Genomic DNA, 57,671 nt, shown 5'->3' with positions numbered 1-57,671 from the left:
GCCAATCCTGCTTCTATGCGTGCTGCCCTTGATCTTCTTGCTGCGGGACCAGTCGGTACACGTGGTCGTAAAATAGCAATTTTGGGTGATATGCTTGAGTTAGGAGTTTATAGTGAAAAGCTTCATCGTGATCTGGTGAAGCCAATATGTATTTCTGGTGCTAATCCGGTTTTTTTAGTTGGAAAAGCAATGAAATTTTTGGCTGATGAGCTTTCTACTTATATCAAAGTTTATTACTCTGAATATATTGAGGAACTTTTACCGCTTATTTTACAAGAAATTTCAGAAGGCGATCTTATTATGATTAAATCATCTCATAGTGTTGGTTTGTCACGTATTGTGGTGGCTCTTCTTGATCGCTATAAAAAGATATCTTTATAATTTTACCGGGTTTTTTGCACTATGATTTTGTTACTTTCTTCGTTGAGTGATTGGCTGCCAGGCGTTAATGTTTTTCGTTATATTACTTTTCGCACTGTGTTAGCTATGCTGACATCAGGTTTAATTGTTTTTTTGTTTGGCCCTAGTATTATTGCTTCTCTTAAAGTGCGGCAAGGAAAGGGGCAGCCAATTCGAGCTGATGGTCCTCAGACCCATTTTAGAAAAGCTGGGACACCTACCATGGGTGGGTTAATGATTTTGAGTGGCATTGTGGCATCGACGCTTCTGTGGTGTAATTTATCGAACGCTTATCTTTGGGTATCATTATTAGTTATGCTTTCTTTTGGGGTAATTGGTTTTTATGATGATTATCTTAAAGTGACAAAGCAAACAGACAAGGGATTTTCCGGTAAAGCACGGTTGGGTTTAGAGTTTTTAATTGCGACAACTGCTTGTGTGATTATTGTAAAGATTGGTTCACCAGGATTGGCTTTACCTTTTGTGAAAGACTATTTTATTAATTTAGGTTGGTTTTTTATTCCTTTTACTGCTTGTGTTATAGTGGGGACCGGTAATGCGGTTAATTTAACGGATGGTCTTGATGGGCTTGCTATTGTTCCTGTAATGGTTGCTGCTTTATCGTTTGCGTTAATTGCTTATCTGTCGGGTAATATAAATTTTGCTGATTATTTACAGATCCACTATGTATCTGGAGCTGGAGAATTGACTGTTTTATTAGGAGCAGTTGTGGGTGCTGGCCTTGGTTTTTTATGGTTTAATGCACCTCCGGCGGCTATTTTTATGGGTGATACCGGTTCGTTGGCACTTGGAGGGTTGTTGGGTGTTGTTGCTGTAGCGACTAAACATGAAATTGTTTTAGCTGTTATCGGTGGGCTTTTTGTTTTAGAAACACTGTCGGTTATCATTCAGGTAGGTTGGTTTAAATTGACGAGAAAGCGTGTATTCCTTATGGCACCAATTCATCATCATTTTGAGAAAAAGGGGTGGACTGAAAGTCAGGTTGTGGTACGCTTTTGGATTATTTCGATTGTTTTAGCGTTGATTGGTCTTTCAACACTTAAGTTGAGATAAGATTGTGATTTCAGTTGAATGTTATAAAGGTCAAAAGTTGCTTTATTTGGACTAGGGCAGTCGGGATTAGCTACAGCGCAAGCACTGATTACTGGTGGAGCTGAAGTGATTGGGTGGGATGAAAATCCTTCTAGCGTAGAAGCTGCTTGTAGAGAAAATATCCCAACGAGAGATCTTCGTTATGAAGATTGGTCAGAATTTGTTGCATTGATTTTAGCGCCTGGGGTACCTTTAACTCACCCTCAATCTCATTGGACGGTTGATAAAGCACGTCAGGCAGGTATAGAAATTATTGGTGATATTGAACTATTTGTTCGTGCACGGAACCATTTTTTACGTCAACATGGTTTTTGTGATCAGGATGTTCCATTTATTGCTATTACAGGTACGAATGGTAAATCGACCACTACTACTTTACTTGCCCATCTTTTAGACAAGATGGGTTATGATGTACAAATGGGAGGAAATATTGGAACGGCGATATTAACTCTTAAGCCATTTGTTAAAAAACGTATTTATGTTATTGAATGTTCATCATTTCAGATTGACTTAAGTCCTTCTCTTCAACCTACAGTTGGTCTTTTGTTAAATCTAACACCTGATCATATTGACCGACATGGCAGTTTTACTCATTATGCGCAAGTCAAAGGGCGTTTAGTTTCTAAAGCTTCTCATGCTCTTGTTTCAGTTGATGATGCCGCCTGTCAGGTTTTATATCAACAACTTGTAAATAAGGGGCATCAAGTTAAGGCAATTTCTAAAGAACACTGTATTGATGATGGTTTTTATGCAGAAGGAACCAAACTTTTTTCTATTAGCCATGGGCAGCGTTGTTTGCTTGCAGATCTTGCTACAATAACTTCGTTACGCGGTGCCCATAATGTGCAAAATGCTCTTATGGTTTTAGCGACATTGCAGGTGTTAAAAATTACTGATCCGCATATAGAGAAGCATTTAGCAAGTTATATGGGGCTTGCCCATCGTATGCAGCAGGTACGCAAAATGGGATCGGTTTTGTTTATTAATGATAGTAAAGCTACTAATGCGGAAGCATCAGCTTGCGCGCTTGCTACTTTTAACGATATTTTTTGGATTGCTGGAGGGCAGGCAAAAGAAAGTGGAATTGCTCCCTTAAAAGGATTTTTTGATAAAATTCATAAAGCTTATTTAATTGGTGCTGCTGCAGAGGATTTTGCCCGCACTATTGGCTCTGCTTTTCCTTTTTCAATGAGCTTAACTTTGGAAAATGCAGTGCAGGAAGCGGCTATTGATGCAACTCATGCTAATGTAAAAGAAGCTGTGGTTTTGTTTTCGCCAGCTTGTGCGAGTTATGATCAATTCAAAAATTATGAAATGCGTGGAGAGACTTTTATTTCTTTGGTTAGGCAGTTGAAGGAAAACGAATTATAAAAAAATTATTCTACTATTAATAATCCAGAATCTTTTTTAGTGTAATTTAGTTTTTGAAATGCTTGCCAAAAAAAATAGAAACATCATATCGCTTTGAGTGGAATGATAAAAAGGATGAAGTGAAGGTGATGATTACTCGTGCAAATCAAGATCCGATTGCTAATTGGTGGTGGACGATTGATCGTTTTATTTTTGCTGCTTGTCTGATTGTGATGGGGATTGGCGTTATGTTGTCTTTTGCAGCTAGTCCCGCTGTTGCGAAAAAAATAGGAATTACGGATAGTTTTTATTTTGTTCGTTGGCATATCATTTTTAGTATCCTTGCGTTTTTTACTATGGTTACTATTTCTTTTTTTTCACCCCATAATATTCGTCGTTTGTCCATTCTTTTGTTATTTACGACACTTATTCTTATGGTAGCAACTTTATTATTTGGTTCTGAGTTAAAAGGGGCACGGCGTTGGATTTCTTTGTTTGGTTTTTCTTTGCAAGCTTCAGAATTTATGAAACCAGCGTTTGTGGTTGTGTCAGCTTGGTTGTTTTCAGATCAAATGAAACATTACGGTAGGTTGCGCTATACATTGGCTATTGCACTTTATGCTCTTTGTTGCACACTTCTTGTTTTACAGCCTGATATTGGTCAAACACTTTTGATTAGTGCAACATGGGGTGGTTTGTTTTTTATTGCAGGTGTACCTCTTACTATTATTTTGTTCTTTGTTGTTTTAGCGGTTTTAGGAGGTTTTTTAGCTTATTTTTTTGTTCACCATGTGCGCGAACGTATTAATGGTTTTTTGACAGGTGAAGGTGATACATTTCAGGTGGATGTAGGGCGTGAAGCTATTTTAAATGGTGGGTGGTTTGGTCAAGGGCCAGGTGAGGGACAGTTAAGCGCATTATTCCTGATAGCCATACAGATTTTGTGTTTTCTGTTGCAGCTGAAGAATATGGTATTATCTTCTGTTTATTGATTATGGCCCTTTTTGGTTTTATTGTTATACGTTCACTTTATATAGCGTTGAATACGCGTGATTCATTTACGTGTTTTGGTATTACTGGCATGGCGATAATGATTGGTTTGCAATCGGGGATTAATATGGCAGTCAATCTTCATTTGATACCTCCAAAAGGTATGACATTGCCATTTATTTCTTATGGTGGTTCATCTATGGTGGCGATTGCTATTTCGATGGGTATTTTGCTTAGTTTAACACGCCGTTGGCCAGAAACGCGGTTTTCAGCTTTTCCTCCGCTTACTGTTTAGGATGTTACCTAATGACGCATAAAAAAAAGGTTATTATTTTGGTTGCTGGAGGTACAGGTGGGCATCTTTTTCCTGCAGAGGCACTTTCTGTTGAATTAAGACAGCGCGGATATGATGTTCATTTGGTAACGGATGAAAGAGCGAAGTATTTTGTGCGCCATTTTGATAAAAAACATATCCATATTATTTCATCAGCAACATTAACACGGTATCATCCTTTTGCACTTATAAAAACATTTTGGCGTTTGTTAAAGGGAATATGTCAATCGTGGGTGCTTTTTTATAAATTACGTCCTGTTCTTGTGGGGGGTTTGGTGGTTATCCTACCTTTCCACCTGTTTTGATTGCTGCCTTAACGAAACGTGTAACATTTATTCATGAGCAAAATGCTGTTATGGGCCGTGCTAATAAAGTTTTAGCATCTAGGGTCAATGCAATAGCAGGTGGTTTATTGTCAGCTAATGGAATTTATGCTTATAAAACGTTTCTTACAGGCAATCCTGTTCGTGAGGCTATTCTTAAATCGGCAGAAATTCCTTATTGTCCTTCTACTGAGGACAAGCCATTTCATTTTTTGGTTTTTGGTGGTAGCCAAGGGGCTTCTGCTTTTTCAAAAATTGTCCCTGAAGCGATTGCTTTACTTGATAATAATATCCGTAAATGTTTACGTATTATTCAGCAGGTTCGTGGTGAAGCGATGGATTTGGTACAAATTTATCGCAATATGGGGGTGGAAGCAAAAGTTGCTCCTTTTTTTGATAATATGGCTGAACATATTGCTTGGTCTCATTTCATTATGTCACGTTCTGGTGCTTCAACGGTTTGTGAAATAGCTGTTATTGGTAGGCCAGCTTTATTGATTCCCTATCCTCATGCTTTAGATCATGATCAAGCAGAAAATGCGGCAATGCTTGCTGCAACGGGAGCAGCTCAAATTATTGCTGAAAAAGATTTAAATGCACAAATACTCGCTTCTCTTTTAACGAAAGCTTGTCGTGAACCGGACTTATTAAAAAAACAGGCGCTTGCTGCAAAAAAAGTTGGGCAACCTCATGCAACCAAAGTTCTTGCAGATATGGCTGAAGCGTTGATTGCAGGAAGGTCATTATCAGACATTAGAAAGGAGCTTTTTAATGAAAATGCCGCTTGATATTGGCCTTATCCACTTTGTAGGTATTGGTGGTATTGGTATGAGTGGAATTGCTGAGGTTCTTCATAATCTTGGTTATAAAGTTCAAGGATCCGATCAAACAGATAATGCAAATGTGGAGCGTTTACGGGGTAAAGGGATTAATATTCATATAGGTCATCGAGCTGAAAATTTAGAAGCGGCAAAAGTTGTTGTTATTTCCACTGCTATAAAAAAAACAAATCCTGAATATATTGCTGCTAAAGAAAAACATTTACCAATTGTTAGGCGTGCGGAAATGTTAGCAGAATTGATGCGTTTTCGCCGAACAATAGCTGTTGGTGGTACACATGGTAAGACAACCACCACATCAATGGTAGCAGCACTTCTTGATGCTAGTAATTTTGATCCGATGGTCATTAATGGTGGCATTATCAACGCTTATGGAACCAATGCACGTATGGGCTGCGGAGATTGGATGGTGGTTGAAGCCGATGAAAGTGATGGTACATTTTTAAAATTGCCTGCTGATATTGTTGTTGTTACTAATATCGACTCTGAACATTTGGATTATTATGGTAGTTTTGATGCTGTACGTGAGGCTTTTCGGCAATTCGTAGAGAATATGCCTTTTTATGGTTTTGCTGTTATGTGCCTTGATCATCCAGAAGTTCAAACATTGGCCAGTCGTATTGATGATCGTTGGGTAGTGACTTATGGTGCTAATCCGCAAGCTGATGTACGTTTTCTTAATCTTTCGATGGAAGGTCAAAAAACGCATTTTGACGTTCTTATTCGATCCCGGAAAACAAATGAAGAAACTGAACTAAGAAATTTGGTTTTACCGATGTCAGGGCAACACAATATTTCTAATGCTACTGCAGCGATTGCTATTGCACATGAGCTTGGTATTTCAAATGAATCTATTAGAAAAGGGTTAGCGGAATTTTGTGGAGTAAAACGGCGTTTTACACAGACGGGAAGTTGGTGTGGTGTTGAGATATTTGATGATTATGGGCATCATCCGGTTGAAATAAAAGCTGTTTTAAGTGCAGCTCGTGAAAGTGCAAAAGGACGAGTTATTGCGATTGTGCAGCCGCACCGTTATTCACGTTTGCATGATTTATTTGATGATTTTGTTACTTGTTTTAATGATGCTGATACAGTGATGATTGCGCCGGTTTATGCAGCTGGTGAAGAACCAATTACTGGTTTTGGTTCTAAAGAGTTGGTTGAACATATTCAAATGGCAAGCCATCGTGATGTGCGCTTGGTGAATACTCTTGAAGATATTGCTTTGATTATAGCTACATTAGCAAAACCTGGTGATTATGTTGTCTTTCTTGGTGCAGGTAGCATTACACAATGGGCTTATGCCCTACCTAAACAATTAGCGGAACTTAATAGAAATGATTAATTTTCAGCCAATTGATGGTGAAACGCTGTTGGCGCAATTACAGCCGGCATTGAAAAACATACGGGGTAAATTTACTCCCAATGTTGAGATGCGTAAGGTGACATGGTTTCGTACTGGTGGATTAGCTGAGCTTTTTTATCAGCCTTCTGATGAAGCAGATTTAGCTTTGTTTCTTCAAGTACTACCGGAATCTATTCCTATAACAATTGTGGGGATTGGTTCTAATCTTCTTGTACGTGATGGAGGAGTTCCTGGGGTTGTTATTCGTCTTTCAGCAAAAGGTTTTGGACAATTAGAGCAGGTTTCTCCAAAGCACCTTCTTGTTGGTGCTGCTACGGCAGATAAACATTTAGCAGCAGCGGCTTTAGAAGCTGAGCTTTCTGGTTTTCATTTTTATTATGGTATTCCTGGTAATTTGGGTGGGGCATTAAAAATGAATGCAGGGGCTAATGGTATTGAGACAGCTGAGCGTGTTGTTGAAGTCTATGCACTTGATCGTAAGGGTGAACGCCATGTCTTGAGTGTAAACGATATGCATTATTCGTATCGTCATTGTAATGTTTCTGAGGAGCTTATTTTTACTGCTGCTGTGTTGGAAGGAAAGCCAGGAAATAAAGATAATATTCATGCTGCTATGAATGAAGTTGTTCTGCATCGGGAAAAAGTACAACCTGTTCGCGAAAAAACAGGTGGGTCAACTTTTCGTAACCCTAAAGGTACATCTGCATGGCGCGTTATTGATGAAGCAGGGTGCCGTGGTTTACAGATCGGTGGTGCTCAAATGAGTAAGATGCATTGTAATTTTATGATTAATACAGGTGAGGCTACAGGCTATGATCTTGAGCAGTTGGGTGAAACTGTACGTGCTCGTGTTTTTGCTCATTCAGCCCATTATTTAGAATGGGAAATACAGCGCCTTGGTCAGTTTGAACAAGACCATATCGTTCCTTCTTTTGATCAGTTTTATTGATTTATTTAAATCACTAAAAAATTGAGTCATTTCAAAGAGATAAGAAAAATTTTCCATTAAAAATCAACAAATTAACAGAAAAACTCTTGCTTCATGCTCTTGATTCTGATTCATTATAGAAAATGCTAGGATGTTGATTCGCAAGGATAAATCTAGTTTGTTCTTATGTATAGTATGAGTTGTTTTGATAGAGTCTATATCTAGTATGTCAAGAGGAATAGATTGTTATGAAAGATAAGCGTATAGCTGTGTTGATGGGCGGATTTTCATCTGAGCGCTCTGTAAGCTTATCTTCAGGTACTGCTTGTGCTGATGCTCTTGAAAAGCAGGGTTATCACGTAATTCGTGTGGATGTTGATCAACAAATTGCTACTGTTCTTAAGCAATTGCAGCCAGATATTGTTTTTAACGCATTGCATGGACCATTTGGTGAAGATGGTTGTATCCAAGGTATTCTTGAATATTTTAAAATTCCTTATACTCACTCTGGAGTGATGGCATCAGCTTTGGCAATGGATAAAGGACGTGCGAAAGTTATTGTTGCTAACGCTGGTGTACATGTTGCCCCTTCTTGTGTGATGAATCGCTTTGCTATAGGGCGAGAGCATCCTATGGAACCGCCGTATGTCATTAAACCAGTGCGTGAAGGGTCAAGTTTTGGTGTGGTGATTGTAAGTGGTGATGAGGCTTTGCCACTGTGTAATGTTATGAGTAGTGAATGGGTTTATGGGGATGAAGTGATTGTTGAGAAATACATCCCTGGGCGTGAACTTACTTGCGCAGTTTTAGGGGATGAAGCTTTGGATGTTTGTGAAATTGTGCCTGATAAACACTTTCAGTTTTATGATTATGATTCAAAATATAAGCTTGGCGGTTCTCTTCATATTTGTCCTGCACAACTTTCATTAAATATTTACCAAAAAGTGCAAAGAATGTCTTTGGCAGCACATCGAGCTATAGGTTGTCGAGGTGTTAGCCGTTCAGATTTTCGTTTTGTTGAGGAGACAGAGGAGCTAGTTTGGCTCGAAATTAATACACAGCCTGGTATGACACCGGTTTCTCTTGTTCCTGATATAGCGAAAGCAAGTGGCCGTACTTACGGTGATATTGTTAAGTGGATAGCGGAGGACGCGTCGTGTATGCGTTGAGTGTTGATAGAATAAATGTTCTAATGGTGCAATCAGTGCCAGTTTTTCCGCGTCTTTATCGTCGCTTTTGTCGGTTTATATTTCAGTTTGTTGCCAGTATTTATGTGCCTCGCCATTTTGGTTCTTTTGCCGTTTTGTTTTTTTTCTTTCTTTCGGTACTTTATGGGATTTCGTTTAATGGTCAGATGGATAGTATTATAAAAGCTGCACCATTGAATTTTGGTTTTGTAGTGACTGATGTCGATATGAATGGCAATAAGCGTGTAGCAAAACAGGATGTTTTGAAGATTTTAGGGCTTGATGCTTATCCATCAATTATCAATTTTGATGTTAATAAAGCGCGTTTTATTTTAGAGCAACAGGCTTGGATTCAATCGGCTGATGTTCAGAAGATTTATCCTAATCGTGTGCGTATTTCAGTGATAGAGCGTGAACCATATGCCGTTTGGCAACATGATGGTATAATGGATATTGTTGATCATACAGGATGTGTGATTGCTCCATTTCAGGCGGGTTTAGTTCAGAATTTGCCTCTTGTGGTTGGTCACGGTGCGCAAAGTGCAGCAAAATTATTTATTCAAGAACTTTCGGTATATCCACAGTTGAGCGATCGTATCCGTGCTTATGTGCGTGTGGGTGATCGGCGTTGGGATATTGTTCTAGATAATGGGATGCGTATTATGCTGCCTGAAAAGGGAGCTATTGAAAGCCTTTCTTCTCTTATTAAAACAGGTATAGCGCAAGATCTTTTTGTACGTGATGTTTTAAGTGTTGATTTGCGTCTTTCTGATCGGATAACAGTTTCTTTATCCGATGAAGCGTTGGCACGTCATCGTGCTGCTGTGGCAGAAGAAGAACGCGTCTTGAAGGCAGGGGGTGTGTAATGTTGCTTGGGTCGCATCATAGTGGAGGGCGCAAAACACGCTTTTTAACGGTTCTTGATGTTGGTTCAAGTAAGATTGTGTGTCTTATTGCTTGTTTGCATCCTTTGAAGCATACACACCATTTACATGCTCGTACACACTCTATGGAAATTTTAGGTTTTGGTGTGCAACGTTCACGTGGTATTAAATCTGGTGTTGTGATGGATATGTATGCGGCAGAGCAGTCTATACGGTTGGCTGTTGATGCAGCAGAAAAAATGGCTGGTTTAGTGGTAGATTCAGTCATTGTGAATTTTTCTTCAAGCCGGTTGAAAAGTGCCTTTGTTAATGGTGTTGTGCGTTTGGGGGGGCGTAAAGTTACTACGCGTGATATGCGTATGGCATTGGCAGATGTTTCGCGTAAAGCTTTTAAGGCTGAACGTCACGTTATGCATTCAGTTCCAGTGTCTTATGCATTGGATGGAGATAAGGGAATTTCTGATCCTGTTGGGATGATGGGAGAGTTATTTGGTGTTGATGTACATGTTGTGACGGCAGAAACAGCACCTTTGCGTAATTTAGAAGCATGCATTAACCGTGCTCATTTAAGTGTTGAAGCGATGGTGGCAACACCTTTTGCTAGCGGTCTTTCGGTTTTAGTTGATGATGAGGCGCGTTTAGGAGCGGCGTGTATTGATTTTGGTGGTGGAACAACGACATTTTCTGTGTTTTCTGAAGGAAAATTTGTTCATGCAGATGCACTTGCAATTGGGGGGCATCATATAACTCTTGATGTTGCTCGTGGATTATCGATGTCTATTGAAGAGGCTGAGCGTTTAAAAGTTGTATATGGCTCAACATTTTCAGCAGATTGTGATGAGCGTCAGATGATTAATGTGTCAGAAATTGGAAATGAACGCCTTGAAATCCAGTATCCATGCGCTGTCCTTGGTCGTATTATTCGTGCGCGTGTTGAAGAAATATTAGAAATGATGCGTGATTGTTTGAACCGTTCAGGTTTTGGTCACATCATTGGTAAGCGTGTTATTTTGACCGGGGGGGCAAGCCAATTGGCTGGTTTGCCGGAAATAGCACGTAGTATATTGGGGAGAAATGTCCGTGTAGGGCGGCCTTTGGGTATTTCCAGGCTTCCTTCCTTTGCTAAAGGAGCGGCATTTTCATCTGCTGTTGGATTGTTAATTTATCCGCAATTGGCGGGGTTTGAAGAAAAAACAGCCCAAACTGCAGTGAATTATTTATCGACAAGCACGGATGGATATTTCAGACGTGTTGGTCAGTGGTTGCGTGAGAGTTTTTAGTAAATTTATAGGAATGAGATTAATTTTTACCGTCTTAATTTGCGGTGCTTTATGAAAAGGAAAAGAAAATGACGATTAATCTGCACCGGCCAGATATCGCGGAATTGAAACCACGCATTACCGTTTTTGGTGTTGGTGGTGGTGGTGGAAATGCCGTCAATAATATGATTAATGCTGGCCTTCAAGGAGTTGATTTTGTTGTTGCCAATACAGATGCACAAGCTTTAGCTATGTCAAAGGCTGAGCGTGTAATCCAGCTTGGTGCGGCAGTTACAGAAGGTTTGGGTGCTGGTGCTTTACCAGAAGTTGGGCAGGCAGCTGCAAATGAATGTATTGATGAGATTATGGATCATCTTGCAAATTCCCATATGGTTTTCATTACGGCAGGTATGGGTGGAGGCACTGGAACAGGGGCAGCACCTGTTGTTGCTCGTGCGGCGCGTGAAAAAGGTATTTTGACTGTAGGTGTTGTAACCAAGCCATTTCAATTTGAGGGTGCACGCCGTATGAAAACAGCGGAAGCTGGTATAGAAGAATTACAAAAATCTGTCGATACATTAATTGTTATTCCTAACCAAAATCTATTTCGTATTGCAGATGAAAAAACAACTTTTGCCGATGCTTTTGCTATGGCTGATCAGGTGCTTTACTCTGGTGTTGCTTCTATTACGGACTTAATGATTAAAGAAGGGTTGATTAATCTTGACTTTGCTGATGTTCGTTCTGTTATGCATGAAATGGGTCGTGCGATGATGGGAACAGGTGAGGCTTCTGGTGAAGGACGTGCTTTAAAAGCTGCTGAAGCTGCTATTGCAAATCCGCTGTTGGATGAAACCTCTATGTGTGGGGCTCGTGGTCTTTTGATTTCCATTACAGGGGGCCGTGATATGACTTTGTTTGAAGTGGATGAGGCTGCTAATCGTATTCGTGAAGAAGTTGATGTTGATGCGAATGTTATTTTTGGTGCCATTGATGATGATTCACTTGAAGGTATTATTCGTGTATCAGTGGTTGCAACAGGTATTGACCGTATGGTTAGTGATGTTGTTCAGCCTTCTGGTCCTAAATTTCAACGACCTACAGTTTCAACGCGTAGGGGTGATAATGGACTAGAACAAACAGCTTCTCAATCATCATCATCGTCTTCTGAATCAATGGTAGATGTGATGGAAGCGCTTGAATTGGAAATGAATCAATCAGTTGAAGAGCCATTCCGCCCTAAAAGTCAAATTTTTACGCGACCTACAGATACAGTTGCTACACGAAGTGCAAATACTCTTCCTTATGGGCAAAATATCTCTCATGGTCAGATATCAAATACACCGCGTATGCAAGTTAATCGTGTTTCTGCACAGCCTTTGGCTGCAGCAGTTAGTATGGAGGCGACTGCGCATGTTCTTGATGAAATGACTGAAATTGTAGAACAGGAGGAAAAGAAAGTACAAGTGCAGCCTCGCTCAACATCGGTGCATATTCCTGAATTAAAAGATTTTCCTTCCGTTTCTCTTGAACAGGATGTGCATTCTTCTATTGTTGATCAAGGTCCACGTAATCTTTGGCAGCGTTTAAAGCAGAGCTTAACATATCGTGAGGAAGATGAACTAGAAGCCCGGTTGGAGCCTGCTGTAAGATCTTCTCAGCATGAGGAATCTGAAAATTCTAATGAAAACAGTCAAATGCTTTCTCAGGATGCTTCTGTTTATGTTCCACGTTGTTCTACTGAATCGCAGCCACGCGTATTACAAGATCAGCGTACTTTGGTAAGTGAAGAAGATCAGTTGGAAATACCCGCATTTTTGCGTCGCCAAGCACATTAATAGATAAAAGGGTATGAAGAGAAGACTCTTTATCGTGATAAATTATAAGTAAAATATGTTGAGTTTTTATATAAGATTCTATATTTTTTATAAGCCCGCTTTATAATAAGCGGGTTTATTATTTTGCGCAGAAATAATTTGTTGAGGATTTTGTTAAGGCCTTTAAAGATCATCAAGAAAATTAAGAAGTGGTATTATGCGTTTGATGAAAAGGTATCAATCGACTCTTAAGAATGCAGTGACGTTTAAGGGATATGGTGTGCATAGTGGGTGCCTATCTGTAGTAAAAGTTTGTCCAGCCGATGTTGGGTGTGGTATTATCTTTAAACGTTTTGGGGAGGACGGAGAAGAACAAACGTTTCAGGCACATGTATCGCAAACGGGAAAGACTGAATTATCAACAGTGCTTGGCCATGGAGATGTACGGGTTGAAACAATTGAACATTTGATGGCGGCAATTGCTGCTTATGATTTAGATAACCTTATCATTGAAGTATCAAGTAATGAGATACCTATTTTAGATGGTGCTGCATGGCAGTATTGTCAGCTTTTCGAGAAAGTAGGTATTGTACAGCAGGCAGTATTGCGTCCTTATTTTATTATAAAAAAACCAATGCGCGTTGAAACGACCAATGGCTTTGCAGAATTTTTGCCGTTTAATGGCCGCCGTTTTGATGTTACAATTGATTTTGCTTCATCTGCTATTGGGAAGCAGCAATTAAGTTTTGATCTTACGTCACAGGCATTTCGAGATGATTTATCGCGTGCGCGTACCTTTGGTTTTGTTAAAGATGTAGAAAAATTGTGGACTTCTGGGAAAGGATTAGGCGCCTCTTTAGAAAATTCTCTTATTATTGGTCTTAATAACCAAATCATTAATTCAGATGGCCCTTATTTTGAAAATGAATTTGTTAGGCATAAAACTCTTGATGCAGTTGGTGACACTGCTTTGCTTGGTGCACCTTTTATTGGATTATTTCGTTCACATTGCAGTGGGCATGCACTTAATTCACAATTAGTTAAGGCTGTTTTGACAGATGAGTCGTGTTACGAAAAAAGTATTTTGTAGTTAGAATAAAAAGATTTGAGAAATTTTACTTAAGCTTCTTTGATTTTTAAGGGGATGATTGACCAAAAACTACTAAATCAGTTAGTCAGTTTTAAAATGATATGGCATAAAGCTTTTTGATAAATAGCTTTTACTCCAAGGTGATATTTTTGGGAGGCTGGGAACACTATGAAAAGGTCTAATATGTATATTAAAAGTATGGCACATAGGCAATCTAACATTGTACGCAAAGTATTGATTGGGATCTTAGGAGGAGGGCTCTGTTTATTAGCGGGTTGTTTAAGCAAAGATACAGATGCTTTTAATCCAGCTATGCATGTTTTAATAATGGATCCACCAGATGTATTGTATAATCAAGCACTTACTAACCTTGATCTAGGGCGATTTGATGAGGCATTGAAGAAGTTTTCTATTATTGAAAAACAATACGCTTATACTGAATGGGGCCGTAAATCTTTAGTTATGGGTGCTTTTGTAAGTTACCGACTGGCCAAGTATGATGATGCAATTAGTATGGCACAGCGCTATATTACTCTTTATCCAAATGCCAGCGATTCTGCTTATGCTTATTATATTGTTGGTCTTTCTTCTTTTCATCAAATTCGCGATGTTACACGCGACCAACGAGATACCAAACGCGCTATTGCTGCTATGCAGCTTTTAATAGAACGCTACCCAAACTCTGAATATGTAAAAGATGCTAAAGATAAAATACGCTTTGGCCGAGAACAATTGGCTGGTAAAGAAATGCAGGTTGGTCGTTACTATGAGGAAGGTCGGCAATATCTAGCAGCAAGCAGAAGATTTCGCACAGTAGTTGAAGAGTATTCGGATACAAACCAAATTGAGGAAGCGCTTTTCCGCTTGACTGAGGTTAATCTTGCTCTTGGTTTAATTACAGAAGCGCAGACAGCAGCAGCTGTTTTAGGGCGCAATTATCCAGAAAGTAAGTGGTATAAATTCTCCTATGATTTGTTACAGAAAAATAGAGTGTCACCGCAAGAGCATAAGTCTTCTTGGATTTCACGTGCTTTAAGTGGTGATAAAAATGAGGCGCGTTGATTTCATATGCTGATACAGCTTTCGATTCATAATATTGTTTTGATCGAGAAGCTCGATATTAGTTTCCCCATGGGGTTATTGATTTTAACTGGGGAAACGGGTGCTGGAAAATCTATTTTACTTGATTCTTTATCATTAGCTCTTGGAGGGCGTGGAGATGCTTCACTTGTGCGCCATGGTGCAGAGCAAGGGCAGGTGACAGCTGTTTTTGATGTGCCTATTTCACACCCTGTACGCCAGCTTATACGTGAGAATGGTTTTGATAATGAAGGCGATATCATTTTACGACGTGTGCAATCAAATGATGGTCGTAGCCGTGGTTTTATCAATGATCAGGTTGCTAGTATTGCATTGATGCGCAATGTTGGTCGTATGTTGGTTGAAATTCATGGGCAGCATGATGATCGTGCACTTGTTGATGTTGATACGCATCGCCGGTTATTAGATGCTTTTGGTGGGCTTGAGAGTGAGGCAGAAAATGTACGCAAATGTTATCGGATATGGCATGAATTAGAGGAGCATGTGCAACAGCAGCATATCAAAGTGGAAGCTGCTACACGTGAGGCTTTTTACCTTCGTGCAAGTGTGGAAGAACTTGAAAAATTTGATTTTACAATTGATGAAGAAAATACACTGTCTCTTCGTCGTGCAGATATGTTGAAACTAGATAAAATAGCGACTGATATTAAGGAAGCTGATGATCTTTTCAATGGTCCGAAATCACCAATTTCTATTCTGTCCAATTTGGTGAGGCGTTTAGAACGGAAAATTCCTGAAGCACAGACACTCATTACACCTGTGGTTAAGTCTATTGATGAAGCATTGCAGGCACTTTCAATAGCGCAAGATGGTATTGAAACAGCAATGCAAGCATTGAATTTTGATTCTGGTGAATTGGAGCGAATAGAAGAGCGTCTTTTTGCACTTCGGGGATTGGCGCGTAAATACCATGTTTCTGTAGCTGAATTATCTCAGTTATGCGATAAAATGAAGGATGAACTTTCTGATTTTGATTCTGCTCAGACCACGTTGGAGAATTTGAGAGTAAAAGCGCAGGAGGCACAAAAAAAGTATGATGCATCTGCACAAGCCCTTTCCATAAAACGCCAAGAAGTGGCGCACCGTTTATCTACAAGCGTTATGGCTGAGTTGCCAGCGTTGAAGTTAGAAAAGGCAGAATTTACTGTGAACGTGCAAAGTGATTCTGAAAAGCGTAATGCAGATGGTATAGACCGTGTTGAATATTGGGTACGAACAAATCCTGGATCACGAGCTGGACCAATGTTGAGTGTAGTTTCTGGCGGTGAATTATCGCGCTTTTTATTAGCATTAAAGGTTGTCTTGGCTGATCGTGGATCAGCTCCTACACTGATTTTTGATGAAATTGATACGGGAATTGGTGGGGCTGTGGCTGCTGCAATTGGGCAAAGGTTGCTGTGTTTATCAAAAAGTGTTCAGGTTTTTGCTATTACACATGCACCTCAGGTTGCAGCCAAAGCTCATAGTCATTTTCTTGTTTCAAAAGTTGAAGGTGATAAAGGGCATTTTGTTACGCGTATTCATAAAATGGAAGAGTGTGAACGTGCTGAAGAAATTGCACGTATGTTGGCAGGGGAACAGATCACTGAAGAGGCACGTGCAGCGGCCCAAAAACTTTTAGCGCAGATATAATTGATTAATGATTGAGATGACAAGCGAATATATATTCGTTTGGATTCTATTGATAACAAAGAATTGAGATTCATATAATTATAAATTGCACGACTTGGAATAAAGTATATGGACAAAAATGCGGTTAAAAATCTTACTGCTCTTGAAGCGGCAAGTGAGTTAGAGTGGTTAGCAAAAGAAATCGCACGTCATGATGTTCTTTATAATAATAATGATCAACCTGAGATTTCTGATGCACAATATGATGCTCTTCGTCGTCGCAATACGGAAATTGAAGCTCTATTTCCTGAATTAATTCGTACAGATTCCCCTTCATATAAAATTGGTGCACCAGTTTCAGAAAAATTTGAAAAATCTGTTCATGCACAGGCGATGCTTTCTCTTGATAATGCGTTTAGTGCTGAAGATGTCAGTGAATTTGTTGAGCGTGTTCGCCGTTTTTTAAGACTTCCATCAACACAGACATTAGAAATGACGGCTGAACCGAAGATTGATGGCTTATCTTTATCTTTGCGTTATGAGCAAGGGAAACTTGTGCGTGCTGCAACGCGTGGTGATGGGTACACAGGTGAAAATGTAACTACAAATGCACGAACAATTTCTGATATTCCAAAGGTTTTACAGGGTGAATTTCCTGATATTATTGAAGTTCGTGGTGAAGTTTATATAAGACAAGAGGATTTTCAAGTCCTCAATATTAACCAGCAAAAAGAAGGGAAAATAGCTTTTGCAAATCCTAGAAATGCAGCGGCTGGCTCTCTACGCCAGCTTGATTCACGGATAACTGCTAGCAGAAAGCTTAAGTTTTTTGCTTATGCTTGGGGTGAGGTGAGTGAAATGCCGGCTAAAAGCCAAATGGAGATGGTGAATAAGCTAAAAGAATATGGCTTTATTGTTAATCCATTTACAAAAGTTTTCGAAAAAGTAGAAGATCTTATCTCATATTATCATTTTATTGAAGAACAGCGGCAATCTTTAAGCTATGATATTGATGGGGTTGTTTATAAGGTTAATGATTTAGGGCTACAAATGCGTTTGGGGTTTGTATCTCGTTCACCACGTTGGGCAATTGCACATAAATTTCCAGCAGAAAAAGCTACAGCACTTTTAGAAGGTATTGATATTCAAGTAGGTAGAACTGGAGCACTAACGCCAGTTGCACGCCTTGCACCTATCACTGTAGGTGGGGTTGTGGTTACTAACGCAACTTTGCATAATGAGGATTATATTAAAGGGGTTGGTCGTAAAGGTGAACCAATTCGTGAGGGGCGTGATATCCGTATAGGTGATACAGTGATTGTACAGCGTGCTGGTGATGTAATTCCTCAGATTGTTGATATTATTTCTAGCAAGCGTCCAAAAGACGCAGTTCCTTTCGTTTTTCCTCATCATTGTCCTGCTTGTGGGAGTCATGCTGTTCGTGAAGTGGGTGAGGCAGTGTATCGGTGCACAGGTGGGCTTATCTGCTCAGCACAAGCGATTGAGCGTATTCGTCATTTTGTTTCACGTAATGCTTTTGATATTGAGGGGCTTGGTAAAAAACAGGTGGAATTTTTCTTTAATATTCAAGATGAAACGCTTTGTATCCGTTCACCGGTTGATATTTTCACTTTAGAGAAACGCCAAAAAAAAGCTTTGACACGTTTGGAAAATATAGAGGGTTTTGGCAGTCTTTCTGTCCGCAAGCTTTTTGATGCTATTAATGCACGTCGAGAAATTCCTTTAAGTCGTTTTTTGTTTGCATTAGGTATTCGTCATGTTGGTGAAGTTAATGCACAACGTCTTGCACGTGTTTATCGAAATTATACTGCTTTTGAGGCTGCTGTAATGGCAGCTATTGTGCCACATGATAAGACAGATGAAGGTAATGAGGAGTGGACAGATCTGATCAGTATTGAAGGGATTGGAGTTCGTGTTGGCAGGGCAATTATTGATTTTTATCAAGAAGCACATAACCGTGATGTGTTATCAGCCTTGCTTCAAGAAGTGACACCTCTTCCTGAGGAAGCTATTGCAACAGATTATTCGCCAATAGCGGGAAAAATAATTGTTTTCACGGGAACTTTAATGTCTATGTCGCGAGATGAAGCAAAAGCATTAGCAGAACGGTTAGGTGCCAAAACATCTGGTTCTATTTCTAAAAAGACTGATCTTCTTATTGCAGGGCTTGGAGCGGGGTCAAAATTGACCAAAGCAAAAGAGTTAGGTGTTGAAATTATCGATGAAGATAGCTGGTCCCAGTTGATTAAAGAGTATTATATTTAAATTTTTTTGATGATATATTCCAATTAATTACCCTTTGTGCAATTATGAGCTTCAAGGTTTTATTTATCTCTGCTTACAAGAAGAAGTACGCATTTGTTTTTCCAAAATTACCAAAGAGAATGCTTTTAGAATAAAATAAGTGTGCACTTTTATTCAATTAAAGAGGCATTGTGGCTTCTTTTGCCCATTTTTTTTCTTCTGTATTAAGATAAGGTGCATTCACTTTATAAACGTGCGCATGATAGTCATTAAGCCATTGTCGCTCTTGAGTGGTCAAAAGCTCTGGTAAGATTAGCCGTCGATCAATAGGGCAATTTGTGAGAGTTTCAAATGATAGCATGTCTATATCACCAGAAGTAATTTTTTGCGCAGGTTTCACAATCATCAAATTTTCAATACGAATGCCAAAAGCTCCTTCACGGTAATACCCTGGTTCATTAGAAATAATCATTCCGGGAATGAGTTCTTGACTTCCGTAACGTGAAAGATTTTGTGGTCCCTCATGAACAGAAAGGTAAGAACCAACTCCATGGCCAGTACCATGCGCATAATCAAAACCAGCTTTCCATAAAGAGATACGTGCTAGAACATCAATATCTTGTCCGCGTGTACCTTTTGGAAATCGTGCGGTTGAAAGAGCAATCATACCTTTAAGAACAAGAGTAAAACAACGTTTTTCTTCTTCTCCAATAATGCCAATTGCTATTGTACGTGTGACATCTGTTGTGCCGTTGCGATATTGTCCACCTGAATCAACAAGATAAAGCTCACCGGCATTGAGTGGTTTGTTTGTTTCAGTCGTTACACGATAATGAACAATTGCACCATTTGCGCCTGCTGCTGAGATCGTATCAAAGGAAAGGTCTTCGAGTTTTGTTCCCATTTTTTTTGCTGTTATTATGCGAAATTCTTCTAATTTTTGGGCGGCAGAAATTTCACTAATTGTGCCTGGTGTTTGTTTGTCCAACCAAGAAAAAAAGCGGGTAAGTGATACACCATCGCACAAATGAGCTTTGCGTGCACCGTCTAATTCTGTGCTATTTTTAATAGCACGTGGTAAGGCAGCTGGGTCAGTAAGCGTAATGAAAGAATTATTTTCATCTTCAATAACAGTACGCAATTTTTCACATGTTCGCAGTGGATCTAAAGCAAAAATCATTCCTTTTTGAACATGATCTTTGATCTTTGGAATGAGTTTTTCCGGTTCATATAATTCTACGTATTGTTTTAGATAATTTTTCTGTTCTTTGCCAAGTTTTTTGCTATCAATAAATAGGGATGGCGTTTCTTTGGTTGAAATGAGAGCAAAACAAAGGGCAAAGGGTGTGTTAGAGACATCATTGCCCCGTATATTGAATGTCCATGCAATAGAAGCAGGATCTGTGAAAATAAAAGCATTCGCTCCGGCTTGCTGTATATTTTCATAAATCAATGCTAATTTTTCGTCGGTTTTACACCCCGCATATTCAAGAGGATGAATTGATAAGGCAGCTTGCGGTAATTGTGGTTGGTCTTGCCAAATAAGATCAACAGGATTGGCTTTTGTTGCTATAAGCTTTCCTCCTGCTTTAAATTCTAATGCTTTTCTCAATGTGGCAGTAGCAGCAATAGTATGAAGCCATGGGTCAAAGCCAATAGAAAGTTTGTGCCCATTTTCTTCTAACCATTGTGAGGGTGAGCAAACCATCAGATCTTCATAATCAAAAATCTGAGGATCGGTTTGTTGGCGAACTTGGAGTGTATAACGCCCGTCTGTGAATATAATAGCTTTATTTTTTAAAATTAATGCCATACCAGCTGATCCAGTAAAACCAGTTAGCCAGCTAAGGCGCTGAGCGTGCGGTGGAATATACTCTCCTTGATGTTCATCTGCCCTTGGTACAAGAAAACCATCTAGCCCTATACGTTCAAGTTCTTGACGAAGGGCAAAAATACGCTCTGCAGCATGGGTTGGATTTGTTATAACATCAAAAGATTGATACACACGATGTCCTTTTTTATTTGAGATGTAAAGTAACCCATCCTTGGCGGTGGTATGTTTCAATGTGTTGCAAGCCTTGTTTTACATAAGCTTTTAGGACATGGTCATGCTGTTCTTCAAGGATACCCGATAATATGATAGATCCATTTTTTTGCAAAGCTTGGGTCATTTCTTGTGCAAGTTCAATAAGAGGGCCGGCGAGGATATTAGCAACAATAAGGTCAAAGGGTGCACGTGATGCAATTGTATCATGATTAAAGCCCGTCGCTGTAATAGCTGTGATATATTTTTTAACACCATTGAGTTTAATATTGTGTTGTGCAATTTGAACGGCAATTGGATCATTATCAGATGCAAGTATAGAAATGGGTTTAAGCATTGCCATACCAATGGCTAATACGCCACTCCCTGTACCAAGATCGAGAGCATTTTGCGGATTTTCAGTTCGCATAATTTTGGTGATCATTTCTAAACAACCAGATGTTGTTTCATGGTGACCTGTACCAAAAGCTTGATTGGCTTCAATTTCAATTGGCAAAACATCAGGTGGGATATTTTTTCGGTCATGACTTCCATAAAGAAAGAAAGGACCTGCATATACAGGTTTTAGCCCTTTAAGACTTTGTTGGACCCAGTCAATATCGGGTAAAACTTCTATATTAATTTTATTAGGGTCTAGAGCAAGAATATCTGCAAAGCGTTTGTACGCACTGTCTTGGTTTTCTTTGTCAACATAAAGTGACAGTTCATAAATAGCGTTTTTTTCATCTATTTCTACCAAAGCAAGAGGATATCCTTCTTCCTCAAAGGCTTCTTCCATAAGAGTATAAAACTGCTCTGCCTCATCTTTGAGGGTTGTACAAAATAAACGAATTTGTTGAGACATATTTTTTCTTTATTAAACGCTTTTTAATTTAGTTTGAGATGAGCTTTTTAAGCCGTTTAATGGCAATATCATCTTTTAATTGATTTTCATTTTCTTCCACGTTGTAAGGAATAATACCAGCTAGTTTTCCACCTTTTTTAAGCAAGAAAATTGCAGCTGTATGATCGTAAGTATAGTTACCATTTGTTCCGGGCACTTTTTCTGCAACAATGTTGAAAGAAGATACCATTTTATGGACTTTTTCAGGATCTCCACTTATACCAATAATATTGTTGGTAAAATTGCTTAAATAATCACGTAGTACTTCTGGTGTATCACGTTCAGGATCGACAGTTACAAACCATATACCTAATTTATCAGCGTTAGGGCCAATTTCTGTAAGCCACCGATCAAGATCTGTCAGTGTAGTAGGGCAACTTTCAGGGCACATGGTGAAACCGAAAAAAATGGCTGAAGGTTTACTTCTGATATCAGCTTCAGTAACAGTTTGGCCATTGGAATCGATGAGTGTAAAATCATCACCGAGTGGCTTATTTTTCCACGCATCATAAGTAAAAACGCCAGCGAGAAATATGATTGTTAACCCAAAGATGTATATTACATTTTTCATAGCTTAACCTCTTTGAATTTTATAGCTTAATTTTAAAGCATCAGGAATGCTATAATGCTGACAGATTAGTTTTGCAATCTTTGTTTCAACATTATGAAGCGTGATTTGTGCTGTAAGTTTCATAAAAGAATATAGATCACAAAATTATCATATCGCAGATGAGCAATGAAGTGTTGTATTTTCTATGTGAGGGGTCATTCTACTATCTAAAATCAGCATGCTGTTTTATTGTTTTGTAATGCCAAAACAACTGATGCAAAATGAATGAATTTTTAAAAAATTTTTTAAAGGTTATAAAAACCATCTTGATATTAAACGGTAATAAAATTGCGTAAAGCGCAGTTATTTGGAAATAAGCGTGTTAATGTTTTTTTGTGTTAAGCTTTAGTTACAAAGTCATCAAGAACACGTTTTTCACCGGCTTTATCAAACAAAATAGTTAATTTATTACCACCTATTGCTGAAATATGACCATAACCAAATTTGATATGAAAAACGCGATCATTAATTGAAAAAGCTGATGGTGTATCAGACACAGATTGAGAAGTGCCTTTTTTTTCAATATTTTTTTCTGATGAAATTGAATGGGACTAAAATCTAAATCACTATTTTCATAATCAGTTTTCTTAATATAACCGGATGACTGTGAGCTCCAGTTATTATGTCTTGCTTCTGTTTGATTTTTATGTGCACTCTTCCACCCTAGTTTTGAGTACTGACCGTAACCACCATAAGATGTTTCATTTTCTAGCACTTCTATATGTTCTCCTGGCAATTCATCTAGAAAACGAGAGGGAAGGCTAGATTGCCAAAGCCCATGAATGCGTCGATTAGAGACAAACCATATATGCAGATTTTGTTGTGCTCTTGTTAGACCTACATAAGCAAGCCTGCGTTCTTCTTCTAGTCCTGCACGGCCACCTTCATCTAGTGAGCGTTGATTGGGAAAGAGTCCTTCTTCCCAGCCAGGAAGGAAAACTGTTTTAAATTCAAGCCCCTTAGCTGAATGAAGGGTCATAATATTAACTGCATCCATATTTTCGTTATGCTCAACATCCATAACTAATGAAACATGTTCTAAAAAACTGTGAAGATTTTCAAATTGTTCCATAGAACGAATCATTTCTTTAAGATTTTCTAAGCGTGTTGGTGCTTCTGGCGAACGATCTTCTTGCCACATTTCCATGTAGCCTGAATCATTAAGGATCATTTCAGTAAGCTCTGTCAGCGGTGTGCGTGGTGATAGGTTTTGCCAGCGATGAAAGTCTTCAATAATGTTGCGTAAAGCATTTCGTGCTTTAGGTTTTAGTTCATCTGTTTCGATTATTTCAATAGCAGCAGAAAAGAGAGGAATAGCGCGTGCACGTGCATTATTATGAAGGTGGCGTAGTGTTGTCTCTCCTAAGCCACGTTTGGGTGTATTGATAATACGTTCAAAGGCTAAATCATCGGAAGGTTGAGCAACAACACGCAAGTAAGCCAAAGCATCACGTATTTCCATTCGTTCATAAAAACGTGGACCACCAACGACACGATAGTTAAGACCAAGTGTTATAAAACGCTCTTCAAATGCGCGCATTTGAAATGATGCTCGCACTAATATAGCCATGTCATTTAAAAAATGCCCAGATTGTTGTGCTTGTTCAATTTCTTTCGCGATGGCACGTGCTTCTTCTTCCGAATCCCATGCAGCATGGATTTTTACTTTTTTCTCTTCGTTATTTGTTTTATCTGAGAAAAGCGTTTTTCCAAGTCTTCCCTGATTGTGAGAAATAAAATGAGAGGCCGTTTTAAGAATATGCGATGTAGAACGATAGTTGCGTTCTAAACGGATGATTTTTGCAGGAGGAAAATCTTTTTCAAAGCGCAGTATATTATCAACTTTAGCACCACGCCATCCGTAAATGGATTGGTCATCGTCACCAACACAACAAAGATTGACCTGCTGTCTTGTAGATTGTTGCGCCAAAAGACGAAGCCAAAGATATTGCGCTGTATTTGTGTCTTGATATTCATCTACAAGGATATAGCGAAATTTAGCATGATATTCATGAAGGATATCTGGATTATGCTGGAAGATGTTAATGGAATGGAGTAAGAGATCACCAAAGTCACAAGCATTGAGGCTTTTTAGCCGATCCTGATAACTGTGATAGAGTTCACGCCCCATACCTTTAGCAAAGGCATAAGAATCACTTTCTGAAATATGATCTGGTGAGAGCCCCTGGTTTTTCCAAGCATCTATCATTGTTGCCAAACTACGTGCCGACCAGCGCTTGTCATCTAAACCTGCAGCTTGAATGAGCTGTTTTAAAAGACGAACAACATCGTCAGTATCAAGAATGGTGAAATTGCTTTTTAAGTCGATAAGTTCTGCATGGCGGCGTAAAATTTTTGCACCAATGGAATGAAACGTTCCAAGCCACGGCATACCTTCAATAGCTTCACCAACAAGTTCAGCAATACGGGTTTTCATTTCACGCGCTGCTTTATTTGTAAAAGTAATCGCTAATATTTGCTTAGGGTGGGCAAGACCAAGGTGCAAAATATGAAAAATGCGTGTGGTAAGAACACGTGTTTTTCCCGTACCAGCCCCGGCAAGAACTAACAAAGGCCCTTCTGTGTTTATGACAGCTTCTCGTTGTTCTGGGTTAAGTTTTTTCAAATATTCGGGCTCGTATTGTGCTTTTTCTTTTGCTATTATAGCACCGGGAGTTAATTCAGAATTATTTTCAGGCTTATGGGGGAGCTCTTCATCTTCAAAAAATGGTACGTGATTAGAAAAGTCATTCATTATATTTTTTTATGTATTATTTTTTTGATTGAAACGCTAGTTTTAAAATTCTTCTCGGGGAAAATCTCAACATTTTCAGGTGAATGAGTTTATAAAAATAACAGAAACGAAACAAAAGCAGTATTAAAATTATTAGGTGAGAGATTATAAAGTACGGTAAACATATAATAAAACTGAAATATTAAATTTTTTCAGTCTTTTATTTTCAATATTAAGGGTCATTAAATATAAAAATTATTTTTTTACGAACTGTTTTTATCTCCAAAATGGTTATTCTAAAAATCTACTTGTAAAAGGCTTATCAATATCAGCGAATAGTTTTTGACCAAACATTTATTTTCATTTTTTCTCATTCACTGTTAGATAGACGGTTTTGATCAAGAAACTTTTGAGCTTTTAAAAGTTCTTTTTTATCAAAAAGTTTCTCAAGTTTTGTTCGTCCAAAACGATAACGGTTTTCCTCTACATAAGTAGCTTGCTCAATACGTTTCTGTTGTTTTCGAAATTGGCGAAGGTTAATCACTTTAGTCATGGACAGGTTCATTTATTTTTTCGAAAAGAGTCTAAAGAAACAACATCAGCACTTTGTTTGGTATCATTGTTTGAAGGTTCTTTATCCCTTTTGGGATTCTGTGTTTTTATGAGCTCATTTTCTGTTTTTTGTTTGTTTAAAGAAATATCGGGTGTATGTGGAGCACTTTCTGGATTTTCATTTTCTTCAGAAGTGAGATTAGCAGGCAAATCAAATGCTGCTTCAAATGCCGCTACAGGGTCATAAAAAACTTGAATGGAAGCAAAAGGAATAATTAATTTTTCAGTAATTTCTCCAAAGGATAAAGTAACTTCAAAAGCAGTTTCTGATACGTTCAAGTCTCTAAATTGATGTTGTAATACGATTGTCATTTGATCAGGGTAACGACTTTTGAGTCGAGAAGAGATTTTTACTGCTGGTGCCTTTGTTGAAAAGGTAATAAAAAAGTGATGATTACCCGGAAGACCTGCTTTAGCCACTTCTAACAAAACTTTGCGGATAACTCCACGGAGCGCATCCTGAACGAGAATATCGTAACGGATTTGATCTTGAACCATTGAAGTTTATTCCTTTTAATTTATGCAATTATTGAAGCGCAAGTAATATAGTGCAATGAAACGTTTTTTAAAGCTGGCAATGTTTTTCTACCACATATTTGATAACAATTCGTATATCTTGTTTGTCAAAATAAATACTTATAAAAGTGAAGGCTTCTGTTGCCAGGTGCCTCCGAACCCCGCTTAAACCTGCGACGGTTTAAGGCTTAATTTGAAGCCTTCGCACTGCTTAAGCAGCGAGACGTGCTTCCGCATAGTTGTCGTTTGCAACTACTAATTTAGTCCGATGACGGTGGTACAATGCCGAGTAAAAGAGCAATCTTTACACCCTTGTCGATCCTATTTCGCCCCCACCAAAATATAAGCTTGTTGATTATATTTTGGTGGAGGCGCCGGGTACCGCCCCCGGGTCCAATGAGTTTATTCCATTGTCCGTTTATTACCATAGCTGGAAAACCAGCACTTTTAAATATAGATGAAGAACAGTCTTTGGGAAAGGGGGGAATTGTTAATATTTTAAATCTTTTCATTATTGATAGGTTTCAAGATTTTATAATGTGATTGTAAAATGTAATTGTTCATTCTTAGTTTTATGTATGAAATGACACATAATTTAATAGGGTAACTTATATAAAACGATTTTGATGAGGTAAGCTAAAAATGGCTTAGATATCGCTTAGCTTTGCCTATAGGAACTAAATGCAGCCATTTTCTGCTGGATAAAAGAGAGCGTGAAGTGAATTCAAAACTTATTGGGTGATAAAAACAAAGCACTGAAATGGCTACTACAAAAGTGGTGGTATGATATTGGGAAATCGTAAAAAATTATACAGCTTTTTGTTATAGTTACTAGAAAAGCAAATGCACTTGATGAAATTTTAATGTCAAGTTTTTATAGAACAGTCAAAAAAAGCCCGAGAAAATCGGGCTTTTTAATCGATCTTTTTAAAAAATGAAAAACTTACTGGATTTCATCTTTTTGAAGATATCCATTTTTTCGAGGATCTGGCATCAAAACAATTGCGATGAATGCAATTATCATCATACCGGTTATATAAAAATAGAAGACAGATCCATATCCAATATCTTTTAATCCAAGTGCTACAGATTCAGCAGAACCACCAAATAGCGCGTTAGCAATGGCGTAAGATAAACCGACCCCTATTGCACGAACTGAAGAAGGGAACATGTCTGCCTTTATAATACCAGAAATGGATGTGTAGAAGCTTAGAATGCATAGCATTCCAATAATAATTGATAAGGCAACCCACATATTGTCGGTATTACCAATTATTTTAAGTCCGGGAATGGTGAAAATGACAGATAAAAGACTCCACATAAAGAGTGAAGCTTTTGTTCCAATTTTGTCAGCTAAAGCACCAAATGCTGGCTGGAATAACATAAAAACAAAAAGAGCTATTGTCATTATGGTTGTAGCTGTGTGCTTGTCAAACCCGCTGGTAGTGATCAAGTACTTTTGCATATAAGTTGTATAGGTATAAAATGTGAGTGATCCTCCAGCTGTAAAACCAATAACCAAAAAGAAAGCTTTTCTATGGTTGCGCAGAAGTTCCATAAGGCTACCTGCTTGTTTTTTAGAACGACTTTCTTCAGTGGTTGTTTCATGAAGAGTACGACGTAAAAAAATCGCAACAATCGCTGCTAGTCCACCAATGGCGAATGGAATGCGCCAGCCCCACGCTTTTAACTGATCTTCTGTAAGATAAAGCGCCAGAATAAATATAACAAGGCTAGCTAGAAGCTGACCACCAATCAGTGTAGTATATTGGAAAGAACTAAAAAAGCCCCGGTGATTTTTAAGAGCAACTTCACTCATATAAGTTGCTGTCGTACCGTATTCACCACCAACAGAGAGTCCTTGAAGCATACGAAGTAAGAGAAGAAGAACTGCTGCTGTTACTCCGATAGTTTCGTATGTGGGAAGTATAGCGATTAAAAATGAACCTCCGCACATCATAAAAACAGAAATAAGCATTGAACGTTTGCGGCCATAACGGTCAGCGATGTAACCAAAAAGCCATCCACCGATTGGACGCATAAGAAAACCAATGAAAAAGACTGCGGCAGCTTTTAAGAGTTGGGCAACAACATCACCATCTGAGGGAAAGAATTGCGACGCAAAGTAAATAGAAGCAAAGGAGTAAACATAAAAGTCATACCATTCTACCAGATTACCTGATGCACTAGATACAATAGACATGATACGTTTTTTGTATCATGTGCTGCTAAAGTTACATTATTTTCCATATTATCCCTCTTGAGTTCATATTGGCTTATTTCCTTCTACAGCATTTTATCTTTTGCGTCATCAAAATTTAAATCGCATAATAATAATTTCCTGTAAAAGGTGATTTTTGGTTTATTTGAATTGTGTTTTTATGAATTTTAAAATTTCAATTTCCTGTAAGAAGTAGAATCAGCCATAATACTTTTATGAAAGTTTACCTTGATCTTTTATCCCATGTTTTAAGCAACGGTGTTGATCGTTCAGATAGGACAGGTGTGGGAACGCGATCGATTTTGGATATCAGATGCGATTTAATTTGCAAGCAGGATTTCCACTTTTAACAACAAAAAAGTTGCATTTGCGTTCAATTATTTATGAACTTTTGTGGTTTCTTAGAGGTGACACAAATATTGCGTGGCTAAAGGAACACGGCGTATCTATTTGGGATGAGTGGGCCGATAAAGATGGAAATCTTGGTCCTATTTATGGTTTTCAGTGGCGTTCTTGGCCTGCACCTGATGGGCGCTATATTGATCAAATTAGCAATCTTTTAGATACGATTAACACAAATCCTGATTCGCGTCGTTTGATTGTATCAGCGTGGAATCCTGCATTAATAGAAGATATGGCTTTACCACCTTGTCATTGTTTATTCCAATTTTATGTTTCTGATGGCAAATTGTCATGCCAACTTTATCAGCGTTCGGCAGATATTTTTTTAGGGGTTCCATTCAATATTGCTTCTTATGCGTTATTAACGATGATGATTGCTCAAGTTACTGGTTTGAAAGTGGGGGATTTTATTCACACTCTTGGCGATGCTCACCTTTATGTTAACCATTTTGAACAGGCAAAACAGCAATTATCCCGTACACCTGGTGTTTTACCTGTAATGTTTATAAATCCAGAAGTAACAGATCTTTTTTCTTTTAAATTTGAGGATTTTAACTTGCTTAATTATGAAGCTCAACCCCATATCAAAGCGCCGGTGGCAGTATGAAGCTTCCAATTTATTTAATCGCGGCTGTTGCCCAAAATGGTGTTATCGGTTGTGAAGGCACAATGCCTTGGCGTTTATCAACAGATTTGCAGCGTTTTAAGGCTTTGACTTTGGGTAAGCCCATTATTATGGGGCGAAAAACTTGGGATTCTCTTGGGCGTCCCTTACCAGGGCGCACAAATATTGTAATTACGCGTAATCGTACTTTTACAGCTGAAGGTGCTGTTATTGCTCATTCTTTGTCTCAAGCTTGTGATATAGCACAAGAGGCGGCCACTCAAAATGGTGCAGATGCAGTTTTTATTATTGGGGGTGGTGAAATTTTTCAACAAGGATTAATGATTGCTCATAAAATATTCTTAACAGAAATTTTTGCATCTATTGAAGGTGATAGTTTTTTTCCCATTTTTGATAAAGAAAAGTGGACTATTATTGAAACACAATATATTCCACAAGGAGACAAAGACAATTATCCGACGCGTTTTGTAATTTATGAACGGCAGTAGCCATTTAAATGAAAGAATTTATCGATTAATTGTAAACAGGTCATAGACCTTCTATAAGGTCAATGGTTAAGTTTTGAAAATGGTTGGTTGTGATTCATAGCACTAATTAAAGAGGTGATGATGCCCTGGACAAATCAAAATGGCAGTGGCCCATGGGGCGGCGATAGAAATAAACTTGGTGGTGATAAAAAATTACCGCCTAAGAATCCTTTTGGTTCTGGTGGCAATAACGGCGGTGATAATAGCTCTAATCTTGATGATATTCTGCGTAAAGGGCAGCATCAGCTTAAGCAGTTTGGTGAGAGTGGTATTTTTATTGTGTTATTTTTGCTTGCTGTTCTTTTTTGGCTATTCCAATCTGTTTATATTGTGCAGCAAAATGAACAAGCAGTAGAGTTGCGCTTTGGTGTTCCTAAAGCAGGTATTGTTGGTGATGGTTTGCATTTTCATTTTTGGCCAATTGAAACCTATATGAAAGTGCCTTTAACGGAAAAAACAATCGCAATTGGTGGTCAGTCTAATCAGACGCAACAAAGTGAAGGTTTGATGCTTTCAAGCGATCAGAATATTGTTAATGTAAATTTTTCTATATATTATCGGATTTCAAATCCTAGCCAATTTTTGTTTAATGTGAGCGATCAAGAAGGAACAGTACGTCAGGTTGCTGAAAGTGCAATGCGCGAAGTGATTGGGTCACGACCTGTTGATGATGTTTTACGCGATAAGAAAGAAGAAGTGGCTGATGATGTCAAAAAGATTATTCAGTTGACTGCAAATAAATATCAACTTGGTGTTGAAATAAATCGTGTATCAATTAGTGAAGCTGCTCCTCCTACTAAAGTTGCTGCTGCGTTTAACTCTGTCCAACAAGCAGAGCAGGAGCGTGGGCGGATGATTGAGGAGGGTAATCGTGTGCGTTTTACTAAGATTGGCTTAGCTAATGGTGAAGCTTCACGCACACGAGAAATTGCAAAAGGTGAAAAAGCACGGATGATTGAAGAAGCAACGGGGCGTGCTCAACATTTTCAAGCTATAGCTCGTGAGGCTGCAATTGCGCCTGAGGCTGTTCGCTACCGTTTTTATATGGAAACAATGGGGCGTATTCTTTCTTCACCTAATAAATTAGTTTTGAATCAAACAGATTCTCCAGTAATACCTTATTTACCACTGAATGAATTGTTGCGTAATTCATCAGAAAAAACAGCGACAACATCAACACATTCCTCATCATTATTGGGGTCTAGTGTTTCTGGAGGGCGTTAATTATGCAGCAATCTCGTTTCTTTTTATTTTTGGTGTTATAGTATTTGCTCTTGTTACTTTATGGGCATCTATTTTTATTGTTTATCCTCGTCAGCAGATGGCGATTAAGCGTTTTGGACAGATCGTAAAAGTAGAATCTGATCCTGGTATTTATTTTAAGGTCCCTTTTTTGGATCAGACAGTTGTTATTGATAACCGGCTGTTGCGTTATGATTTGCCTACACAATCTGTGCAAGTGCGTGGTGGTGCCTATTATGAAGTGGATGCATTCTTTATCTATTGCATTACGGATCCTAAATTGTTCTTGCAACGCATTGCATCGGGTCGTCCACACATTGCTGCACGTGAAAATCTTGCACCACGTTTTATTGATGCTTTGCGCGCTGTTTACGGTAAAAGAGAATTCAAAGCAGCTTTATCGGACGAACGTGGAGCAATGATGGCTGAGGTACAACGACAATTTTCTGTAGATGCAGGTTCGTTGGGTATTACCATTGTTGATGTGCGTATTCGTAAAACCGATTTAACTGATGCTGTTTCTGAAGATGTATATCGGCAAATGGCGGCTGAACGTGAGGCAGCTGCAGAAAATATTCGTGCTCGTGGTCAACAAGAGAGAGATCGTATTGTGGCAGAAGCTAACCGTGAATATGAAGAAATTGTAGCAGCAGCAAAACGTGATGCTGAAATTACACGTGGTGAAGGGCAGGCTGAAAGTATTCGTCTTTTATTAAATGCCAGAAAAACCAATCCATCGTTTTATGATTTTTGGTTAGCGATGGAACAGTATAAGAATTTGGAGCAAACTTCGATAGTGATTTCACCAAAGGAGGATTTCTTTTTCTATTTCCGTAATTTACCGCAAACAAAATCAAATGTTAGCACTGATGGTTGATATGGGGTAATAAAACTGATAAAAAAATGAACGAATAGATCACAGCTGTAGACTTTGCTTTTTCATTAAAAGCTTAACGTGTGGCCATTTTCTTTTATGATGAAGTTTGTATGGTATTGTAACGAACATGTTAGTTTTGCAGAAATGAATTTGATAATGCTTTTTAAGCATTGAGCAAACGCATGTTATAGGTAGAAATATGTTACTGAAACGCTTTGTCACGGTAATCATTATCTGTATGGTTTTGTTTTTATTAAGATCAGCAAGTTGGTCTAATGTTGCTTTACAAAAAGATATATCATTATCAGTTCCTGATTTAGCTGCTACCCTTTTGGATACAGTCGTAAATATTTCTACTACGCAAATAGTTGATGGGACTGAGCAAGATGAACATACTCCTGCTCCTGTTATTTCGAAAGATTCATTACTACAGGAGTATTTTGATGATTTTTTTACACCAAAAGATGGTCAAGAGGGTAGTCAGTTTCAAAAAGTACGTTCTCTTGGATCAGGTTTTGTAATTGATGCTCAAAAAGGGCTTATTGTTACAAATTACCACGTTATTGTGGATGCTGATGATATTGAGGTTAATTTTACTGATGGCACAAAGCTAAAAGCAAAATTACTTGGAAAAGATAGTAAGACGGATTTAGCTTTACTCCAAGTAACACCAGGAAGCAAAAAATTAACAGCTGTACGTTTTGGTAATTCAGAAAAAGTACGTATTGGTGATTGGGTTATGGCTATCGGTAACCCTTTTGGTTTTGGTGGTAGTGTAACGGTTGGAATTATTTCTGCACGTAATCGTGATCTTAATGCTGGTCCTTATGATAATTTTATTCAAACAGATGCAGCAATTAACCGAGGAAATTCTGGGGGTCCATTATTTGATAGAAATGGTGAAGTGATTGGCATTAATACAGCAATTGTTTCGCCTTCTGGAGGATCGATTGGGATTGGTTTTGCCATACCATCTGATATGGCTATTTCTATTATCAATCAATTGCGTGATTTTGGGGAAGTAAGACGCGGTTGGTTGGCTATTCGTATTCAACCTGTAACAGATGATATTGCAGAAAGTTTGAAATTGGACCAGGCTGTTGGGGCGTTAGTTGCGGGTAAAATCGAACATGCAAAAGTAGACAATAGTCAATTACATGTTGGTGATGTTATCCTTTATTTTGAGAATACCAAAATAAAGAATGCACGTGATTTACCGCGTTTAGCAGCAGAAAGCCCTGTAGGGAAAGTGGTGAATATTACAGTTTTACGTGATGGACAGGAAAAAACAGTAAAAGTTAAACTTGGTCGTTTAGTTGAAACTGATTCAGATGAAAATAAAGAGGAAAAATCTGATAAGAAAAAAGTAACGCAGATCCTACTATAATGCAACTTATGGGGATGACATTATCGGCACTTAACTCTGATTTACGCCAACGTTATTCAATTGCTGATAAGCTTAATGGATTAGTTGTGACATCTGTAGCACAAGATAGTGCGGCTGATAAAAAACGTATTCGTGTTGGTGAAGTAATAGTTGATATCAATCAAAGTGCGGTCACAACAGTTGATGATGCTAAAAAACGTTTTCATAAATTACGTGAAGCAGGGCGCAAAAACGCTTTATTTATTGTTGCTCGTCCTGATGGAGAATTGCGATTTGTAACAATCCGAATGGATTGATGTTTTGCAATGCCTTTGTTTTCATTATAAAAAATAATTTTTATAAGGCAGTGCTTTTATGCGTAATGCTGATTAAAAAGCTATTATTGTTTATAGATAACGCAGTGATGTTAACAATATCTGTATGCAAATTCTAATTTTTTAGCCCATTTAGAATATATTTTATCGTAATTGAAATTCATACCTACAAGAAAAAGTTTTTATAGAGAGTAGTTTTAATTTATCTATTAATCGTAATGCTTTAATCTTATTTTAGAATTATCGTATTGCTTGTTTTACCTTTTTAAAGGAATAAAAATACCGTTACATTAGCTTTTTCTCTTTATTTAAATGTATCAATGCTTATGTGTTCACATTTTGAAAAATTCTATTTACAACGTCATAGGTAAATACTGAATTCAATATTAATGATGAGCATTGCAATTAAGTGATTGATTAATGGATATAAAAGGCTTCCATTCATGACACAGAGAATGGTTACATTGATAGCTGGTCCAACAGCAAGCGGAAAGTCAAAACTTGCATTAAAAATAGCTCAAGAAAAAAATGCTATTATCATTAATACTGATTCTATGCAGATTTATGATGTGTTGAATATTTTAACAGCAAGGCCAACAAAAGCTGATACTTTGATTATTCCACACTATCTTTATGGTTATGTAAGTCCCACTTTTAACTATTCGGTAGGGCAATGGTTGAGCGATGTTGAAAAGCTTTTAAGCTCATTTCCGTTGAAACCACTTATTTTTGTCGGGGAACAGGGCTTTATTTTCGTGCGCTTTTAGAGGGGATTTCAAAAATCCCTTCTATTCCAGATGCTATACGAGAAAAATGGCGAATGCGACTTTATAAGGAAGGAGCTGAAAGTCTTTATCGTGAGTTATTGCAGGTTGATGCTGTTCTTTGTGAAAAAATTGCTCCACAAGATGGACAACGAATTGTTCGTGCTTTGGAAGTTTATGAATCGACAGGTAAGAGATTAAGTTGGTGGCAAAAGAAAAAAACAAAATCCTTAATTGCGCAAGATTGTTCAGAGAAAATTCTTCTTATTCCCCCACGTCAATTACTTTATGAACGCATTAATGAGCGGTTTAACCATATGGTTGAAAGAGGAGTGTTAGAAGAAGTAATTGCTATGAAGAAGCTCATGCTTTCTCCTTTACTACCAGCGATGAAAGCTATAGGGGTACGTGAACTTATGGCTTATTTAGATGGGTATAAAAGTTTTGAAGATGCTATTGAAGAAGCAAAAATGCAAACCAGGAGATATGCAAAAAGGCAAATGACGTGGTTTAATAACCAATTTGATGACAAATGGAATCTCATTTATTCATAAAACGAAGAGTAGAAAAAATATCAAAATCGTTTAAGGAAAAGAGAATATTTTGAATGAAAAATTTTTCAAAAAGCAATTTTTAATTGACGAATAACATTAATGAAATTAAAATCCTCATCTAAGTACTCTTATCATAGTTGCTTATAAAGATAAGAAGTTCGATTTATGATATTTTCTCCTTATATGCTATAGGCTCCTTTGGGGCCTTTTTTGTTATGCTGTAGAGTAGGCGAGTAGAAAAAATGACAGATCATCCAAGAACAAAAGAGAGAGCAGATGGGAAGATAATGTCAGGGGCTGAAATGGTAATTCAGGCTCTCATTGATCAGGGGTTGAACATATTTTTGGTTATCCTGGTGGAGCTGTTCTTCCTATCTTTGACGCGATTTATAAACAAGACTCATTTCAACATATTTTAGTGCGTCATGAACAAGCGGCAGGTCATGCGGCAGAAGGCTATGCACGCAGTACCGGAAAAGTTGGCGTTATGCTTGTAACTTCTGGTCCGGGAGCAACCAATGCTGTAACTCCTTTGCAAGATGCATTGATGGATTCTATCCCTATTGTTTGCTTTTCTGGTCAGGTACCTACAACTTTGATTGGAACAAATGGTTTTCAAGAAGCGGATACAGTTAGTATTACGCGGTCTTGTACTAAACATAATTGGCTTGTTAAAGATGTGAATGATCTTGCACAAATTATTCATGAAGCATTTCATATTGCTCGATCTGGACGTCCAGGGCCAGTTTTAGTTGATATTCCTAAAGATATTCAATGTGCTTCAGGTGTTTATAGGGCGCCTCAAACTATGACATCTACACATTATCATGCCCAACCAAAAGACGATGCAAAAGCTATTAAACATGCTGCTTCTCTTTTAGCAGAAGCTAAACGGCCTGTTATTTATTCTGGTGGTGGTGTTATTTCATCAGGACTTGAAGCTGTACGACTTTTGCGTGATTTAGTTCAATTGGGAGATTTTCCGATCACTTCAACATTAATGGGGCTTGGTGCTTACCCTGCTTCTGGCAAAAATTGGCTTGGAATGCTCGGAATGCATGGAACTTATGAAGCTAATATGACCATGCATCATTGTGATGTCATGTTAGCTCTTGGTGCACGGTTTGATGATCGTGTTACTGGGCGGCTTGATGCATTTGCACCTCATGCGCGCATTATACACGTTGATGTTGATCCTTCTTCTATCAATAAAATAGTTAAGGTAGACGTTCCTATTATTGGGGATGTCGCCTATGTTTTAAAAGATATGATACAATGTTTGCGTACACTACAACCTGTATTGAATAAGAAAAGTCAGGATGAGTGGTGGACACAAATTAATCAATGGCGTGCTCGTAATTCATTAGTATATGTCGAGAAAAAAGATGTTATTATGCCGCAATATGCCCTTGAACGGCTTCACGCTCTTACCAAAGATGCCAATACTTATATTACAACTGATGTTGGGCAACATCAGATGTGGGCTGCACAATATTGTCATTTTGAGGAACCAAACCGTTGGATGACTTCTGGTGGTCTTGGAACAATGGGGTATGGTTTTCCTTCTGCTATTGGTGTTCAAATTGCACATCCTGATGCACTTGTTATATGTGTTTCTGGTGATGCTTCAATTCAGATGAATATTCAAGAACTTGCAACAGCAGTTCAGCATAATACACCTGTAAAGGTTTTTATTTTGAACAATCAGTATATGGGTATGGTCCGCCAATGGCAGCAATTATTACACGGTAATCGTCTTTCTAATTCTTATATAGAATCGATGCCTGATTTTGTTAAATTGGCGCAGGCTTATGGAGCAGTTGGTATTTGTTGCTCAAAACCAGATGAACTTGATGATAAAATTCAGCAAATGATTGATTGCGATAAACCGGTTTTATTTGATTGCCGTGTTGATAATTTAGAAAATTGTCTTCCTATGATCCCATCTGGGTGTGCACATAATGATATGCTGTTGCCTGATGAGGCCAATGATGAAGTAGTTGCTAATGCTGTTCCTGTTACAGGAAAATTATTCGTATAAAGAGTTTGAAATCTATTATATTCAATTGAGAATTTTATTTCAGCGTATTTCACTATTCGTGATCATGATTTAATAAAAATTAGTATGCCGGTCTTAAGTTGATAATAAGCCGGATTTTTAAGCGTATATCATTGATTTGTTTTTAGAATATGGAGATTATTGCCATTTATTATATGTATTGGTTTGACTGTTTGTCGGTTAATTGGAATATTTTTCTTCAACAAGAATAGGCTTAATTAAAGGAGTATAGGCGGTGGATTAGGTACAAGCTTTGTAATGGTGAAAGTATTTTGTGTAAAATTAGTATGACGATGGATTATTTTAATTTTTAAATTATTGAAAACCTATCTAACATTGATCAATTTGGTAAATGCTCTACGTTTTTTGAAGTTTATAAAATATACTAAATTTTGGTTCAAAAATGAGCTGAGATTTTAAAAACACCATAAGGATAAGCTTATCTTTGATAATAGTTTTTATTTTCAAAATGCTTGCTCTTTTTGTGCGAATCTTGTCTTGATAGACCATGCAGTTTTCATCAGAACAAGATAATGCGCTGAAGGCTGTAGCCGCGTGGTTGAAAGACGGGACCTCTCCTGTTTTTCGCCTTTTTGGCTATGCAGGAACGGGAAAAACAACACTTGCTCGCTATTTTGCAGAAACAATAGATGGTTCTGTTCAGTTTGCTGCGTTTACAGGTAAAGCAGCACAAGTTTTGCGTTCTAAGGGGGCAAGTAATGCTCGTACTATTCATTCATTGATTTATTGTCCTCGTGGTGAGCAAGAAGTTTCTGATGAAGTCACAGGTAAAACATCTATAACACCAACATTTTCATTAAATCGACAAAGTCCAATTGCGCAGGCCAAGCTTGTTGTTGTGGATGAATGTTCAATGGTAGATGAACAATTAGCACGTGATTTGATGAGTTTTCGCACGCCAATTCTTGTTCTTGGTGATCCAGGTCAGTTGCCTCCCATATCAGGGGGCGGTTTTTTTTCTAGTGGTACACCAGATTTTCTTTTATCAGAAATTCATCGACAAGCGTATGACAATCCAATTATTCGCCTAGCTATGGATGTACGTGAGGGGCGTGATATTGCTTATGGAGATTATGGGCTAGCGCGTGTTGTTAAGCGCAAAGAGCTTGATCAACGATTGGTATTAGATGCTGATCAACTTTTGGTAGGGCTGAATCGAACGCGCTATCTTTATAATAGACGTTTTCGTGAATTAAAGGGGTTTATAGAAAAATATCCGCAGGTTGGAGACAGGCTTGTGTGTTTGCGCAATGATTCAACAAAACGTTTGTTGAATGGCTCTTTGTGGACAGTTATGACTTCAAAGAAGGAACTTGTTAAACCAGGGATTCATCTTCTTGTTAATTCGGAAGAGAGTGAATGGGGAGTTGTAAAAATAAAACTTCTCAAAGCAATTTTTGAAAATCCTGAAGATGAAATTTCATGGCAAATAAAAAAGAGATACGATGACTTTGATTATGGGTATGCGTTGACTGTTCATAAAGCTCAAGGATCTCAATGGGATAATGTGGTTTTATTTGATGAAAGTTTTGCATTTCGTGATATGAATGCATGTTGGCTTTATACGGGGATTACGCGCGCAGCAAAACAGTTAACAATTGTTCGATAGGATGAAAAATAATTTTTATTGCCTGATTTTACAGGGAATTGTATTTTTCTCTGTCTTTAAAATTTAATAGAAATGGAAGTGTGTATGGCAGTAAAACTTTCAGTTAATCTCAATGCTGTTGCTGTTTTGCGTAATCGGCGCCATCTGCCATGGCCGAGTGTTACAGATATTGGGTATAAAGCACTTACAGCAGGTGCAGCAGGGTTGACGGTTCATCCACGACCGGATGAAAGACACATTTGTTTTTCCGATTTACCAGATATACGTTTTTTAATTAACAATAATTTTCCCACTGCTGAATTTAATATTGAAGGTTATCCAAGTGATATGTTTTTAGATATGACAGAAAAATATGCTGATCAAATTACACTTGTGCCTGATGATCCAGCTCAGTCGACATCCGATCATGGTTGGGATTTTTCTAATGATGCGGAGTTTTTAATACCTATTGTACAACGCTTAAAGAAAAAAAAATTCGTGTATCATTATTTGCTAATCCAGTTGTAGAAGGTCTTGATATTGTTAAAACGATTGGTGCTGATCGTGTAGAGTTTTATACTGGAGCTTATGGTGGAGCATTTAAAGATAAGGAAAAACAGAAGCAGGAGTTAGATAAACTTGTATTGGCGGCCAAAAAAGCCAGAGAGTTGCAATTAGGTATCAATGCGGGACATGATCTGACAGTTTCTAATCTTCCTGCTCTTGTTGATCGAATACCTTGGCTTGATGAGGTTTCCATTGGTCATGGGCTTATCGCTGATGCGTTAGAATATGGAATACATGAGACTGTTCAGCGTTTCACCCGTTTATTAGTATAAATTTTTACTTATATTAGTTTGTTAATGTGGGGTAAAATTTTCTTGTAAATCGGAAAAATTGCTTGTTTTTATGATTTATCCAAAATCATAGTCATTAGAAAATCGTGATTGATATTATTTGCGATTTAATAATTCTATTCCAAATAGTGAATTGAATGTTCATTTTAGGTTAAAATAAGCCTTTAACAAGTGTAGAATCAAAATGTTACAATGTGTTGAATGCACTGTTTATGGTTGACGTAAATATTTTATTGTATAGCCGGTGTTTTTATAATTGTTATCAGTCGTTTAACATGGTATTTCCTTATTTAACCTGAAAATAAAAGTAAGAAATAAGCTTTTAAAAATTATTTTTGTTAAATAAGTGGAACTATACAAATGATTATCAGTCATTTTAAAGAGCGGTTGTATTTTATCGTAGGGTAGGTGAGATTGGTTTTAATACCAAAGTATGACTAGGTTATCATGTTTATTATGATTTTTTACTATTTATTTTGAGATCTAAATATATTTTAAAAAAATTCTTCGAATTTATAGCTTTGTTGTTTGCAATATGCGAATTTAAAAATTATTCAATTACCGTCTTATTGTGAGTGGAAGTTTGAGCATTTGTAAGGTGCAAAATACGTAGAGTGGTTTTTTACTCTTTGTTTATTTGAGTGAAAGACATTTAAGCTTCAATTAAAATGTAGATATAAAGGAATATTTTCATGCGTGTTTATTATGATTGTGATGCCAACGTTAATTTAATTAAAGAAAAAAAAGTAGCAATTATCGGTTATGGTTCACAAGGACGTGCACACGCGTTAAATTTAAAGGATTCTGGTGTTCAAAATATACAAATTGCTTTACGTCCAGGATCGGCAACGGCTAAAAAAGCCAAAACAGATGGTTTTAAAGTTGTTGATGTTTCTCAAGCAGCACAGTGGGCAGACCTTATTATGATGGCAACACCTGATGAGTTGCAGGCTGATATTTATAAAGAGCATGTCCATAATTATTTGCGCGATGGGGCGGCGATTGCTTTTGCTCACGGTTTGAATATTCATTTTGGCTTGATTGAGGTTAAGGAAACCATTGATGTTGTGATGGTTGCTCCCAAAGGTCCAGGCCATACAGTGCGTGGCGAATATCAACGCGGTGGTGGTGTTCCTTGCTTAATTGCGATTGCACAGGATGCTTCAGGTAATGCGCATGATGTGGCGTTGTCTTATGCTTGTGGTATTGGTGGTGGACGTGCCGGTGTGATTGAAACAACTTTTAGAGAAGAATGTGAAACAGATCTTTTTGGTGAACAAGCTGTTCTTTGTGGTGGGCTTGTTGAGCTTATTCGTGCAGGTTTTGAAACATTGACAGAAGCAGGTTATGCACCTGAGATGGCTTATTTTGAGTGTTTACATGAGGTTAAATTGATTGTTGATCTCATTTATGAAGGCGGTATTGCAAACATGAATTATTCAATTTCCAATACAGCTGAATGGGGGGAATATATGTCTGGTCCACGCGTAATCACTGATAAAACCAAAACAGAGATGAAACGTATTTTAAGGGATATTCAAACAGGTAAATTTACGTCAGATTGGATGCAAGAATATAAAGCTGGCGCAGCCCGTTTTAAAAGTATTCGACGTTTAAATGATGCACACCCTATTGAAGAAGTTGGTAAGAAACTACGCGCTATGATGCCTTGGATTAGCTCTAATGCTTTGGTTGATAAGGAACGTAACTGAGTTTTATTGGGTTATGCGTAAAAAAGCTTCAATATAAAACTGGGTAACAAGAACTCTTTTTTATGATGTGCTTTTACGCATAACCTTTATTTTTTGTGTCTGATAAAATTCTTCTTTCCAAATATAAAATACATAACAGTTAAGAAAACAAACCAAAGTGATGTGTATTTTAAAGCTGCTAAAGTATCGGATTCTAACGTCAATAAAGAGATAATAAAGGCGAAGAAAGCCAAAGTAACCCAGCACATAAAAACACCTCCTGGCATTTTATAGGTAGATGCATCATGTTGCGTAGGGTAATTGCGGCGGTAAGTAATATAGCTGATTAAAATCACGGACCATACAAATATAAATAAAATTGCTGAAATGGTTGTAACGATTGTAAAGGCACCTATAGCAGTTGGAGATAACGATGAGAAAATGTAGCCTAATAAAATGCACAGGCAAGAGAAGACTAATGCATTGGCTGGAACGTGATTGTTGGAAAGTTTTCCTAAAAAAGCAGGAGCTCCCTGTTTAGTAGCAAGGCCGTATATCATACGGCTAGTAGAAAAAATACCACTATTTGCAGAAGATGCTGCTGATGTGAGAACGACAAAATTAACTATACCAGCAGAGATTGGAATACCAGCAAGTAAAAACATTTCTACAAATGGACTTTTATCTGGAACAACTTGATACCAAGGTATGACTGACATAATCACAACAAGAGAGAAGATGTAAAAGAGTACAATACGAATAGGTATTGAGTTGATTGCTTTTGGTAATATCTTTTCAGGTTCTTTGACTTCAGCTGCAGTTGTTCCGGCCAATTCAATGCCAGTAAAAGAAAAAATAGCAATTTGAAATCCAGCAAAAAATCCGGTGATTCCTCGAGGAAAGATATTTCCATCATTCCATACGTTACTAAGAGAGGAAACAGTGCCATTTGGGGAAGTAAAACCGATAAAAACCATATAAAATCCAACAACAATTAATACCAGAATTGCTATGATTTTGATAAGACCGAACCAGAATTCAAGTTCACCAAATAATTTTACGGCTACGAGGTTAAACATTAAGAAGAAAAGGATACAAATAGGAACGGGAATCCATGGGTTGAGTGTAGGCCACCAAAATTGTGCATAACTAATGATAGCAATAATATCTGCAACTCCGGTTACAATCCAGCATAACCAATAAGTCCAACCAATAAAAAAACCAATAGTCGGCCCCAATAGTTCGGATGAAAAGTCCATAAAGGATCGATATTGTGTATTAGAAAGTAACAATTCTCCCATAGCTCGCATTACAAAATAGAGAATGCAACCAATAATGGCGTAAACTAGTATAATTGAGGGGCCTGCAACGCTGATTGTTTTGCCTGATCCCATGAAGAGACCTGTTCCGATAGCACCACCAATAGCAATAAGTTGCACGTGGCGATTATCTAATCCACGTTGTAATTCCTTTTTATAATCTTCAGCTAAATTTGGTTTATGGTCCATTTTTAGGAGATCCCCTTTATTATTTAAGACTAAATTACGCTAACAAAAAGACAATTTCGCATATGGAAGCATGATACAAGTGAGTCGTAAAGTAGAAAAACACTTTCAATAACTTTAAAGGTCAGTGGTTCATAGAGAAGAAAAGTGAATATAGTGGTATAATATTGGTAAAACTCATCAATTTGTTTAAATAGAACAATGGAAGTTAATCTATAAACTTTAGGATATTACTCTTAATAAAGTAATTGGTATTTTGTAATATAGCAATTTACCAATTACTTTTGTAAAGCAGGCTAATGGTTGATAAAATAAGCGTGAAAATTTGTTATTCAAGTGATAACTGTAATTATGTTTTCTACACAAAAGGAACATGATTATAGCCGTTTTACTTACTATACTTTTTTATGAGTGAAGTTTGTTGGTAAAATGAGTGTGTGCTGAAATGAGTTATAATCAACAAATTTTAATAAAAATTAATATGGCCTTATTTAAACATTCGTAAATATGTTTTCAATGTTAATTTATTTTTATTGAGAAAGTTTATTGTATTTATAATTTTTTCATAGTGTCTAGTTTGCTTATATTATTTAATATAATGGCGATTCTTATAAAGTATTTTTGCTATAAAATTTAAAAGAGAATGATAGAGAACAGGTACAATGAATATTGAAAATTCTTGGTAATGAAATGGGAAGGAATTTCAATTTTAAATAGAAATTTTGTGATATTATCACAAAATTTAGCAATAAAATCTTATAGAATAAATGGTGGGTGATGAGGGAATCGAACCCACGACCCGCTGATTAAGAGTCAGCTGCTCTACCGACTGAGCTAATCACCCAGGGTTCTTACAAAGAAGAGAATGAGGGGTTCTATAACGTTCCTAGAGGAGGATGTCTAGATGGTCTCATTGTTTTTTGTAAGATAAATAAAATCTGTAACTAAACCAGTAAGGCATATAAGCTTTATATAGTATTTTCTCTTGATCTTGTACAAAAATATCCATTATAAGATAATTCTACTAATAAATGTTCTAATTATCTATGCAGAACGGTGCTAAAGGATTGTCGAGCGTAATGCCCGAACGAAATTCAGAAGAATTTTCTTATAATATCAAGCGATGTAAGCTTTTCTTTCACGGTATGAATCTTGTCAACAATCATATGAATTTAAGTAATGCCTTGTGGCTACCTGCTTTTGGGTGCAATTTATTTGCATTCAATGTTATCGATCAATTGTGCGAATGAAAGCTTATGAATTTATTTCATCAACGATGCGCATTTAAGTTTTTTACAACATTTTCAAAGGATGAACTATGATGGAATGGGTCATTGATCCCCATGTGTGGTTTGGTTTGGTTACGTTGATTTTCCTCGAAATTGTTTTAGGAATAGATAACCTTGTTTTCATTGCAATCTTAGCAGAAAAATTGCCATTACATTTGCGTAATCGTGCACGTTTGGTAGGTTTAACTTTAGCATTAATTATGCGGCTTTGTCTTCTCATGGTTATTGGCTGGGTAATGAGTCTTGATAAAGTAATTTTTTCTATTGCTTCCTTTGGTTTTAGTTGGCACAGCCTCATTTTAATGAGTGGTGGAGCTTTTTTGTTAGCAAAAGGAACGCTGGAGTTACATGAAAGATTGGAGGGGGCAGCACATGAAAGGAAAACTGGTGTTATTTATGCTGTTTTTTGGCAAGTGATTGTTCAAATTGTTGTACTTGATGCAGTGTTTTCTCTTGATAGTATTATTACTGCAACAGGCATGATTGCCAGAGATCAGGCAGTGGTTATGTACATAGCGGTTGTTGTTGCAATGGGTGTAATGATGTGGGGATCTGGCACCATTATGCGTTTGATTAGTCGTTATCCTACTATTGTCATTCTTTGTCTTGGTTTTTTAATGATGATTGGCTTTACTCTCATTGTTGAAGGATTGGGCTTTCATATTCCAAAAGGTTATTTGTATGCAGCTATAGGTTTTTCAGTTCTTATTGAGTTTTTGAATCAAATTGGGCGTCGTAATCGTGAAAAGATGGTTACAACAAATGATTTACGTGAGCGGACAGCCGATGCTGTGTTAAGACTTTTAGGGGGAGGAAAAAAAGACGGTAATCTGAGTGAGACTGTAGATGTCATTGTTGAACAAGCAGCTATTTCTGAGCTTTTTCGACCAGAAGAAAAAGAAATGATACGTGGTGTTTTAGATTTGGCTGATCGTCCTGTGCGCTCTATTATGTCACCCCGTAATGAGATTGAATGGTTGGACTTGAACGGCAATGAGAGTGAGATGCGTGAAGAATTGCAAAAAGTTAAACATAGCCGTTTAATTCTTGCGCGCGAAAAAGTAGACGAATTTGTTGGCGTTGCTTTAACTAAAGATCTGCTTTTAAATTGGGCTGAAGATCAAAAGATTAATTGGCAAAGAGCTATGCGTGAACCACTTGTTGTTCATGAAAATACGAGTGTTTTACGATTGATGGAGCAATTACGCCATTCTTCAATCCAGCTTGCGATTATTGTGGATGAGCATGGATCTTTTGAAGGTATTGCAACACCGACGGACATTCTTGAGGCTATTGCTGGTGATTTTCCTGATGATGATGAAGAACCTGTTGTGGTGGAACGACTTGAAGATGGAAGTTTTCTTGTTGAGGGGTGTGCAGATATTCGCCATTTAAGTAGTTATCTTGAGCGTGATTTTGTTGATGAGGCAGACCGTTATACTACGCTTGCGGGATTTATGCTTTGGCATTTTGGCCATTTACCAAATGAAGATGAAAGTTTTGAAACTGAAGGTTTGTGTTTTAAAGTGATTGAAATGGACCGTCGAAATATTTCTAAAGTGCTCATCTCTCCCCTTAATTTTGTAGCAAAAGAAGTAATGGTTTAGAAAATAAAAAGAATAGCCAATTTTTTATTATTGCTTTTAATAGGCTTATACAAATTTATGAATATATAAAAGTATAGAAGTATTAAAAAGATTTATATTAAAAAAGTAGTATTTATTCCGTTAATTTCTGTATATTTATGTAAAGAATAATTACTGATCAATACATTATTATAAGGTTATAAATATTATTTAAATTAAAATTGATATCTATAATCGTGAAAAATATACGTTTATTTTAGTATATCGTTTATATTGTGCATTTATAGGGAAATCGAGTAAATACACTGATTTTAATGTTAGTTAAAATTAGCACAATTCTTATTATTTGTTTGAATGCAAAAAAAGTGAAGTGAGTTTAGGTTTTTCAAGTTAGGTATGCTGCGTTCGTTTTCGATATTGGTGAATCTCAAAAATTGCTACAAAGAATAGTGAAATGATAAGCGGTATAATCAAATAGAGCATTCTAAATACAATAAGTGCTGCAATAACATTAGTAGGATCTATTTGAGGCATACCTGCCATGAATAAAGCTTCAAGTACACCTACGCCTCCTGCAGGGGCATTAGAGAGCAGGGTAATGGTAAAAGACGCTAGGAAAACGCCGAGTACAGAGATAAAACAAATATCAGTATTATGTGGCAATACGGCATATATAATTCCCGCTGCTCCTAAAAGTTCTAATGGGCTAATCAGAAGCTGTTGGATGACAATTTTAAGCCGTGGATAAGAAAGTTGAATTTTTTTGCTGATGTATAAAGGTTTTAACTGAAACCAACTGCCGAGAGTGTATAGCGCTATAAAAGCGAGTAAAATTACGCCAATTATTGTGCCAAGCCATATGGGAAGATCTTCGTAAATGAGCGTGATAATTTCAGGATGCAGAATTAAAACGATGCCAGAAAGCAAGATTGTGCCAATTACAAAAGTAAAGGAGCAAAAGCCAACTAATATTGCAACTTCTGTTCCACTTAACCCTTTCATTTTATACGCACGGTAGCGTACAACAGCACCAGAAAAAACTGAAGCACCGATATTATGTGAAAGCGCATAAGTGGTAAATGAACAGATGGCGATAAATACCCAGGAAATTTTACGACCAAGATGTTGCAAAGCAATTCGGTCATACCCAGCAAGAGCTGCATAAGCGATGAGTGAACAAAAACAGGCCAGTAACCACTGATGTACCTTTAAATCGGCTAAACGATCCAGTACATCAATTAGAAAAATAGTTGATAGCTTTATATAAAGAATACGGATTGATATCAGCATTGTTAGGATGCCGATAAATGGCCATATAAATTTTTTTAATTTCACACTTTTTTATCCATTTCCGGGTTTTTATTCATGACTTTTGGGCACATAATTCGTGATTATTCGTCTTAGATTGCAAATCATTGTTTTGCTAAATTTTCCATAATCTCGAGTGCTTTTTTGTCATTATCATTACAATGGCTACACATCAATTAATAAAACAGGCTGTTTTTGTTGTAAGTAGTGTATAAGCTTTAAGTTTGGGTATATTGGTTGCGCATTATCCTACTTCAATAGTACAATAACATCTTTTTGTATATTTCTAAATATTAGTTGCATCAATAATTTCTTGTTTTATGGTATTTTTTGCTAATTGTTTCTATTTTATCTGCAATTATTCTACTGGCAAAAATATTTTTATTCTTTATTTGAAATCAAAGACTTACCTTTGTTTGTTAAGGAAAATCGCAAATCTGTTTGCCAATACAGTTGTGATTACTCATCATAACATGACTGATTTTTTAAATAGTGAATAGAAACTCTAGGCTAGAATTTTCATTAATATTAAGAATTATTTGCGTATTTCATAAATTTACGTGAAAATTTCTCTAAATATTTTTAATTTTGCCAAGGTTAATGAAAACGGAAAGATTTGAGCACAAATAGAAAAAGTTGTTTTTGCAAAGATCAAATCATAGAGGCATTATTCAAGAAGTTCTAAGTTTGAATTTAATTTTGTGGGGATAAAAAATTTTCTAAAAACTACAGTCCATAATCCAGCTAGGAACGTAACCTTAAAAAATAGCAAATGCCATTTTGTATAATGATAACAGAGGTTGTTAATGGCTTTGATAGATACAAGCTTTTAACAAAAATGCACTTCAACACCAAATATCAAAAAGTAACAAATCTTCCAATGAGTTGATTGATAAAAAATGGAATTCTATTTTAGAATTGCTTGTATTTGGTTATGTAATAATAATCCTTAGAGAACAAATATCTCGCCAGTAATGAAATACGTAAATGATAAGTAATTATTTCAAAAAGAAATGCTCAACATGAATCCAATAACAATAATTGTAACTGGTAGCATATCATAGAGTATAATTTTTTGAGATTTTTTGGTTGTCTAAAACGATTGTATTTTTATAGGGAGAGAAAAATGGCACGTCATATGAATTGATGTGCCAATTATGGTTTATTGGGTTTTATTATTTATGCCTTCTCTTTTATTTTGCTTATACCCCAGTTACTTAACAATAATAGAATAGGAGCTGCAATAAAGATAGAAGATAATGTAGCAATAATAATACCAAAGACCATAGGCAATGCAAAATTATAGACAGCACTTCCACCCCATAATGCCATAGGCAACATAGCTAATATTGTAGTGGTTGATGTGAAGACACAGCGTGTAAAAACTTGATTAATCGAGAGGTCTATCAACTGATACATAGGCATTTTTTTATAAAGACGCATATTTTCACGCATGCGGTTATAAACAACTACTTTATCGTTAATCGAGTAACCAACAATCGTTAAAAGGGCAGCAATAGCGGTCAAATTAAAATCAAATTGAAACAAAGCAAAAAGACCAATCATTTTTGCGATATCAAGAATGAGTGTAACAATTGCTCCAACTGCAAAGAACCATTCAAAGCGCCACCAAATGTAGAGTGACATAGCAATTGCTGCTAGTATAACAGCAATAACACTAGCTGTAACAAATTCTTCTGAAATCTTAGGGCCAACAATTTCTATTTGATCAAATATAGTATCTGGGTAGATATTCTGTATGGCTGCCTTGACCTTATCCATGGCAACGGTTTGTTGTATTTCATCACCGTTTTGTTTCTGGATACGAATTAAAACTGTGTGTGCGTTATCAATATTTTGTAACTTTACTTCACCGATATTAAGGGCGGAAAGCGTTGAGCGCAGGGTAGCTAAATTTGCTGGCGCCTTTGTTGTTATACTCATTTGGCTACCACCAATAAAATCGATACCAAAATTCAAACCAGGTTTAAAGAACAGAAAAATTGAAGCAAGTGATAAAATAATTGAAATACCAATACCTATAAAACGGGCTTTCATAAAGTGGAAAGTTGTATTGTATAAGGTAAAGTCAAAGAAAGGTTGAATACGCAGCGTCTTTATTTTCCATTTACGGACAACCCAAACCATGATGATACGCACTATGGTGATATCAGTGAACATGGAGATAATAATTCCAAGTAACATTGTGATTGCAAAACCGCGAACAGGGCCATTACCAAACCAAAAAAGTAAAATGGTTGCAATAATAGCCGTAACATTGGCATCAACAATGGTCGCAAAAGCTTGTTTAAATCCACGATCTAAGGCAGCAAAGGCGCTGACACCTTTGCGACTTTCTTCTCGAATACGTTCATTAATCAAAATATTGGCATCGACAGCAATGCCAATACCCAAAATAATACCGGCAATACCCGGCAGTGTGAGTGTAGCACCGAGAAGACTTAATGCTGCAAGTGTCAAAATAGTATGTAGCGCTAGCGCTATGTCGGTGATAATGCCCCAAATGCCATATAGAAGAAACATGAAAATGGCGACAAGAACAAAGCCTATAATTCCTGTATAAAGTCCCATTTTAATAGCGTCTGCACCAAGATCTGGGCCTACAGTTCTTTCTTCAATAACAATTAATGGTGCGGGCAAAGAGCCAGCTCGCAGTAAAGCAGCAAGGGTTGATGCTTCTTTTATATCAAAATTTCCTGTGATTTGACCTTGTCCATTAGGGATAATGCCATTAATGACAGGAGCGGTCAAAACTTTGTTATCAAGAACGATTGCAAAGGGACGGTTAATGTTTTTACGTGTTATTTCCGCAAATATTTTAGAACCAATTGAATTCATGGTAAATGAAATAATAGCACGCCCTGGCATTTGCGGGTCAAAACCTGCGCGTGCATCTTTTAGTACATTTCCATCCAAAGCAATTTGATCATAAATTGCAAAATGTTGATTTTCATCAGTATACCCAGGAAGAATTGAAACACCTATAGGCGGGGTGTTTACATCCACATTGGAAGGAACAAGATGGAAGGTCATTTTTGCGGTTGTTCCTAGAAGATCACGTAATTGTTTTGGATCTTGGAGACCAGGCAATTGAACCATAATACGATTAGTTCCTACTTTTTGAATGGCTGGTTCAGCTACACCTATTTGATCAATACGTCGGCGAATGATTTCTAAGCTTTGTTCAACAGTGTTTTTAATACGATCCTTAATACCAGATTCAGTTAATGTTACACGGATATTCTCATTTTGAGTGCTAATAGTGATATCATTGGTTGTGGTGCCAAAGCTATTTTGTATCGGCATGATCAATGTTTCTAAAGCAGTAACGGCTTTTTGATTTTGTGTAGGATCGGAAATAACAATAATAATGTCATCTTCAATGATACGAATATTGGATGTACGGATTTTTTGTTCACGCAGTTTTGTGCGTACATTATCTAAAATTGTGCGTAATTGATCACGCTTTAATGTTTTTACATCAACTTCCAGTAAGAGAGAAGATCCTCCTTGAAGATCAAGTCCAAGCGTCACGTGGGTGTTAGGCAGGAATTTAGAGGTTTTAATTTGTTCTTGTGAGAATAAATTAGGTAATGCAACGTAAATGCCGCTTAAAAGGATAAGGCAATAGAGAGTGATTAGCCAGCCAGGTGTACGCATGATATATTCCAACTAATAGAACACTGTAAGAGTTATTGAAGTTAAGCGCGCAAAGTAAAATTAAAATGATAATTTTGCAGCTCAAACAACGAAAGGAGCATGTTAATTTAAAAAGTATTATTTTTGAAGACTATAACACCTTATATGAGCAATAATTATAGGATTTGAAAATATATTCAATGCCTGTTTAGAAAGTTGCAACAGGTCAATCATAGTGGATATAAGCTGTTATACATTTTTGTTTGTAATCATTGTGAAATATCGTGAAATTCAGTTGATTGTATTTATTTTCTAGATAAACCGTAATACCTACTACATTATCAGTATGTCGTACTCTGATCAAGTGCATACACATTTCTAAGCTATTAAGCAGCTACATTGCTCAATGTTGCACAAAAAAACAAATTGTACAAAAGAGAAAATTTTTTGCAATATAAGAGCAAAAAACATGCTAAATTATTTTTTGTCTTATTAATTTTAGGTCTATTTAGTCTCCTTTATTAGCATTATTGGGTGAGGGGAGGCTTTTATGGGATTATTCTTATGAGAGTTGGAAATATTATCTTATGCCATATTTAAAAAGGAATTACTCTTTTTACTTATTTTTAGGGCGGATATGTATTTATTCTTTAAAAAAAATTATATGTTTTTTTCTCAATCATCACGATTAGTGTTTTATTTAGCGCTTTTTCATGGGGAAATTTAGCATCTCCAACTATAGAAATTGGGCAATCAATAACTTCACAATTAGTTGAAGAAATTGTTCAGCAACAACAGCCAATTCTTGAGACTCTTAAGCAAGATATCGAGTCTTTACAAAAAAACTTTGAAAGTGAATCAGAAGATGAGCACATTTTAAAAGAATGGCGGTTGCAGGCACAAGATATAAGTAAGCGTGCTTTAGAAGCTGCATTTGTTTTACGCGCTCCTCTTAATAACATTAATATACTTCTTAGCCAGTCGGCTGAGCTGCAAGATGGTCAAACAGACTTAGAAAGCCAAAATAAGGAACGATCTGGTCTGATAGAGCAAAAGGCTAAAATTAATAGTATAGTATGTCAGTTTGAAGAGATATTTTTGACTGCAAATAAGATGACGGAACGTGCTATTTCTCAATCTCGAGCATTGTTTACGCGCACCCTTACGTACAAATTTGAATTTTCAATGTCAATGCTTGAAGATATTATTACAAAAACCAAAGAGGCTTCGTTTGATTTTATTTCGTTGTTTAACTCTTGGTGGAAATTTGTGTATCATTTCAAACCATTACAATTACTTTCTACCTTTTTATTCCACTGATTGTTGCTTTAGGTCTTTCTTATTTTTCGCACAAAAGTATTGCGCACGTAAGCTCCCGTGTTATCACAGGTAATGACGAAGTCCCTTATCTACAGCGTTTATTGGTTGCTTTTATTTCAATTCTTTTGCCTTCATTTGTATGTGTTTTTTGCATTTATTTGACATTTTTCCTATTGCACCATTTCAGTTTGACTTTGGAGAAGCTTACAGAAGTATTTCATACGATTGGGCACCAGATTATTATGGTCTTTTTGATAAATCGTATAGCAGTTTCTCTTTTATCACCAAAAATGGCACCTGTCCGCCTTTTGAATATTGCACCATCGTCAGCATATCAACTGATAATTTTGCTTACTTTGTTAGGTGGAGTTTTAGCACTTGATGCTGTTTTTGATAGTATTTATTGGGCGGTTTCAGCATCTCTTTCTTTAACAATTGCTAAAAGCTTTATTGCTGTTTTTCTTGTAGGAGTTTTGTTGTTTATCATTGCGTTTATACCTTTGCAGTTTAGGCGTAAGCGTTTTCAAAATGAAGAGATAAAACCACTACCTTGGCCACTTTATATACGTATTCCTCTCTTTGTATTGGGATTATTTCTTATTGTGATGGATTTTTTAGGTTATATTGGTTTGGCACGATTTGTCGTGCAGCTGATTGTGACCAGTAGTGCATTTTTAATTTTGATGTATTTGGGGATACAAAGTACACGTGCTATCGCATCTAAAGGGGAATTTATCAAAACAGGAATTGGTCACACTTTGATGAAATGGTTTCATTTCGAAGAAAAAACGATGGATCAATTAGGAGTTGTTATTAGTATTCTTCTTAATGTGGTTGTGTTTGTGCTTTGTACAGTACCAATTATTGGGAAGTTTGGATTTTCGTATTCTGAAATAGGGGCACTATTTTGGCAATTAATGACAGGTTTTCAGATTGGAAATATGTCTATTTCTTTGATTTCTATTGTCATGGGAATAGTTGTTTTCTTTGTTTGTTTGTTCATTATTCGTCTATTTATTTGTTGGCTAGACGGCACAGTAATGGAGCGCGGAGAATTCGATCTGGGTGTGCGTAATTCTATCAAAACGGTCATAAGCTATGGGGGTATCGCTTTGTCGGTCTTGTTAGGAGTGTCAACAGCAGGTTTTAATCTTAGTAGTTTGGCGCTCGTTGCTGGAGGGCTTTCACTTGGTATCGGTTTTGGTTTGCAAAATATTGTCCAAAATTTTGTATCTGGGCTTATTATTTTAATCGGGCGGCCATTTAAATTAGGTGATTATGTAGAATCAGGATCGGTTCGTGGTATTGTCAAACGTATTAGTGTGCGTGCAACTGAACTTGAGACATTTCAGCGCCAGACAATCATTATTCCTAACTCAAATCTCATCAATAACAACGTAAATAATTGGACGCGTCGCAGCAAAATGGGGCGAATTGATATACCTTTGACTGTTGCAACTAATGTTGATCCAGAATACGTCGTTCAAATATTGCTAGAAATTGCTTCTGCAACGGAGGGAGTTTTGAAAAACCCTGCGCCGCAGGTGAATTTTACTGGATTTGATAAACAAAACTTTTCATTTACCTTGGCTATTTACGTACCTAATATCACTTCTACTTCTAAGGTAAACAATGCTCTTCGCTTTATGCTTTATAAACGTTTTTTGAAGAAGGGATTTTAGAGTGCTAAAATATTTTTATATTTTTATTACGGTGACACTATTCAGTGTTTTTTCTATGAAAGTTTTTGCAGCAACTGTGAAAAATAATGGTTTAACAGTACAGTTGCTTATTATTGCTGAAGGAAGTGCACGTTCAAATATTTCACTAGATACTGGCCAAATGATTACAGTGTGTACAAAGGGCTGTTTTATTACTTTTTCCAATAAGGATAATTATGCAATAAAAGCAGACGATACTATAGAGATAGATGAAAGTAGAGTATTTTTTAAGTAAAATAGTTTGTGATTCTTTTATTATAAGGCTTTGTTGGAAGGGTTTTATAGTAAAGCTTTCTGATCTATTTGGTTATAGAATTGATGATATATTTGTAAAAATTTTGGTGCTTTTTCATACAAAAGATTGGGCAATCTTCAAGAAGATCAGAGAGAAAATAAGAAGAGGGCTGATACGCATTTATTATGCTTAATTCAGATATGTAAAATCAGTTGCTTAGAAAAGCTATATAGATCTTAAATTTCATTAACTACAAAAGATGTTCAAACTGTAGAACTTAAAATTGCTTTTAAAAAGTGTTTAGGGCAATTGCATCCAGTTCATAGTGGCAGCCCTAACTGTTTAGTGAAGCATTATTAGTAAATTGCCAAAAAAGCATGATAAAAAATGCTTTAACAGGACTCTTTATTTACAATTTTGATAATTACTGTACAGCGTTGATAACGCTATAATTCTTTATATAAGATGATTTAAAAGTGATTTTTCATCACTTCCAATAAAACTGGAATAGAAAAATATTTTATATAATTAATGGTGCGGACGGCGGGACTTGAACCCGCAAGGTCTTCGACCGGCAGATTTTAAGTCTGCTATGTTTACCTATTTCATCACGTCCGCGATAAGGGCTAAGGGCTTTCTCATAAGCTATATCTTTTATTTAATCAAGAATTAATAACAAAAGAATTTTCTTTCGTTCTGTGATAAATTTTTGACTGACAATAATTGTTTTTACAGTTAGAAGAAATCTATACACTATCAATAAATCAGGAAAATAAGTGGTGCTATGAGTGAATTTGTTCAAGATGTGACTAAAGCTATGGTAGCTTTACGTAATGTTTTTACTGAAACACCACTTCAACGCAATGATTTTCTTAGTCAAAAATATGATGCGGAAATTTATTTAAAGCGTGAGGATTTAACACCTGTACGGTCGTATAAAATTCGTGGTGCTTTCAATTTTGTTTCAGAGATGCTTGATAAGGTATCTCAAGATGCAGCATTTGTTTGTGCATCAGCAGGTAATCATGCACAAGGGGTTTCTTTTGTTTGTCGCTATTTTAAACGTAGAGGCATTATTTTTATGCCTGTGACAACACCACAGCAAAAAATTGATAAGACACGTATTTTCGGTAAGGAATTTATTGAAATCCGTTTGGTTGGTGATACATTTGACCAATGTTATGAGGCTGCGCAATCTTTTGTAGCTGAGGGGGGAGGTGTGATGGCACCACCTTTTGATGATATTCGCATTGTTACAGGGCAAGCAACAGTTTTATGTGAGGCTGCTTTACAATGGAAAAAACTTAATGGAGAAAGTGAGCCAGATTTAATTGTTGTACCTGTGGGCGGTGGTGGTCTGGCTAGTGGTGTGAGCAATTTTTTACATGAATATGGTTGGAAAACAAAGATCCGTTTTGTTGAACCGGAAGGGGCGGCGAGTTTACTTGCATGTTTAAAGAACAAAAAACGTGTCAAACTTGAAAATATTAATACATTTGTAGATGGTGCTGCTGTGGCTGAAATTGGCGCGTTAAATTATGCTATGTTGCAGCAATTTTCACCTGATTGTATTATTACAGTTCCTGAGAACAGAGTTTGTTCTACAATGGTTGAAATGCTCAATGTTGAAGGTGTGGTTCTTGAGCCAGCTGGTGCTTTGTCGATTGATGCTCTGAAAAGTATTTCTCGTCAGGAATTGAAAGGCAAAAAAATTCTTTTAATTATTTCAGGTGGTAATTTTGATTTTGAACGTTTGCCAGACATTAAAGAGCGCTCTTCGCGTTTTCAGGGATTAAAAAAATATTTTATTTTTGGTTTTCCACAACACCCTGGTGCTTTGCGTAGCTTCCTTGCTCAATTAACACCAGATGATGACATTGTGCGGTTTGAATATCTCAAAAAATCAGCTAGAAATTTTGGTTCTGTTTTGATTGCAATTGAAACAAAAAAGTATGATAATTTTTACGTCTTAGAGAAAAATTTTCAAGCGTTAGGTTGGCCTTATCGTGATATTACTAATGATCAGGTATTATTTGATTTTGTAATTTAAAAGTTTAAATTTTTTACTAGAGCGAAAGTTATAAAAATGAGATTTTTTCGTTATTTTACGCTGGGGGTATTTTTATTGTTAGGTACTGGCGGACAAAGTTTAGCAGCCAAACAAACAACAATACAAAAAACAGAGCTTTTAAACCTAGTTGTTGATATCAATAATGCTATAAAAGATAGAAATTTTGCAATTGTTTCTGCTCATATGCCTGACCGGCTTTATAAAGAAATGGCACATCGATTAAATACAACAGAAGATGATTTACGCAACAATTTACTTAAACAACTTCATACTCAGTTTGAAAATTTGCCTTCTGACGCTTATTATTTAGATGAGATAAAAATAGATTATCGGCAAACAGATAATGGTTCTTTTTACGCATTGATTCCAACTACGCTAAAAACAGAAGATCGCATTATTCATTATAAAACATTGGCGATTTTTGATAATAACAGGTGGTATTTAATTTATGGAGGGCAGAAAACAATACAAAATCCGGTTTTTCTTGAAATTTATCCTGATTTTGATGGAATCAATCTTCCAAAGGAAACGGTAATAAAAAGATAAATAATAAAGCTAATGTTTCTTCTGCTTATAATAACTGCTTTTAGAAAGTACTTGCTTTTTTATTTTAATCCAACAATAGTGTAACTTAAGACATTTAAGCTTGAATATTGGCGTTTTACAAAGTAATTTTACATTTTCTCTTTAAATTTGAAGATACTTATGAACTGCTCAAGTCGCTTATTTTTATTTAAGCGGTATTTTAAATGTTCAATGTCAGATCTCGATTATACGGGATTTTAAGATGATGTAATTGTGGCTTGTTAGCTGTTTGCAGTTCTTGAGCTAAAGAGAGATTTTGTTGTGAATATAAAAGAAAATGCCTTTATAAAATTAGGTATACCTACACTTTTAACTGAAAACCTATTTATTGCTGGTATAAACAAACCTAAGCCTATTCAAAAACAGGCTATTCCAGTCATGCTAAAAAAGCGCGATATTTTAGGTATTGCACAAACCGGTTCTGGAAAAACATTAGCATTTGGATTACCTGTTTTGAGCCAAATTTTAGCTTTAGGTGACAAAAGATATCCTAAAACTGCACGAGCTTTGATCTTAGTTCCAACTCGTGAACTTGCAGTTCAGATTGAAGAATCAATTCGTATGGTTGCAAAAGGGTCTCACCTTTCAACATGTTTAATTTTAGGGGGGTATCTCGATTTGCGCAAATCAAACGTATGAAAACAGGTGTGGATGTTTTAATTGCAACACCAGGGCGTTTAATGGACCTTGTCAGTGAAAAATGCATTGATCTTTCTCAGTCTCGTTTTTTGGTTTTAGATGAAGCTGATCGTATGTTAGATATGGGCTTTATTCGTGATGTACAACGCATTGCAAAACTTTTGCATGAGAAGCGTCAAACAGCACTTTTTTCAGCGACAATGCCACGGGAAATAGTTACACTTGCAAAGAATTTGCTTAATGAACCAGTAAAAATAGAAATTGTTCCTCAAGGAACTGTTGCTACGAAAATTACTCAAAAATTATATTGTGTTCCTACAAGTGAAAAAAAGAGCGTTTTGAATAAGTTTTTAACAGATCCGGCTTTA

At 36.9% G+C, this 57,671-nt stretch carries 29 protein-coding genes, 2 tRNA genes, 1 other RNA gene and 13 pseudogenes (2 of these 45 cut by a window edge); 32 read left to right on the top strand and 13 right to left on the bottom strand.

Features of this window, described 5'->3' with window-relative positions; genetic code table 11:
- The 15 genes and pseudogenes from BscR1v2_RS04780 to ligA all read left to right on the top strand — a co-directional run.
- Positions 1-381: the 3' portion of a UDP-N-acetylmuramoylalanyl-D-glutamyl-2,6-diaminopimelate--D-alanyl-D-alanine ligase gene (locus tag BscR1v2_RS04780; RefSeq protein ID WP_078689934.1), read on the top strand. 1,041 nt of this gene lie to the left of the window's left edge; only the last 381 of its 1,422 coding nucleotides appear in the window; the start codon falls outside the window, past its left edge; its stop codon occupies positions 379-381.
- Between the two features lie 21 nt (positions 382-402).
- Complete coding sequence (gene mraY, locus BscR1v2_RS04775) at positions 403-1,473, top strand: phospho-N-acetylmuramoyl-pentapeptide-transferase (RefSeq protein ID WP_078689933.1); 1,071 nt, start codon at positions 403-405, stop codon at positions 1,471-1,473.
- A 4-nt stretch (positions 1,474-1,477) separates the two neighbouring features.
- Positions 1,478-2,883 (top strand): annotated as a pseudogene (gene murD / locus BscR1v2_RS04770) (UDP-N-acetylmuramoyl-L-alanine--D-glutamate ligase).
- Between the two features lie 128 nt (positions 2,884-3,011).
- Positions 3,012-4,147, top strand: a pseudogene (locus tag BscR1v2_RS04765) (FtsW/RodA/SpoVE family cell cycle protein).
- A gap of 11 nt (positions 4,148-4,158) precedes the next feature.
- Positions 4,159-5,297, top strand: a pseudogene (murG, locus tag BscR1v2_RS04760) (undecaprenyldiphospho-muramoylpentapeptide beta-N-acetylglucosaminyltransferase).
- A complete protein-coding gene (murC, locus tag BscR1v2_RS04755; protein ID WP_078689932.1) occupies positions 5,281-6,693 on the top strand; it encodes a UDP-N-acetylmuramate--L-alanine ligase in 1,413 nt (470 codons plus the stop codon). Before murG ends, murC begins: the two are co-directional and overlap by 17 nt.
- Positions 6,686-7,663 carry a UDP-N-acetylmuramate dehydrogenase gene (gene murB / locus BscR1v2_RS04750; RefSeq protein WP_078689931.1) on the top strand — a complete coding sequence of 326 codons (978 nt, stop codon included), beginning with the start codon at positions 6,686-6,688 and terminating at the stop codon, positions 7,661-7,663. The genes murC and murB overlap by 8 nt, the downstream gene beginning before the upstream one ends.
- A 227-nt stretch (positions 7,664-7,890) precedes the next feature.
- Entirely contained in the window at positions 7,891-8,811 is a 921-nt protein-coding gene (locus tag BscR1v2_RS04745) for a D-alanine--D-alanine ligase (RefSeq protein WP_078689930.1), read from the top strand.
- Positions 8,799-9,695, top strand: a complete 897-nt coding sequence (locus BscR1v2_RS04740) for a cell division protein FtsQ/DivIB (protein WP_078689929.1) — start codon at positions 8,799-8,801, stop codon at positions 9,693-9,695. The genes BscR1v2_RS04745 and BscR1v2_RS04740 overlap by 13 nt, the downstream gene beginning before the upstream one ends.
- A complete protein-coding gene (gene ftsA / locus BscR1v2_RS04735; protein ID WP_078689928.1) occupies positions 9,695-10,993 on the top strand; it encodes a cell division protein FtsA in 1,299 nt (432 codons plus the stop codon). The genes BscR1v2_RS04740 and ftsA overlap by 1 nt, the downstream gene beginning before the upstream one ends.
- Before the next feature lie 68 nt (positions 10,994-11,061).
- Complete coding sequence (gene ftsZ / locus BscR1v2_RS04730; RefSeq protein ID WP_078689927.1) at positions 11,062-12,810, top strand: cell division protein FtsZ; 1,749 nt, start codon at positions 11,062-11,064, stop codon at positions 12,808-12,810.
- 196 nt (positions 12,811-13,006) lie between these two features.
- On the top strand, positions 13,007-13,879 hold the full coding sequence (gene lpxC, locus BscR1v2_RS04725) for a UDP-3-O-acyl-N-acetylglucosamine deacetylase (protein WP_078689926.1): 873 nt from the start codon (positions 13,007-13,009) through the stop codon (positions 13,877-13,879).
- A gap of 168 nt (positions 13,880-14,047) precedes the next feature.
- Positions 14,048-14,941: an outer membrane protein assembly factor BamD gene (locus BscR1v2_RS04720; protein ID WP_078689925.1), complete on the top strand. Its 894-nt coding sequence runs from the start codon at positions 14,048-14,050 to the stop codon at positions 14,939-14,941.
- A gap of 6 nt (positions 14,942-14,947) precedes the next feature.
- The gene (gene recN / locus BscR1v2_RS04715; protein WP_078689924.1) at positions 14,948-16,612 is read left to right on the top strand and encodes a DNA repair protein RecN; all 1,665 of its coding nucleotides are present in this window, start codon (positions 14,948-14,950) and stop codon (positions 16,610-16,612) included.
- A 108-nt stretch (positions 16,613-16,720) separates the two neighbouring features.
- Entirely contained in the window at positions 16,721-18,877 is a 2,157-nt protein-coding gene (gene ligA, locus BscR1v2_RS04710) for an NAD-dependent DNA ligase LigA (RefSeq protein ID WP_078689923.1), read from the top strand.
- 157 nt (positions 18,878-19,034) lie between these two features.
- Here ligA and BscR1v2_RS04705 read toward each other — a convergent pair whose 3' ends face one another.
- From BscR1v2_RS04705 to BscR1v2_RS04670, 8 genes and pseudogenes are all read right to left on the bottom strand, one after another.
- The gene (locus BscR1v2_RS04705) at positions 19,035-20,861 is read right to left on the bottom strand and encodes an aminopeptidase P family protein (protein ID WP_078689922.1); all 1,827 of its coding nucleotides are present in this window, start codon (positions 20,859-20,861) and stop codon (positions 19,035-19,037) included.
- 13 nt (positions 20,862-20,874) lie between these two features.
- On the bottom strand, positions 20,875-21,744 hold the full coding sequence (locus BscR1v2_RS04700) for a 50S ribosomal protein L11 methyltransferase (RefSeq protein ID WP_078689921.1): 870 nt from the start codon (positions 21,742-21,744) through the stop codon (positions 20,875-20,877).
- A gap of 28 nt (positions 21,745-21,772) precedes the next feature.
- Positions 21,773-22,354, bottom strand: a complete 582-nt coding sequence (locus BscR1v2_RS04695) for an SCO family protein (RefSeq protein ID WP_078689920.1) — start codon at positions 22,352-22,354, stop codon at positions 21,773-21,775.
- 377 nt (positions 22,355-22,731) lie between these two features.
- Positions 22,732-25,148: pseudogene (locus BscR1v2_RS04690) on the bottom strand (ATP-dependent helicase).
- A gap of 349 nt (positions 25,149-25,497) precedes the next feature.
- Complete coding sequence (locus BscR1v2_RS04685) at positions 25,498-25,680, bottom strand: DUF4169 family protein (protein ID WP_078689919.1); 183 nt, start codon at positions 25,678-25,680, stop codon at positions 25,498-25,500.
- 8 nt (positions 25,681-25,688) lie between these two features.
- Positions 25,689-26,237, bottom strand: coding sequence for an SspB family protein (locus BscR1v2_RS04680; protein ID WP_078689918.1), 549 nt, complete (start codon positions 26,235-26,237; stop codon positions 25,689-25,691).
- 145 nt (positions 26,238-26,382) lie between these two features.
- Positions 26,383-26,738: a transfer-messenger RNA gene (gene ssrA / locus BscR1v2_RS04675) on the bottom strand.
- Between the two features lie 460 nt (positions 26,739-27,198).
- Positions 27,199-28,505, bottom strand: a pseudogene (locus BscR1v2_RS04670) (MFS family transporter).
- A gap of 186 nt (positions 28,506-28,691) precedes the next feature.
- Between BscR1v2_RS04670 and BscR1v2_RS04665 the strand changes: the two are divergent.
- The 10 genes and pseudogenes from BscR1v2_RS04665 (at position 28,692) to ilvC (ending at position 41,405) form a co-directional block, all read left to right on the top strand.
- Positions 28,692-29,485, top strand: a pseudogene (locus BscR1v2_RS04665) (thymidylate synthase).
- Complete coding sequence (locus BscR1v2_RS04660; RefSeq protein ID WP_078689917.1) at positions 29,482-29,991, top strand: dihydrofolate reductase; 510 nt, start codon at positions 29,482-29,484, stop codon at positions 29,989-29,991. The pseudogene BscR1v2_RS04665 and the gene BscR1v2_RS04660 overlap by 4 nt, the downstream one beginning before the upstream one ends.
- A gap of 120 nt (positions 29,992-30,111) precedes the next feature.
- Positions 30,112-31,254 carry an FtsH protease activity modulator HflK gene (hflK, locus tag BscR1v2_RS04655; RefSeq protein ID WP_078689916.1) on the top strand — a complete coding sequence of 381 codons (1,143 nt, stop codon included), beginning with the start codon at positions 30,112-30,114 and terminating at the stop codon, positions 31,252-31,254.
- A gap of 2 nt (positions 31,255-31,256) precedes the next feature.
- Positions 31,257-32,149 (top strand): annotated as a pseudogene (gene hflC / locus BscR1v2_RS04650) (protease modulator HflC).
- A 199-nt stretch (positions 32,150-32,348) separates the two neighbouring features.
- Positions 32,349-33,832: pseudogene (locus tag BscR1v2_RS04645) on the top strand (Do family serine endopeptidase).
- A 461-nt stretch (positions 33,833-34,293) separates the two neighbouring features.
- Positions 34,294-35,168, top strand: a pseudogene (miaA, locus tag BscR1v2_RS04640) (tRNA (adenosine(37)-N6)-dimethylallyltransferase MiaA).
- A gap of 242 nt (positions 35,169-35,410) precedes the next feature.
- Positions 35,411-37,209: pseudogene (locus tag BscR1v2_RS04635) on the top strand (acetolactate synthase 3 large subunit).
- Positions 37,210-37,735: 526 nt separating this feature from the next.
- Positions 37,736-38,857 carry an ATP-dependent DNA helicase gene (locus BscR1v2_RS04630; RefSeq protein WP_078689915.1) on the top strand — a complete coding sequence of 374 codons (1,122 nt, stop codon included), beginning with the start codon at positions 37,736-37,738 and terminating at the stop codon, positions 38,855-38,857.
- Between the two features lie 84 nt (positions 38,858-38,941).
- Positions 38,942-39,675, top strand: a pseudogene (locus BscR1v2_RS04625) (pyridoxine 5'-phosphate synthase).
- A gap of 710 nt (positions 39,676-40,385) precedes the next feature.
- Positions 40,386-41,405, top strand: a complete 1,020-nt coding sequence (gene ilvC / locus BscR1v2_RS04620; protein WP_078689914.1) for a ketol-acid reductoisomerase — start codon at positions 40,386-40,388, stop codon at positions 41,403-41,405.
- Positions 41,406-41,491: 86 nt separating this feature from the next.
- Here the strand turns inward: ilvC and cycA are convergent, their stop codons facing one another.
- Both cycA and BscR1v2_RS04610 read right to left on the bottom strand, forming a co-directional pair.
- Positions 41,492-42,892, bottom strand: a complete 1,401-nt coding sequence (cycA, locus tag BscR1v2_RS04615) for a D-serine/D-alanine/glycine transporter (protein WP_078689913.1) — start codon at positions 42,890-42,892, stop codon at positions 41,492-41,494.
- A gap of 765 nt (positions 42,893-43,657) precedes the next feature.
- Positions 43,658-43,733: transfer RNA gene (locus BscR1v2_RS04610), tRNA-Lys, on the bottom strand.
- Between the two features lie 235 nt (positions 43,734-43,968).
- Between BscR1v2_RS04610 and BscR1v2_RS07995 the strand changes: the two genes are divergently transcribed.
- Positions 43,969-44,139: a hypothetical protein gene (locus BscR1v2_RS07995; RefSeq protein WP_153301981.1), complete on the top strand. Its 171-nt coding sequence runs from the start codon at positions 43,969-43,971 to the stop codon at positions 44,137-44,139.
- Positions 44,140-44,207: 68 nt separating this feature from the next.
- Positions 44,208-45,785, top strand: a complete 1,578-nt coding sequence (locus tag BscR1v2_RS04605; RefSeq protein ID WP_078689912.1) for a TerC family protein — start codon at positions 44,208-44,210, stop codon at positions 45,783-45,785.
- A 369-nt stretch (positions 45,786-46,154) separates the two neighbouring features.
- Here BscR1v2_RS04605 and BscR1v2_RS04600 read toward each other — a convergent pair whose 3' ends face one another.
- Both BscR1v2_RS04600 and secD read right to left on the bottom strand, forming a co-directional pair.
- Positions 46,155-47,099 carry a lysylphosphatidylglycerol synthase transmembrane domain-containing protein gene (locus BscR1v2_RS04600; protein ID WP_078689911.1) on the bottom strand — a complete coding sequence of 315 codons (945 nt, stop codon included), beginning with the start codon at positions 47,097-47,099 and terminating at the stop codon, positions 46,155-46,157.
- A 1,152-nt stretch (positions 47,100-48,251) separates the two neighbouring features.
- Complete coding sequence (gene secD / locus BscR1v2_RS04595; protein WP_078689910.1) at positions 48,252-50,753, bottom strand: protein translocase subunit SecD; 2,502 nt, start codon at positions 50,751-50,753, stop codon at positions 48,252-48,254.
- Positions 50,754-51,369: 616 nt separating this feature from the next.
- Here secD and BscR1v2_RS04590 point away from each other — a divergent pair.
- Together BscR1v2_RS04590 and BscR1v2_RS04585 are read left to right on the top strand one after the other, a co-directional pair.
- Positions 51,370-53,742 (top strand): annotated as a pseudogene (locus tag BscR1v2_RS04590) (mechanosensitive ion channel family protein).
- Positions 53,736-54,008, top strand: coding sequence for a hypothetical protein (locus tag BscR1v2_RS04585; protein WP_078689909.1), 273 nt, complete (start codon positions 53,736-53,738; stop codon positions 54,006-54,008). The pseudogene BscR1v2_RS04590 and the gene BscR1v2_RS04585 overlap by 7 nt, the downstream one beginning before the upstream one ends.
- A 532-nt stretch (positions 54,009-54,540) precedes the next feature.
- On the opposite strand, the gene BscR1v2_RS04575 is transcribed toward BscR1v2_RS04585, so the two are convergent.
- Positions 54,541-54,626: transfer RNA gene (locus tag BscR1v2_RS04575), tRNA-Leu, on the bottom strand.
- A gap of 166 nt (positions 54,627-54,792) precedes the next feature.
- Here BscR1v2_RS04575 and ilvA point away from each other — a divergent pair.
- From ilvA to BscR1v2_RS04560, 3 genes and pseudogenes are all read left to right on the top strand, one after another.
- On the top strand, positions 54,793-56,058 hold the full coding sequence (gene ilvA / locus BscR1v2_RS04570; RefSeq protein ID WP_078689907.1) for a threonine ammonia-lyase IlvA: 1,266 nt from the start codon (positions 54,793-54,795) through the stop codon (positions 56,056-56,058).
- 36 nt (positions 56,059-56,094) lie between these two features.
- The gene (locus BscR1v2_RS04565) at positions 56,095-56,625 is read left to right on the top strand and encodes a hypothetical protein (protein WP_078689906.1); all 531 of its coding nucleotides are present in this window, start codon (positions 56,095-56,097) and stop codon (positions 56,623-56,625) included.
- Between the two features lie 300 nt (positions 56,626-56,925).
- Positions 56,926-57,671: pseudogene (locus BscR1v2_RS04560) on the top strand (DEAD/DEAH box helicase) (it continues 618 nt past the right edge of the window).

The sequence above is a fragment of the Bartonella schoenbuchensis R1 genome (assembly GCF_002022685.1).
Taxonomy (GTDB): domain Bacteria; phylum Pseudomonadota; class Alphaproteobacteria; order Rhizobiales; family Rhizobiaceae; genus Bartonella; species Bartonella schoenbuchensis.
This window is presented reverse-complemented; position numbering and strand designations above follow the sequence as displayed.

Bases quoted from the DNA above. Each gene is read 5' to 3' on its own strand.
- cycA (WP_078689913.1), bottom strand. From the start codon at position 42,892: ATGGACCATAAACCAAATTTAGCTGAAGATTATAAAAAGGAATTACAA.
- BscR1v2_RS04680 (WP_078689918.1), bottom strand. From the start codon at position 26,237: ATGGTTCAAGATCAAATCCGTTACGATATTCTCGTTCAGGATGCGCTC.
- BscR1v2_RS04685 (WP_078689919.1), bottom strand. From the start codon at position 25,680: ATGACTAAAGTGATTAACCTTCGCCAATTTCGAAAACAACAGAAACGT.
- ilvC (WP_078689914.1), top strand. From the start codon at position 40,386: ATGCGTGTTTATTATGATTGTGATGCCAACGTTAATTTAATTAAAGAA.
- BscR1v2_RS04605 (WP_078689912.1), top strand. From the start codon at position 44,208: ATGATGGAATGGGTCATTGATCCCCATGTGTGGTTTGGTTTGGTTACG.
- hflK (WP_078689916.1), top strand. From the start codon at position 30,112: ATGCCCTGGACAAATCAAAATGGCAGTGGCCCATGGGGCGGCGATAGA.
- recN (WP_078689924.1), top strand. From the start codon at position 14,948: ATGCTGATACAGCTTTCGATTCATAATATTGTTTTGATCGAGAAGCTC.
- BscR1v2_RS07995 (WP_153301981.1), top strand. From the start codon at position 43,969: ATGCCCGAACGAAATTCAGAAGAATTTTCTTATAATATCAAGCGATGT.
- ligA (WP_078689923.1), top strand. From the start codon at position 16,721: ATGGACAAAAATGCGGTTAAAAATCTTACTGCTCTTGAAGCGGCAAGT.
- murC (WP_078689932.1), top strand. From the start codon at position 5,281: ATGAAAATGCCGCTTGATATTGGCCTTATCCACTTTGTAGGTATTGGT.
- BscR1v2_RS04630 (WP_078689915.1), top strand. From the start codon at position 37,736: ATGCAGTTTTCATCAGAACAAGATAATGCGCTGAAGGCTGTAGCCGCG.
- ftsA (WP_078689928.1), top strand. From the start codon at position 9,695: ATGTTGCTTGGGTCGCATCATAGTGGAGGGCGCAAAACACGCTTTTTA.
- secD (WP_078689910.1), bottom strand. From the start codon at position 50,753: ATGCGTACACCTGGCTGGCTAATCACTCTCTATTGCCTTATCCTTTTA.
- BscR1v2_RS04720 (WP_078689925.1), top strand. From the start codon at position 14,048: ATGAAAAGGTCTAATATGTATATTAAAAGTATGGCACATAGGCAATCT.
- BscR1v2_RS04660 (WP_078689917.1), top strand. From the start codon at position 29,482: ATGAAGCTTCCAATTTATTTAATCGCGGCTGTTGCCCAAAATGGTGTT.
- BscR1v2_RS04745 (WP_078689930.1), top strand. From the start codon at position 7,891: ATGAAAGATAAGCGTATAGCTGTGTTGATGGGCGGATTTTCATCTGAG.
- BscR1v2_RS04695 (WP_078689920.1), bottom strand. From the start codon at position 22,354: ATGAAAAATGTAATATACATCTTTGGGTTAACAATCATATTTCTCGCT.
- BscR1v2_RS04700 (WP_078689921.1), bottom strand. From the start codon at position 21,744: ATGTCTCAACAAATTCGTTTATTTTGTACAACCCTCAAAGATGAGGCA.
- murB (WP_078689931.1), top strand. From the start codon at position 6,686: ATGATTAATTTTCAGCCAATTGATGGTGAAACGCTGTTGGCGCAATTA.
- mraY (WP_078689933.1), top strand. From the start codon at position 403: ATGATTTTGTTACTTTCTTCGTTGAGTGATTGGCTGCCAGGCGTTAAT.
- ftsZ (WP_078689927.1), top strand. From the start codon at position 11,062: ATGACGATTAATCTGCACCGGCCAGATATCGCGGAATTGAAACCACGC.
- BscR1v2_RS04565 (WP_078689906.1), top strand. From the start codon at position 56,095: ATGAGATTTTTTCGTTATTTTACGCTGGGGGTATTTTTATTGTTAGGT.
- lpxC (WP_078689926.1), top strand. From the start codon at position 13,007: ATGCGTTTGATGAAAAGGTATCAATCGACTCTTAAGAATGCAGTGACG.
- ilvA (WP_078689907.1), top strand. From the start codon at position 54,793: ATGAGTGAATTTGTTCAAGATGTGACTAAAGCTATGGTAGCTTTACGT.